The sequence below is a fragment of the Arthrobacter sp. NPDC055585 genome (genome assembly GCF_053619115.1).
Map to the genome: position 1 here is coordinate 806,046 of NZ_JBSHIT010000001.1, position 49,690 is coordinate 855,735.

Annotated in this window: 49 protein-coding genes and 1 tRNA gene (1 of these 50 running past the window's edge); 31 read left to right on the forward strand and 19 right to left on the reverse strand. The window is 65.7% G+C overall.

Features of this window, described 5'->3' with window-relative positions:
- From ACWGQ2_RS03500 to ACWGQ2_RS03515, 4 genes are all read left to right on the forward strand, one after another.
- A protein-coding gene (locus ACWGQ2_RS03500; protein ID WP_452014358.1) for a glycoside hydrolase family 13 protein crosses the window boundary here: on the forward strand, nucleotides 1-1,554 show its 3' portion. 171 nt of this gene lie to the left of the window's left edge; only the last 1,554 of its 1,725 coding nucleotides appear in the window; its start codon lies off the left edge, out of view; the stop codon is at nucleotides 1,552-1,554.
- A 4-nt stretch (nucleotides 1,555-1,558) separates the two neighbouring features.
- On the forward strand, nucleotides 1,559-2,614 hold the full coding sequence (locus ACWGQ2_RS03505; protein ID WP_452014360.1) for a LacI family DNA-binding transcriptional regulator: 1,056 nt from the start codon (nucleotides 1,559-1,561) through the stop codon (nucleotides 2,612-2,614).
- Nucleotides 2,615-2,691: 77 nt separating this feature from the next.
- Nucleotides 2,692-3,063 carry a DoxX family protein gene (locus ACWGQ2_RS03510; RefSeq protein ID WP_452014362.1) on the forward strand — a complete coding sequence of 124 codons (372 nt, stop codon included), beginning with the start codon at nucleotides 2,692-2,694 and terminating at the stop codon, nucleotides 3,061-3,063.
- A complete protein-coding gene (locus ACWGQ2_RS03515) occupies nucleotides 3,060-4,022 on the forward strand; it encodes a hypothetical protein (protein WP_452014364.1) in 963 nt (320 codons plus the stop codon). The genes ACWGQ2_RS03510 and ACWGQ2_RS03515 overlap by 4 nt, the downstream gene beginning before the upstream one ends.
- A gap of 18 nt (nucleotides 4,023-4,040) precedes the next feature.
- On the opposite strand, the gene ACWGQ2_RS03520 is transcribed toward ACWGQ2_RS03515, so the two are convergent.
- Nucleotides 4,041-4,724: a GntR family transcriptional regulator gene (locus ACWGQ2_RS03520; protein WP_452014366.1), complete on the reverse strand. Its 684-nt coding sequence runs from the start codon at nucleotides 4,722-4,724 to the stop codon at nucleotides 4,041-4,043.
- A 49-nt stretch (nucleotides 4,725-4,773) separates the two neighbouring features.
- A complete protein-coding gene (gene tcuA, locus ACWGQ2_RS03525; protein WP_452014368.1) occupies nucleotides 4,774-6,249 on the reverse strand; it encodes an FAD-dependent tricarballylate dehydrogenase TcuA in 1,476 nt (491 codons plus the stop codon).
- Nucleotides 6,250-6,499: 250 nt separating this feature from the next.
- On the opposite strand from tcuA, the gene ACWGQ2_RS03530 reads away from it, so the two are divergent.
- Genes ACWGQ2_RS03530 through ACWGQ2_RS03540 form a run of 3 tightly spaced genes read left to right on the forward strand, consistent with a single transcriptional unit; the run spans nucleotide 6,500 to nucleotide 9,642 of the window.
- Nucleotides 6,500-7,480, forward strand: a complete 981-nt coding sequence (locus ACWGQ2_RS03530; protein ID WP_452014370.1) for a Bug family tripartite tricarboxylate transporter substrate binding protein — start codon at nucleotides 6,500-6,502, stop codon at nucleotides 7,478-7,480.
- Nucleotides 7,477-8,103 carry a tripartite tricarboxylate transporter TctB family protein gene (locus ACWGQ2_RS03535; RefSeq protein ID WP_452014372.1) on the forward strand — a complete coding sequence of 209 codons (627 nt, stop codon included), beginning with the start codon at nucleotides 7,477-7,479 and terminating at the stop codon, nucleotides 8,101-8,103. Before ACWGQ2_RS03530 ends, ACWGQ2_RS03535 begins: the two co-directional genes overlap by 4 nt.
- Complete coding sequence (locus ACWGQ2_RS03540; RefSeq protein WP_452014373.1) at nucleotides 8,104-9,642, forward strand: tripartite tricarboxylate transporter permease; 1,539 nt, start codon at nucleotides 8,104-8,106, stop codon at nucleotides 9,640-9,642.
- A 5-nt stretch (nucleotides 9,643-9,647) separates the two neighbouring features.
- Here ACWGQ2_RS03540 and zapE read toward each other — a convergent pair whose 3' ends face one another.
- Nucleotides 9,648-10,706: a cell division protein ZapE gene (gene zapE, locus ACWGQ2_RS03545; protein WP_452014375.1), complete on the reverse strand. Its 1,059-nt coding sequence runs from the start codon at nucleotides 10,704-10,706 to the stop codon at nucleotides 9,648-9,650.
- 109 nt (nucleotides 10,707-10,815) lie between these two features.
- Here zapE and ACWGQ2_RS03550 point away from each other — a divergent pair, with 109 nt between their 5' ends.
- From ACWGQ2_RS03550 to ACWGQ2_RS03565, 4 genes are all read left to right on the forward strand, one after another.
- A complete protein-coding gene (locus ACWGQ2_RS03550; protein ID WP_452014377.1) occupies nucleotides 10,816-11,673 on the forward strand; it encodes a hypothetical protein in 858 nt (285 codons plus the stop codon).
- 121 nt (nucleotides 11,674-11,794) lie between these two features.
- Nucleotides 11,795-12,085: a DUF1540 domain-containing protein gene (locus ACWGQ2_RS03555; protein WP_452014379.1), complete on the forward strand. Its 291-nt coding sequence runs from the start codon at nucleotides 11,795-11,797 to the stop codon at nucleotides 12,083-12,085.
- Between the two features lie 22 nt (nucleotides 12,086-12,107).
- On the forward strand, nucleotides 12,108-13,010 hold the full coding sequence (locus ACWGQ2_RS03560; RefSeq protein ID WP_452014381.1) for an HNH endonuclease: 903 nt from the start codon (nucleotides 12,108-12,110) through the stop codon (nucleotides 13,008-13,010).
- Between the two features lie 14 nt (nucleotides 13,011-13,024).
- Nucleotides 13,025-13,408, forward strand: a complete 384-nt coding sequence (locus ACWGQ2_RS03565) for an RNA-binding S4 domain-containing protein (RefSeq protein ID WP_452014383.1) — start codon at nucleotides 13,025-13,027, stop codon at nucleotides 13,406-13,408.
- Nucleotides 13,409-13,442: 34 nt separating this feature from the next.
- Here the strand turns inward: ACWGQ2_RS03565 and ACWGQ2_RS03570 are convergent, their stop codons facing one another.
- Nucleotides 13,443-13,748, reverse strand: a complete 306-nt coding sequence (locus ACWGQ2_RS03570) for a hypothetical protein (RefSeq protein WP_452014385.1) — start codon at nucleotides 13,746-13,748, stop codon at nucleotides 13,443-13,445.
- 162 nt (nucleotides 13,749-13,910) lie between these two features.
- On the opposite strand from ACWGQ2_RS03570, the gene ACWGQ2_RS03575 reads away from it, so the two are divergent.
- The gene (locus ACWGQ2_RS03575; RefSeq protein WP_452014387.1) at nucleotides 13,911-14,663 is read left to right on the forward strand and encodes a hypothetical protein; all 753 of its coding nucleotides are present in this window, start codon (nucleotides 13,911-13,913) and stop codon (nucleotides 14,661-14,663) included.
- A gap of 107 nt (nucleotides 14,664-14,770) precedes the next feature.
- Entirely contained in the window at nucleotides 14,771-15,103 is a 333-nt protein-coding gene (locus ACWGQ2_RS03580; RefSeq protein WP_452014389.1) for an antitoxin Xre/MbcA/ParS toxin-binding domain-containing protein, read from the forward strand.
- Here the strand turns inward: ACWGQ2_RS03580 and ACWGQ2_RS03585 are convergent.
- Nucleotides 15,100-15,753, reverse strand: a complete 654-nt coding sequence (locus ACWGQ2_RS03585; RefSeq protein ID WP_452014391.1) for a peptidyl-tRNA hydrolase — start codon at nucleotides 15,751-15,753, stop codon at nucleotides 15,100-15,102. The two genes, ACWGQ2_RS03580 and ACWGQ2_RS03585, sit on opposite strands and share 4 nt — an antisense overlap.
- Before the next feature lie 73 nt (nucleotides 15,754-15,826).
- Here ACWGQ2_RS03585 and ACWGQ2_RS03590 point away from each other — a divergent pair, with 73 nt between their 5' ends.
- Both ACWGQ2_RS03590 and ACWGQ2_RS03595 read left to right on the forward strand, forming a co-directional pair.
- Nucleotides 15,827-16,471, forward strand: a complete 645-nt coding sequence (locus ACWGQ2_RS03590) for a LysE family translocator (protein WP_452014393.1) — start codon at nucleotides 15,827-15,829, stop codon at nucleotides 16,469-16,471.
- Nucleotides 16,472-16,609: 138 nt separating this feature from the next.
- Nucleotides 16,610-17,431 (forward strand): transporter substrate-binding domain-containing protein, encoded by an 822-nt coding sequence (locus tag ACWGQ2_RS03595; RefSeq protein ID WP_452014395.1) that lies wholly within the window; start codon nucleotides 16,610-16,612, stop codon nucleotides 17,429-17,431.
- Here the strand turns inward: ACWGQ2_RS03595 and ACWGQ2_RS03600 are convergent.
- The 3 genes from ACWGQ2_RS03600 to ACWGQ2_RS03610 are packed head-to-tail and all read right to left on the reverse strand — an operon-like array spanning nucleotide 17,428 to nucleotide 21,988.
- Nucleotides 17,428-18,039 carry an isochorismatase family protein gene (locus ACWGQ2_RS03600; protein WP_452014397.1) on the reverse strand — a complete coding sequence of 204 codons (612 nt, stop codon included), beginning with the start codon at nucleotides 18,037-18,039 and terminating at the stop codon, nucleotides 17,428-17,430. The genes ACWGQ2_RS03595 and ACWGQ2_RS03600 overlap by 4 nt on opposite strands.
- Nucleotides 18,036-19,910: a hydantoinase B/oxoprolinase family protein gene (locus ACWGQ2_RS03605; RefSeq protein WP_452014399.1), complete on the reverse strand. Its 1,875-nt coding sequence runs from the start codon at nucleotides 19,908-19,910 to the stop codon at nucleotides 18,036-18,038. Before ACWGQ2_RS03605 ends, ACWGQ2_RS03600 begins: the two co-directional genes overlap by 4 nt.
- Before the next feature lie 5 nt (nucleotides 19,911-19,915).
- The gene (locus tag ACWGQ2_RS03610; protein WP_452014401.1) at nucleotides 19,916-21,988 is read right to left on the reverse strand and encodes a hydantoinase/oxoprolinase family protein; all 2,073 of its coding nucleotides are present in this window, start codon (nucleotides 21,986-21,988) and stop codon (nucleotides 19,916-19,918) included.
- Between the two features lie 245 nt (nucleotides 21,989-22,233).
- Between ACWGQ2_RS03610 and ACWGQ2_RS03615 the strand changes: the two genes are divergently transcribed.
- From ACWGQ2_RS03615 to ACWGQ2_RS03625, 3 genes are read left to right on the forward strand one after another with little or no spacing between them, the layout of a single operon-like run.
- Nucleotides 22,234-23,442: a CaiB/BaiF CoA transferase family protein gene (locus ACWGQ2_RS03615; RefSeq protein ID WP_452014403.1), complete on the forward strand. Its 1,209-nt coding sequence runs from the start codon at nucleotides 22,234-22,236 to the stop codon at nucleotides 23,440-23,442.
- Nucleotides 23,439-24,401: a hydroxymethylglutaryl-CoA lyase gene (locus tag ACWGQ2_RS03620; RefSeq protein ID WP_452014405.1), complete on the forward strand. Its 963-nt coding sequence runs from the start codon at nucleotides 23,439-23,441 to the stop codon at nucleotides 24,399-24,401. The genes ACWGQ2_RS03615 and ACWGQ2_RS03620 overlap by 4 nt, the downstream gene beginning before the upstream one ends.
- Before the next feature lie 10 nt (nucleotides 24,402-24,411).
- Nucleotides 24,412-25,080, forward strand: coding sequence for a GntR family transcriptional regulator (locus ACWGQ2_RS03625; RefSeq protein WP_452014407.1), 669 nt, complete (start codon nucleotides 24,412-24,414; stop codon nucleotides 25,078-25,080).
- On the opposite strand, the gene ACWGQ2_RS03630 is transcribed toward ACWGQ2_RS03625, so the two are convergent.
- Both ACWGQ2_RS03630 and ACWGQ2_RS03635 read right to left on the reverse strand, forming a co-directional pair.
- Nucleotides 25,077-25,985 carry a hypothetical protein gene (locus tag ACWGQ2_RS03630; protein WP_452014409.1) on the reverse strand — a complete coding sequence of 303 codons (909 nt, stop codon included), beginning with the start codon at nucleotides 25,983-25,985 and terminating at the stop codon, nucleotides 25,077-25,079. The two genes, ACWGQ2_RS03625 and ACWGQ2_RS03630, sit on opposite strands and share 4 nt — an antisense overlap.
- 146 nt (nucleotides 25,986-26,131) lie before the next feature.
- Nucleotides 26,132-26,923 carry an IclR family transcriptional regulator domain-containing protein gene (locus ACWGQ2_RS03635; RefSeq protein ID WP_452014411.1) on the reverse strand — a complete coding sequence of 264 codons (792 nt, stop codon included), beginning with the start codon at nucleotides 26,921-26,923 and terminating at the stop codon, nucleotides 26,132-26,134.
- Nucleotides 26,924-27,076: 153 nt separating this feature from the next.
- Here ACWGQ2_RS03635 and ACWGQ2_RS03640 point away from each other — a divergent pair, with 153 nt between their 5' ends.
- Genes ACWGQ2_RS03640 through ACWGQ2_RS03665 form a run of 6 tightly spaced genes read left to right on the forward strand, consistent with a single transcriptional unit; the run spans nucleotide 27,077 to nucleotide 32,483 of the window.
- Nucleotides 27,077-28,273, forward strand: coding sequence for a CaiB/BaiF CoA transferase family protein (locus tag ACWGQ2_RS03640; protein WP_452014413.1), 1,197 nt, complete (start codon nucleotides 27,077-27,079; stop codon nucleotides 28,271-28,273).
- Nucleotides 28,270-29,079, forward strand: a complete 810-nt coding sequence (locus ACWGQ2_RS03645; protein ID WP_452014415.1) for a citryl-CoA lyase — start codon at nucleotides 28,270-28,272, stop codon at nucleotides 29,077-29,079. The genes ACWGQ2_RS03640 and ACWGQ2_RS03645 overlap by 4 nt, the downstream gene beginning before the upstream one ends.
- Nucleotides 29,080-29,104: 25 nt before the next feature.
- Entirely contained in the window at nucleotides 29,105-30,049 is a 945-nt protein-coding gene (locus tag ACWGQ2_RS03650; protein ID WP_452014417.1) for a DODA-type extradiol aromatic ring-opening family dioxygenase, read from the forward strand.
- Nucleotides 30,046-30,411 (forward strand): hypothetical protein, encoded by a 366-nt coding sequence (locus ACWGQ2_RS03655; RefSeq protein WP_452014419.1) that lies wholly within the window; start codon nucleotides 30,046-30,048, stop codon nucleotides 30,409-30,411. The genes ACWGQ2_RS03650 and ACWGQ2_RS03655 overlap by 4 nt, the downstream gene beginning before the upstream one ends.
- A 26-nt stretch (nucleotides 30,412-30,437) precedes the next feature.
- A complete protein-coding gene (locus tag ACWGQ2_RS03660) occupies nucleotides 30,438-30,983 on the forward strand; it encodes a DoxX family membrane protein (RefSeq protein WP_452014421.1) in 546 nt (181 codons plus the stop codon).
- 51 nt (nucleotides 30,984-31,034) lie between these two features.
- On the forward strand, nucleotides 31,035-32,483 hold the full coding sequence (locus ACWGQ2_RS03665; RefSeq protein WP_452014423.1) for an amidohydrolase family protein: 1,449 nt from the start codon (nucleotides 31,035-31,037) through the stop codon (nucleotides 32,481-32,483).
- 198 nt (nucleotides 32,484-32,681) lie between these two features.
- On the opposite strand, the gene ACWGQ2_RS03670 is transcribed toward ACWGQ2_RS03665, so the two are convergent.
- A complete protein-coding gene (locus tag ACWGQ2_RS03670) occupies nucleotides 32,682-33,044 on the reverse strand; it encodes an SdpI family protein (RefSeq protein ID WP_452014425.1) in 363 nt (120 codons plus the stop codon).
- A gap of 139 nt (nucleotides 33,045-33,183) precedes the next feature.
- On the reverse strand, nucleotides 33,184-33,696 hold the full coding sequence (locus tag ACWGQ2_RS03675) for a TetR-like C-terminal domain-containing protein (RefSeq protein ID WP_452014426.1): 513 nt from the start codon (nucleotides 33,694-33,696) through the stop codon (nucleotides 33,184-33,186).
- A 225-nt stretch (nucleotides 33,697-33,921) separates the two neighbouring features.
- Here ACWGQ2_RS03675 and ACWGQ2_RS03680 point away from each other — a divergent pair, with 225 nt between their 5' ends.
- Complete coding sequence (locus ACWGQ2_RS03680) at nucleotides 33,922-34,893, forward strand: DUF5692 family protein (RefSeq protein ID WP_452014427.1); 972 nt, start codon at nucleotides 33,922-33,924, stop codon at nucleotides 34,891-34,893.
- Nucleotides 34,894-35,002: 109 nt separating this feature from the next.
- Here the strand turns inward: ACWGQ2_RS03680 and ACWGQ2_RS03685 are convergent, their stop codons facing one another.
- The 4 genes from ACWGQ2_RS03685 to ACWGQ2_RS03700 form a co-directional block, all read right to left on the reverse strand.
- Nucleotides 35,003-36,178 carry an MFS transporter gene (locus ACWGQ2_RS03685; protein ID WP_452014429.1) on the reverse strand — a complete coding sequence of 392 codons (1,176 nt, stop codon included), beginning with the start codon at nucleotides 36,176-36,178 and terminating at the stop codon, nucleotides 35,003-35,005.
- 227 nt (nucleotides 36,179-36,405) lie between these two features.
- Nucleotides 36,406-37,629, reverse strand: a complete 1,224-nt coding sequence (locus tag ACWGQ2_RS03690) for a GDSL-type esterase/lipase family protein (RefSeq protein ID WP_452014431.1) — start codon at nucleotides 37,627-37,629, stop codon at nucleotides 36,406-36,408.
- A 335-nt stretch (nucleotides 37,630-37,964) separates the two neighbouring features.
- A tRNA-Thr gene (locus ACWGQ2_RS03695) sits at nucleotides 37,965-38,041 on the reverse strand.
- A 148-nt stretch (nucleotides 38,042-38,189) separates the two neighbouring features.
- Nucleotides 38,190-39,068, reverse strand: coding sequence for a DsbA family protein (locus ACWGQ2_RS03700; RefSeq protein ID WP_452014433.1), 879 nt, complete (start codon nucleotides 39,066-39,068; stop codon nucleotides 38,190-38,192).
- Nucleotides 39,069-39,232: 164 nt separating this feature from the next.
- Between ACWGQ2_RS03700 and ACWGQ2_RS03705 the strand changes: the two genes are divergently transcribed.
- The 4 genes from ACWGQ2_RS03705 to ACWGQ2_RS03720 all read left to right on the forward strand — a co-directional run bounded on the left by ACWGQ2_RS03705 (nucleotide 39,233) and on the right by ACWGQ2_RS03720 (nucleotide 44,197).
- Nucleotides 39,233-40,699, forward strand: coding sequence for an alpha,alpha-trehalose-phosphate synthase (UDP-forming) (locus ACWGQ2_RS03705; RefSeq protein ID WP_452014435.1), 1,467 nt, complete (start codon nucleotides 39,233-39,235; stop codon nucleotides 40,697-40,699).
- Between the two features lie 5 nt (nucleotides 40,700-40,704).
- Nucleotides 40,705-41,472: a trehalose-phosphatase gene (gene otsB, locus ACWGQ2_RS03710; protein ID WP_452014514.1), complete on the forward strand. Its 768-nt coding sequence runs from the start codon at nucleotides 40,705-40,707 to the stop codon at nucleotides 41,470-41,472.
- Nucleotides 41,473-41,639: 167 nt separating this feature from the next.
- Entirely contained in the window at nucleotides 41,640-42,728 is a 1,089-nt protein-coding gene (locus ACWGQ2_RS03715; protein ID WP_452014437.1) for an ABC transporter ATP-binding protein, read from the forward strand.
- A 113-nt stretch (nucleotides 42,729-42,841) separates the two neighbouring features.
- Complete coding sequence (locus tag ACWGQ2_RS03720; RefSeq protein WP_452014439.1) at nucleotides 42,842-44,197, forward strand: DUF4032 domain-containing protein; 1,356 nt, start codon at nucleotides 42,842-42,844, stop codon at nucleotides 44,195-44,197.
- A 73-nt stretch (nucleotides 44,198-44,270) separates the two neighbouring features.
- On the opposite strand, the gene ACWGQ2_RS03725 is transcribed toward ACWGQ2_RS03720, so the two are convergent.
- Complete coding sequence (locus tag ACWGQ2_RS03725) at nucleotides 44,271-44,951, reverse strand: DUF4190 domain-containing protein (RefSeq protein WP_452014441.1); 681 nt, start codon at nucleotides 44,949-44,951, stop codon at nucleotides 44,271-44,273.
- Between the two features lie 246 nt (nucleotides 44,952-45,197).
- Here ACWGQ2_RS03725 and ACWGQ2_RS03730 point away from each other — a divergent pair, with 246 nt between their 5' ends.
- Nucleotides 45,198-46,922: a glycoside hydrolase family 13 protein gene (locus ACWGQ2_RS03730; protein ID WP_452014443.1), complete on the forward strand. Its 1,725-nt coding sequence runs from the start codon at nucleotides 45,198-45,200 to the stop codon at nucleotides 46,920-46,922.
- A gap of 15 nt (nucleotides 46,923-46,937) precedes the next feature.
- Here ACWGQ2_RS03730 and ACWGQ2_RS03735 read toward each other — a convergent pair whose 3' ends face one another.
- Nucleotides 46,938-48,311 (reverse strand): FAD-binding oxidoreductase, encoded by a 1,374-nt coding sequence (locus ACWGQ2_RS03735; protein WP_452014445.1) that lies wholly within the window; start codon nucleotides 48,309-48,311, stop codon nucleotides 46,938-46,940.
- Nucleotides 48,312-48,321: 10 nt separating this feature from the next.
- Nucleotides 48,322-48,795 carry an SRPBCC domain-containing protein gene (locus ACWGQ2_RS03740; RefSeq protein WP_452014447.1) on the reverse strand — a complete coding sequence of 158 codons (474 nt, stop codon included), beginning with the start codon at nucleotides 48,793-48,795 and terminating at the stop codon, nucleotides 48,322-48,324.
- Between the two features lie 369 nt (nucleotides 48,796-49,164).
- Here ACWGQ2_RS03740 and ACWGQ2_RS03745 point away from each other — a divergent pair, with 369 nt between their 5' ends.
- Nucleotides 49,165-49,353, forward strand: a complete 189-nt coding sequence (locus ACWGQ2_RS03745; RefSeq protein ID WP_452014449.1) for a hypothetical protein — start codon at nucleotides 49,165-49,167, stop codon at nucleotides 49,351-49,353.
- Nucleotides 49,354-49,690: the final 337 nt, after the last annotated feature.

The following is a 49,690-nucleotide window of genomic DNA, read 5'->3' on the forward strand; positions in this document are numbered from 1 at the left end:
GGCATCACCGCCGAAATCCCCGCCCTGGCGAGCCTGGACATCGACGCGATCTGGCTCTCCCCCTTCTACGTCTCCCCCCAGAAGGACGCCGGCTACGACGTAGCCGACTACTGCGCCGTCGACCCCCTCTTCGGCACCCTGGACGACTTCGATGACCTCGTGGCCACCGCCAAAAACCACGGCATCCGCGTCATCGTCGACCTCGTCCCCAACCACTGCTCCGACCAGCACGCCCTCTTCCAGGCCGCCCTCGCCGCACCCGAAAACTCCCCTGCCCGGGACATGTTCATCTTCCGCGACGGCACCGGCGAAAACGGCGAAAACCCGCCGAACAACTGGCAGTCCCACTTCGGCGGCCCCGCCTGGACCCGCACCACCAACCCCGACGGCACCCCCGGACAGTGGTACCTGCACCTCTTCGACTCCACCCAGCCCGACTTCAACTGGGACAACCCCGCCGTCCACGACGAATTCGAACGCATCCTGCGCTTCTGGCTCGACCGCGGCGCCGGCGGGTTCCGCGTCGACGTCGCCCACGCCCTCATCAAGAAAAGCGGGCTCCCCGACTGGGGCGGCCGCGCCGACGGCGCCTCCAGCGAAGGCTTCCCCGGCGATCAGGCCCCCATGTTCGGCCAGGCCGGCATCCACGACATCTACCGCTCCTGGCGCAAAATCCTCGACGAATACGACGGCGACCGCGTGCTCTGCGCCGAAGCGACCATCGACCCCCTGGACCGGCTCACCGACTGGGTCCGCTCCGACGAAATGCACCAAACCTTCAACTTCGCCTACCTCCACCACCCCTGGAACGCGAACGAACTGCGGCGCATCATCGAAACCAGTCTCACCGCCTTCGATCAGGTCGGCGCCCCCACCACCTGGGTCCTCTCCAACCACGACGTCGTCCGCCACGTCTCCCGCTTCGGGCAGGCCCCGGGCCACACCCGGCCCGGCGACGGCCTCGGCCCGGAAGACTTCCAGCCCGACCACGAGCTGGGGCTGCGCCGCGCCCGGGCGGCGACCCTGCTGATGCTCGCGCTGCCCGGCGGCGTCTACCTCTACCAGGGCGAAGAACTGGGCATGCCGGACCACACCATGCTCGAACACGGCCATCGGCAGGATCCCACCTTCCACCGCACCGGCGGCGAACGCCTGGGCCGGGACGGCTGCCGGGTGCCGCTGCCCTGGACCGCGGATGCGCCGTCGTACGGGTTCAGCAGCACCGGAAAGAGCTGGCTGCCACAGCCGGAGCAGTGGCGGGAACTCTCCCGGGACCTGCAGGAGCAGGACCCGGACTCAACGCTGCACGTCTACCGGGATGCACTGGCCCTTCGGCGCGAGCTGAATCTGGGCCACGGCTCCCTGGCCTGGTGGCCCGAGCACGATGACAGGGGCGTCGTCGCACTGGTCAACGAAAACGTCCTCGCCATCATGAACATGGGCAGCGAACCGGTGGAACTTCCTGCGGGCGAGGTCCTGGTCCGCAGCATCCCGGAAGCCGGCGCGAACGGCGTCCTGCTACCGGACGCTGCCGTGTGGATTCGGCTAGCCTAAGCCAGTGGAACGCAGCGCCCGCGGGGCAGGTATTAGAGAAGTCGCCGCCCGGGCAGGGGTCTCGGCCGCAACCGTCTCCCGGGCGCTGAGCGGCAACGGCAGGGTGTCGGAGAAGACCCGGGAGAAGGTCCAGGCCGCGGCGGAGGAACTCGGCTTCGTCATTTCCTACAACGCGTCTTCACTGGCTTCGGGCCGGAGCCGGAACATCGGAATCGTGATTCCAACCGTGGGCCGCTGGTACTTTTCCCAGGTCCTCGAGGGTGCAGCCTCTGCCCTGATCGAGGCCGGCTACGACCTCACCCTGTACAACACCTCCGACGGCCCGGGCCACCGGGAGAGTGTGCTCAAGGAGATGCTCCAGCGCAAACGGCTCGACGCCGTGATTACCGTAGCGCTGCGCCTCACGGAGGAGGAACTGGAACAGCTGCGCGAGGTCGGCAAGCCGATCGTCGCCATCGGCGGACCCCTGCCGGACACACCAACCGTGCGGGTCGATGAGTTCAGTATTTCTGCCCTGGCCACCCGGCACCTGATTTCCCTGGGACACACCCGGATCGCCCACATTGGCGGCGGTGAAGAACTTGAACGCGATTTCCGGATGGGAAGCACCCGCCAGGACGGCTACCGCTCTGCCATGGCTGAAGCCGGGCTCACCGTTGAACCGCAGTGGCTGCGCAGCTCCGGGTTCAGCGTGGCAGGCGGGTTCGCAGCGGCGAAGGCCCTGCTCGCCGACCCCGCTGCCGGGGTCACCGGGATCTTCTGCGCCGCTGATGAAATTGCGGTGGGCGTGATCCTGGCTGCACGTGAGCTGGGACTGCGGGTACCGGAGGACCTGTCCGTGATCGGGATCGACGGCCATGAGCTTTCAGAAGTTTTTGGCCTCACCACGATCAGCCAGGACCCGGCAGGGCAGGGGGCTGCCGCCGTCGGCGCCGTCCTGTCCCTGCTGCGCCGGCAGCCCGTGGGCGGTGAACTGCTCACCGGCTTCTATCCCACTGAATTTGTGGTCCGTTCCAGCACCGCGGTGCCGCCCGGATTCCAGGGCAGGCCTGCACCATAGCTGTGCCGCGGCCGGGCAGCTGGATAGGATGGCAATGCCGGATTTGCCGGCGGGAAACGGGGGATTGAGGATCAGCCATGCTGGTGTTTCTGTGGGTAGCGGAGATCGTGCTGGCCCTGCTGTACTTCGGACTGGGTGTGATGCGGCTGGTCCAGCCCTACGCCAAGCTGGTTCGGGTGCTGCGCTGGCCTGCTGACTTCCCGGCCTGGGCCGTCAAGCTCATTGGGGTGGCCGAAATCCTCGGCGCCCTGGGGCTGCTGCTTCCGGCTGCCACGGACGTTGCCCCTGTCCTCACCCCGATCGCGGCCTGCGCACTGGCCGTGATGATGGCCTGTGCGGTTGCCGTCCATCTGCGGCGCAGGGAGCGCCAGCGTGTGGCCCTTCCGGCGATCCTGCTGGCGGTGAATGTTTTTGTGGCCATTGGCCGGTTTGGACCGTATCCGGGATGACGCCTTCCCGGAAGCAGGAGACCCAGGATCCGGCTGAGGCCGTCACCCGGCTTTATGGCCTGCTTCCGGGAGAGTTCACGGCAGCCCGCAATGCGGAGGCCGCAGCAGCCGGCCGCACCGGGGATCCCGAGCTCGGCAAGCGGATCAAGGCCCTGCCCAAACCCTCGGCAGCTGCCTGGCTGACAAACATGCTGGTCCGCGAAGAGGGCCCCTCGATCGCCAGCGTCCTGGCGCTGGGTGCCTCGCTGCGGGAAGCGCAGGCAGACCTTGACCGAGAGGAACTGCGCCGGCTGAACGCCGAGCGGCACCGTATGCTGCGGTCCCTCGCCCGGGAAGCACGCGAGCTTGCCGAACGGCTCGGCAATCCCGTCAGCGCGGCAGTGGCGGCGGAAGTGGAACAGACGCTGTGGGCTGCCATGACGGACCCGGATGCTGCATCCGCCCTCGCCTCCGGGCGGCTGGTCCGCGGGCTGGAGGCAAACGGCTGGGAACCGGTGGAGCTCGACGGCGCTGTGGCGGATCCGGATTCCGCGTCACCGCTGGTGGCTGCCGGGGCCGACCGGCAACGCCGGAGGCCGGGATCCGGGAAGGGCGCAGGTGCCGGCTCGGAGCAAAAAGGGGAAACCAACAGGACCTCCCGGCAGCAGCAGGCTGCACGGCAAAAGGCTCTGCGGGAGGCTGAAGCGGAACTGGCCGGTGCCCGCAAAACCGCAGAGCAGGCTGAACAGACGCTGGCTGAGGTCCAGTCCGAGGTTCAGAGCCAGGCTTCCTTCCGGGACGGTCTGACGGATGAGATCGATGACCTCCGGGACCGGATCCGGGAGCTGGAGCGTGAGGTCAGCGAGCTTGACCGGCGCCGCGGGTCACTGGAACGTTCCCGTGACAGGGCACGCCGGGAGGCCCGGTCAGCCCGCCGGGCCGTGGAGAAGGCCGAGGCGAAACTGGATTCACTGCGCTGAGCAGCACGCTGCGGACCGTCAGCTCCGGTAGGAACGCAGTTGTTCCTCGAGCGCTCCCTCGCGGAGCAGTTTCAGCCGCAGGGCACGTGCAGTCTCCATATGCTTACGGGCAATTGCCCTGGCAGCTTCGGCATCGGAACGGTCAATGGCTGCCACCAGCGCGGCGTGCTCTTCGAGAGCGTCCTCCCACCGCTGGCCGACCGAGAGCGTGGAGTGCGGAGCATGCACCAGGTGCGTGGAGAGCCGCTCAAGCAGGTCCTGCAGGACGGGATTATGGGCGCAGGCCCAGACAGCCGAGTGGAATTCAAGGTTGGTCCGGATACGGGTCTGGTCATCCGGGCCGGCGAGGCTGCGGTCCCTTTCCAGCAGGGCTTCGAGCCGCATCTGGTCCGTGAACTGGCGCGCTTTGGCAGCCTGCCCGGCTGCTTCTTCTTCCAGGAGAATCCGCATGTCATAAACCTGAATGACCTGCTGCGGATCTACCTTGGGCACCTGCAGCCCGCGGGCAACGCGCTCCAGCAGCCGCTCCTGCTGCAGGCGGGAGAGCGCCTCCCGGACCGGAGTCCGGGAGACGCCAAACCGCTCTGCCAGGGTGACCTCGCGCATGGCCGTTCCGGGCGGGTGCAGCCCGGAGAGGATCTCCGACCGTAGGGTCAGGAAGATCGACTCGCCGTCCTTGCGGGAAGATACGGGTTGGGCCACTGTGGGTTTTCCTTGCGCGAGAGCCGTTGGGGAAGGTCTACCGGCAACTTTACGCGAGCTGCCCCGCACGCCGGCCGAAGACACATCCTGCCGCCAGCCCCGAACCGCCGGGGTAGTTCGTGCTGAACAGGCCGCCGAGCATCTCCCCCGCTGCGAACAGCCCCGGAATCGGGGTTCCGGTTTCGTCCAGGACCCGCCCGTGGGTATCTCCCCGCACGCCGCCGAAGGTGAAGGTAATGCCGCAGGTGACGCCGAACGCGTAAAACGGACCGGTTTCGATCGGGCTGGCCCAGTTGCTCTTGGGCGGTTGGGTCCTCGCCGCCCGTCCGTCCAGGACGTTCGGGTCCAGCGGCACGGAGCGGTCAATGGAGTTGTTGAAACCGGTGACGGTCTTCTCCAGCTGTTCCGGGCTGATGCCGATTTTTGCGGCGAGCTCGGCGATGGTGTCTGCGGTCTCTACGGAGACACCGGGCATGTCATACTCTTCGGTGCGGAGCATGGGACGCAGGCCGGCATCGAAGATCTGGTAGGCAATGGATCCCGGCTGGCGCAGGATTTCCCGCCCGTACTTCGCATAGGTGTAGTTGCGGAAGTCCGCTCCCTCATCGAGGAAACGTTCGCCGTCACGGTTGACGATGATGCCCAGGGGATAGCTCTGCCGGGTCAGGCGGTTCGTCAGCTCCCGGTTCGATTCGTTCAGCGCGGTGAAGGCATCCCACTGCACACTGTGGCAGGTGTTCCAGTCGCCGCCGCGGGCAGCGCCGATATCCAGCGCCGCCATGATCATGTCTCCGGTGTTGCAGGGAGTGCCGCGCACCTTCGCGTTTTCCCAGCCTTCGCCGAGGAACTCGCGCCGCTTCTGCGGATCGGATTCAAAGCCGCCGGCCGTGAGGATTACCGATTCCGCGGAAAAGGTCCGCTCCCCTTCCGGCGTCTGCACGCGCGCACCGGTGACGGCACCGTCTTGAACAATCAGCTCTGTGGCGGAGTGGCCATAGCGAACGTCGACGCCCATGCGGTCAGCAACCCGGGCGTGGTCGGCCATCATGCCCTCGCCGCCGCCCACATTTCCCACATGCAGCCCACCCCAGAAGAGGTAGCTGCCGTCGGGGCGCTCGTACGCCTGCCGTTCGTACATCAGCCGGTACTTCAACCCCAGGCCGGCCAGCCACCGCAGGGTGGACTGGCTTTCGGCAATGAGGACCTCGGTCAGCGCCGGGTCATTGCGCCCTTCCGTGACCTTCTCAAGGTCGGAGGCATAGTCCTGCGCGGTGTACGGCGGCACTTCCGTGACCGGATGCCGGTCATCATCCTCGATGAACCCTCGCAGGTCTTCCAGTCCGCCGTGGACAATGCGCGTGGCGCCGGCGGTGTAGAAGCTGTTGCCGCCGGAGAGTTCCGGGGTTCCCTTCTCGAGCAGGATGACCTTGCGTCCCCGCTCGGCAGCTGCGTGAGCTGCGGTAAAACCGGCGTTTCCGCCGCCGATCACCAGGACGTCCGCGTCCAGCTGATTCTCCTGTGGCATGACTAAACACTCTCTCTTCGCCGTCGTTGCATATGACTGTATACAAACTATCCGGATTAAATACATTTCGGAAGAGCCGTGCCACATTAGGTAAGAAGCGTACTTCCATAACAGGAGAAGGCCCATATGGCTAGGGGTGCCAGCAGTCTTGCAGTGACCTGCGTCACGGGATATACATGTACTTCATTGTGTACAAGCAGCGCCCAGAGCGCTCCAAGGAACTCCCGCAACCTCATTTGGAACAGGAACCATGAAGCTAACCCTGCGCTCCGGCGCCTTCGCCCTGGTTACGGTACTGGTTACAGTCCTTGCCTTTATCAACGCCGCGTCCTCCGGCGGAACAGCAACTGCCCGCAGCAAACTCACCCTGATCGCCCCGGCAGCCCCCGGCGGTGGCTGGGACGGGTTTGCCCGTGAATCCCAGCAAGCCCTTCGGGGCAACGGCATCGTGAACAACCCGCAGGTGGTCAATGTCCCGGGCGCAGGCGGAACAATCGGCCTGAGCCAGTTCGTCCAGACACCCGGGCGGGAAGATGCCCTGCTGGTTACCGGCGGTGTCATGATCGGCGCCATTGAGCTGGCGGACAACCCGGAGTCCATGGAGGACGTAGTTCCCATCGCCAAGCTGGCAGATGACTACGCCGCCCTGGTGGTGCCCGCCGACTCAGAGTTCCAGACCCTCGACGATTTCCTGGCCGCGTGGATCCAGAACCCGGGCGGCAATTCCATCGGCGGGGGATCGCTGGGATCGATCGACCACCTGCTCAGCGGCCTGCTCGCCAAGGAAGTGGGGCTGGACCCCAAGCTGGTGAACTACGTTGCCTACTCCGGCGGCGGCGAAGCGCTTACTTCACTGCTTTCACACACAACGGCAGCGGGAATGTCCGGCTACAACGAGGTAGCCGACCAGATTGAGGCAGGTTCCCTGCGTGCCCTGGCCATTTCCTCCGAAGAGCGCCTCGAGGGAGTCGACGTGCCGACTTTCAAGGAACAGGGAGTGGACGTTGCCATGTCCAACTGGCGCGGCGTCGTTGCCGCCCCCGGCATCACCGACGCCGCCCGCGCCGAATTTACGGCCATCATCACCGAGATGCGTGAAACCGAAGACTGGAAAGACACCCTGGCACGCAACAGCTGGACCGACAGCTTTGCCACCGGAGAAGAGCTGGAAGAGTTCGTCGCCGGTGAAGTCGCCACCGCCCGCGAGATCGTAAAGGACCTGGGACTATGAGCATTACCGGCAACAGGCCCGAGGCGGGCCACGTTCAAAACACCACGGAAACGGCCGGAGGCGGGTTTCTGCGCGGACGCAGCGAACTGCTCGTCGCAGCCGTGCTTTATGCCCTGGCTGTGTTCCTCACGGTGGGAACCATCACCATGAACGTGCAGGGCACGGCTACACCTGGTCCCCAGTTCTTCCCCATCCTGGTCTGCGTCCTGCTCTACGGCGTGGCAACGGCCCTGACCATCTCCGTAGTGCGCAGCCCAAGAGTTCCGGACACCCGGAAGCACCCTGACCACGGCAACTTCTCCGATGACATGCTCCGCGACCTCGCGGGACTGCCGTCGGACGACGCGCCTGCGAAATCCCCCGGTTCCTGGCGGACCTACTCCGACTGGCGGACCGTCGGCCTGGTGCTGCTGGGCGTGGTGGTGTTTACCGCCACCCTGAATGTTCTGGGCTGGATCCTCAGCGCAGCTTTTCTCTTCTGGATCATTTGCTATGCACTGGGCAGCAAGCGGCCGGTGTTCGACGCCGGCGTGTCCCTGCTCTTCGCCTCGGCAATCCAGCTCGCTTTTAACGCCGGTTTGGGCTTGAACCTGCCTTCCGGTTTCCTGGGAGGACTTCTCTAGATGGATCAGCTATCCCTGCTTTTTGACGGCTTTGGCGCCGCCCTGACACCCATGAACCTGCTGTGGGTGCTGATCGGCGCGGTCCTGGGCACCGCCGTCGGCGTCCTGCCCGGACTGGGTTCCGCGATGGCGGTCGCCCTGCTGCTGCCGGTCACCTTTTCCCTGGATCCCACCGCGGCATTCATCATGTTTGCCGGCATCTACTTCGGCGGGCTCTTCGGTGATTCGACCGCCGGGATCCTGCTCAACACTCCGGGCAACTCGTCGGCCATCGCCTCAACCTTCGAGGGCCATCGGATGGCCAAGAACGGCAACGCGGCCAAGGCGCTGGCAACCGCGGCCATCGGTGCATTCATCGGCGGGCTGATCGCCACCACCCTGGTGGTCTTCTTCGCCCCCACCCTGGTGAAGCTCGCCACCGTCTTTGGGCCCGCAGAGTACTTCGCGCTGGCGGTTTTTGCGTTCCTCGCCATCTCCGCCGTGGTATCCGAGTCCGTGGTCCGCGGCCTGGCTGCACTCGGCATCGGCCTGGCACTGGCACTCGTGGGCATCGACGGCCCCAGCGGCACTGCGCGCTTCACGCTGGGCATGCCCCAGCTCTTTGACGGCATCTCCATCATCGTCATCACAGTCGGGCTGCTGGCGCTGGGTGAAGTGTTCTCCATTGCCTCCCGCATCCACCGGGACCCGGCGGCAACCCGGATCAAAACCAGCGGACGCGCCCGCATCAACCTGCGCGACGTCCGGCGTGCCATGCCGGCTTGGCTGCGCGGCACAGCTTTTGGCGCCCCGTTCGGCCTCATACCCGCCGGCGGAGCCGAAGTTCCCACCTTCCTCGCCTACGGCACAGAGAAGAAACTCGCAGCCCGCCGCAAGGACCCGGAGTTCGGCACCACAGGCTCCATCAAGGGCCTCGCCGCTCCGGAAGCCGCCTCCAACGCAACTGCCGGAACGGCCATGGGCGCACTGCTGGCCCTGGGCCTGCCCACCTCCGCTACCGCGGCCATCATGCTCGCAGCCTTCCAGCAGTACGGCATGCAGCCCGGCCCGCTGCTCTTCGAGCGCAGCGGGGAACTGGTCTGGGCCCTGCTGGCCTCGCTGTTCATTGGCCTGGTGATCCTGCTGATCATCAACCTGCCGTTCGCCACCGTGTGGGCCAAGCTGCTGAACATTCCGCGGCACTACCTGTACGCCGGGATCACCGTGTTCTCGATGCTGGGTGTTTACGCGGTCAGCTCCTCGGTTCTTGACCTCTGGCTGCTGATCGCGATCGGGCTCCTTGGGTTCATGATGCGCCGCTTCAACATTCCCCTGGCGCCGGTACTGATCGCCGTCATCCTTGGCCCGATGGCAGAGACTGAACTCCGCAGGGCGCTCGCCGTATCCGAAGGCGACCTTGGCATCCTGGTGGGCAGCCCGATTACGCTCATCCTGTACCTGGTACTGGCGGCGGCCCTGGTGGTTTCGGGAATCCAGCACCTGCGCCACCGGCACAGCCGGAAAAACCCGGAGCGGGACACCCAGCCTGTGGATGCCTGAGAAGGCTAGCCTCCCGGGCGCGCGATCAGCATTCCGAACCGGCTGCTGATCCGGGCCAGATCGATCTCATGGGCGATCCCCGGGAAGCTGCCGGCGTAATCGCTGAAGCCGAGCACATCCAGGCGGCAGCCGGCGTCGTACAGCACATCCACCAGATTGCCGAACCGCTGCCAGGCATTCGGATCTTCGTGGGTGGTGTCCGGAACACTGGACACCACCCAGTGCCGGTAGTCCCCGGCCAGGGCCAGATAATCAGACGCCGCCGAACGGCTGCCGCAGAGTTCGGGATAAGTGAACCAGAGCTGGCCCTCCGCAGCACGTTCCGCTGTCAAAGGCACAGTTCCCGGTTTGAGCACGGTGGTTTCTCCGGGCCGCGGGAACCGGAGCCCGGCAGCTTCCAGGGCCGCCGGACCCGGCCGGCGGAGGTGATGACCGGCAGCGAACCCGGATGTGCCGCGCGCGCCGGCGGAGCGGTAGTCCAGGTCCCCGTCCAGAGCGGCCACCTGCAGATGGGTGGTGAGCAGCTCAATCCCGGGCTCGAAGAGATGATGGAACATTGGATCCGGAAGCAGCTCATCCGGGGCGTAGTTCGACGTCGCCACCAGGACGATCCCGCGCTCGATCACCTGGCGGAGCAGCCGGGTCACAAACGCTGCGTCAGCTGGGCCATTGACATGGAATTCATCGAAGCAGAGCAGCCGGACATCCCCCAGCAGGGCATCCAGCCCGGCAGCGAACGCTGACTGCTGCGCGTACCCCTTCCGGCCATATCCCTCGAAGGTGCGGGCATGCAGCTCACGGAAAAAGTCATGGAAGTGCAGCCGGCGCTTCTCGGCGACGGGGACCGAGGCGAAGAAGGCATCCAGCAGCCATGTTTTTCCGCGGCCGGGAGGACCCCAGAGGTACAGCGAAGCTCCGGAGGTCCCCTCCCCGGAGACAGCAGCAGCGCCGGCGCGGGCCAGCAGCGGAAGCACAGCCAGCTGGGAGCGGTCCAGGGTCAGATCCTCCGCTGCGGCAGCCTGCCGCACCGCCTCGGAAGTGGTGTTCAGCTGCACGGAGGTCATACACCGGTTATACCGAGTCGTTTCACCGCCTCCAAATACGCCGCTGTGGCAAGATTTCAGCGACGGCGCGAACCGCGGCGTTCGAAGAAAACGGCAGGCAAGGGGCACAGTGCAGCAGTTGTGGGCGGGTCTGGATTTCTGGACGGTCAGCCAGGTTACCGCTCTGGTCTCCGCGGTTTTCGGCGTTTTCATCGTAGGCCGGGCCTGCTGGGACAACACCGTGCTGCCGGCGTTGACGGACCGCTACCTGGAGCTCGTGGGCGAACGGGCAGCGCAGCTGCGCGAACCGGCGGAGGAACCGGCCCGATCGGCGTCGGCTCTGGGCCGGCACATGGTCCGGACACTGACCGACCCGCGCCTTATGCTTCCCTCCGCGGATGAGAGCAGCTGGGCAAGGAAACTGGAACAGCGCAGGCATGCCCGCCCCTCACCTGCCCAGCGCTCCCAAAGTGCGCTCGCACTGGCCGGCCTCCTCCGGCGCCCGCAGCTGGTTGCCGAACAGGAGTCAATCCTGGCCGGAGCCGTGGCCCCGCTGGCACCGACGATAGCTGCCGCTGAGACCTGGGATGAACTTCGGCGCACTTCAAGGCTTCATTCCCGGACCGCGGCGTCGCTGCTGCGGACAGCCGCCGCCCGGCGTTTCTTCTCCGTGTTCCTTCCGGCGATGGGACGCTACCTGGACTTCGTGGGACGCGGCAGCGCCCTGGGCCTGGCCGTGGGTGTCGTGGCGTCCGGCGGCCTTAGCGGAGACAGCACTCTGGTGGGAGTGCTCACCACCGTCTGCGGCGTCGGTGGAGCCATTGTCTTCACCGCCACCGTCATCCGGTGCGATGCCCGTTCCTGGCCCGCAGCCAGGCGCCGGGTCCCGCTGTGGCTGCACCGTGTTTATCCGGAAGCCTCGTTCCTGTTCAGGCTCCTGCTGACCGTCACCGCCGTTCTGGTAACCGTCTCGATCCTGCAGCAGTAGCCCCGCCGGGCCCCATCCGCACGAATTACGGCGAAGAAATTCGTGCTAATTATTCCGGCCGGCCGGTGGTACGTTCGGAACTCGGGCACGATCCAATCCGGCACCAAGCACGGGAGGAACCATGACTGACCATGTAGCACCCGTATCCGACTGTTCGGTCCACAACTGCGACTTCAACCACGACGGCTGCACCGCCTACGCCATCACCGTGGGGGGCTCCCAGGACCATGCCAGCTGCGCCACCTTCATCGACACCTCTGCCTCCGGCGGCCTGCCGAAGGTCCTCGCGACTGTGGGAGCCTGCCAGCGTGAAGAATGCCGCTACAACGACCACCTGATGTGCGATGCGCACGACGTACGTGTAGGGCCAGGCGCGGAGCTCGCTGACTGCCTCACGTATCAGCCGCGTTGACCGCTCACCCGGCGGATGCCGGATGAGCGGGGCCCTGCTTGGCTGGGATCCGGTCTGGCCGGAAGCCTGGCAGCCGGACTACCACGACGCCGCAGCAATCGCCTCCGAAGCCGGGTTCTTCCGCGCAGTCTGGGACGTCTCTGCCGCGGCTGGACTTGAACCAGGCTCCGACGTCTGGTTCGCGGTCTCCGGCGAGCGCGCGGGGGTGGCCGGACACGGAATTGTGGTCTCCGCTCCTTACAGCGTGGCTGATCCGCAGGGCGACCCGGAGACCCGCCTGCACCTGGCCGACGTGGACATCGACATTCTGCTCCCGCTGGACGAACTGGTCACCGTGGCAGAGCTTCCTGCGGAACTCGCCGGGCTGCTGCCCGGGCCCGCCGGTGTCAGCGTCCTGTCCCGGCGAACCGGTGAGGAACTGCGCCGGGCCTGGTCCCGCAGCACGGCGAATGGACGGGCAGAGTCTCCCATTCCGCTGCCTGGGTCCCTGCCGGCGCCAGCCGTCCGCTGGTCCCTGGCCAGCCGCTACGAAACCGACCCCGACGCCGCACGCGTCTGCCGCGCCCATCACGGACCGGCTTGTTCAGCCTGCGGTCTCGATCCCGAAGCTGTTTACGGGCCCGAGGCGGCGGGGGTACTGCAGGTGCACCATATAGTGCCGGCGGGACTGATTTCGGACAGCTATGAGCTGGACCCGGTGAGCGACCTGGTGCCCCTGTGCCCCACCTGCCATGCCGTGGCCCACTCCGGTTTTCCGGATCCGTATACCCCGGCCGAGCTCCGGCGCCTGCTGGCGGCACGGGCCGTGCCCCGGCATAACACCGTGGTGCAGGGCGGGCTGCTTTCCGCCGAGCAGCTGCGCGCCGAGGCAGAGGCCCGTGATCTCCTGGGCTTTCGGGGCCGGGGAAACGATCCGGCGGACTAGACTCGGGAATCACCATGAGCATTCCGAACGCCACTTCCCGCACCGTGCGCATCGACGCATGGCTCTGGGCGATCCGCGCCTACAAGACCCGCTCCGCTGCCACGGCCGCATGCCGGGCAGGACACGTCAAGCTCAACGGAAACGCTGCGAAGGCCGCTGCCGCTGTCCAGCCGGGGGACACGATCCGGGTCCGGCAGCCCGGGTTCGAACGGATACTGGAAGTCCGCGGGCTGATCGCCAAGCGCGTCGGCGCCGAAGCGGCGTCGCACTTCTACGCGGACCACACACCGGAACGTCCCCCTGTCCCGGCGCTGGGCATCCCTCAGCGTGACCGCGGAACCGGGCGCCCCACCAAAAAAGACCGGCGTGAGCTGGAGCGGCTCCGAAACGGGCGGTAGCTGCCCCGGGGATCCGTGCCTACCGGCGTTCCGGTCAGGAGCGGGCGGATTCTTCCGCGCAGGAACGGCAGAGCCGGCGGGCGCCGGCTTCCTCGCGGGCGCAGACCTGCAGCGCCGGCCGATTGAATTCCCAGGTCCGCTGGACCACCTGGCACCAGTCGGAGTGGTAAACGGTGCCCCTGCGCGTGACGTAGACCTGTCCCGGTTTCAGCGCAGGCCTGGACGGAGCCGTCTGGGCGCGGTTTGAGTGCACCCAACGGATTGCCGCGGCCGTTCCGGAGGACGGAGTCAGCACATCGGCGGATGGTTTCCTGCTTGAGATTGCGTTGTATGTCCCCATGGACAGACTCTAGGAACGCTCCCCGCAAATTCTCCCAAAGATACCCGCATTTCTTGCACAAGTTCTCGCGGCTCGTTTCCCGGACGGGCCGGCATGCGGCTAGGTTCCGGCGGCTTGCTTCGTTCCCTGCCGGAATCCAGCTTCATTGGCTATCCTGTCGGCATGCTGAAGAGAATAGCCCGCAGGCTTGCTGCAGCTGCACTGGTTCTTTTCGCCCTGGGCTCCGGCCTGGTGGTTTTGGGGGTGTACGCCCTCCTCTCCTTCGCGTCCTGGGCCATCTGGGGAGCGGTGCCTCCCGCCTACACATTCGTGCTGGCCTTTGTCATTCCGCCGCTGGGCGTCGCGGCGCTGACCGGGCTGGGGATCGTGACCGGCAAAACGGCCAAACGGCTCAGGGCCCGGCGGAACCGTCTGACCCAGGCCGCTGCCACGGCTTCCTCCTGGGAAGCTGCACAGAGCCGCCGGGATGCGGCACTGGTGTCCTGGTCCCGCTATGAAACAGATGTCTCCCTGCTCATCGAGTACCCGGTCATGACTGATTACAGCGATCCGGTGATCCGCGAGGTCATCGTGGCCATGCAGGGTATCCGCGAAGCGGAACGGGGGACAGACCCCGCCAAACTGCACCTCGCCGTCGACCGCTTTGAAGTAGCACTGCGGACTGCAGAGAACTACGCGCGCCGCTGCGGACAGTCCAAGCTCACGGAAGCCGAGCGCGGAAAGCTGGCCACCGCGCGTTCGGCCCTGAACCTGCTGCTCGACGGCGGTGCGTCGCCCACGGAGGTGGAAGGCGCCTACCGCAGCCTGCGCCGTTCACTGCGCGGCATTATTGATCTTCCGGCCCAGGCCGCCGCTGACCTGGACGCCCGTGCACGCGATGCCCGGCGTCTCAATGCGCTTCGGGTGGCGTCCTAACATTGGCACCCATGGTGGAAAAGCCGGCAGCGGGTTCCCGCGGCAGAAAGGGGAACAAAGGCGCTGCGGCCGCGGATCCCTGGGGCGCGGTCCGGCAGGAATTCGGAATGTACACGATCAGTGAGCTGGCGGACCGGCTGGATTTTGGCGGACAGGACAATCTGCGGGCCAACCTCCTGACCGGCAAAGCCCGGGTTCTCGCTGTACAAGACAAGGGAACCTTCCTGTATCCCGGATTTCAGTTCGATGAGGTACGGACCCGGATTCTTCCCTCGGTCAAGGACATCATCCGGCTGGGACGCCTGAACGGCTGGCGGGACGAGGAACTTCTCCGGTGGTTCTCCCGGCCGAACCCGCTGCTCTCCGGCAAACGCCCGGTGGATGTCCTCCAGAACGAAGAACTGCTCCTGCCCGCTGCGGAGAAGGACCTCTGCCGCTAGCTGGCAGGCAGCCGGCTTCCCGCAGGCGCCACAAACGCGGTGGCCGATCCCGGATCGATTTCGGTCAGGCCGGCGTCAACGATGAGCGGTCCGGCACCGTCAGACGAACTGAGTTCCCGGAAAGGGCCTGCCCGGACTTCCGTGACCGCGGCACCGGGGTCCGAGGCGAACGCGGCGGCCTGTTCCGGCGCGAGGGTCAAATACCAGGCCAGCAGGGCATGGGATGCCTGGGCTGCTGCCTTGCCGGTGGACATGGCAAGGTCCTGGTTGAGCACAACCAGCGGGTTCCCCGGATCTGCCGGCACGGGTTCCCCTGCCGGCAGCTGGGTTCCGGAGACCTGCAGCGAGCGCAGGGCACGGGGCATGTCTTCGTAGCGCTGCGGCTCGAACGCCGCGGCCTCGGCCTTGCCGACTACCACTGTCCCGGACGGCGCCCCGGCGCTGAGCTTCGCGAAAGGTTTGGGCCCGGCCCGCCGCACCGTCTTGGTGAAGCGTCCGTGCACCCACTCTTCCCAGGCTTCGTCGCCGTCCCGCCGGGCATAGGCCAGCACGCAGGCAAGCGCTGCGGCCGCTACTGCGTCACGGTGGGCTGCAGGGTCTTCCTTGTCCACGCGGATCAGGATCGGCTGGACGGTATCGCTGGGATGCACTCCCCCAGTTTCCCACGGCGCCGACGCCCGTAATGGTGGACTTACCCCGGACGCCCGCCGTTACGATGAGCCGGTGAGTGTTGAACAGGCCCTGCTGGGCTTCACCGCCGTCGCCGTGCTGCTGACCATTCTGCCTGGTCTCGATTCGGCCATGGTGCTGCGTTCGGCGATCAGCCAGGGACCGCGGCATGCCGTGGCCACCGGTCTGGGAATCAATACCGGTGCTTTCCTCTGGGGCGCCGCGGCCGCCGTCGGCATTTCCGCCCTGCTCACGGCGTCCGAGGCTGCCTACACCGCCCTAAAGCTGGCCGGTGCCGCGTACATGCTGTGGCTGGGATGTTCCCTGCTGTACAAGTCCTTCCGCCGGCGGCATGCCCCGGTGCCGGTCGACGGGGTTCCGGTACCCGCACTGCCGGGGGAACGGCTGGCTGCCTCATGGGCGAAAGGACTGGGCACCAACCTGCTCAACCCCAAGGTGGGTGTCTTCTACATCGCCATGATTCCGCAGTTTATGCCCGCCGGTGTCTCTCCGCTGCTGATGGGCCTGGCTCTGGCAGGGATCCATGTGCTGCTGAGCGTTCTATGGTTCGGGCTGATTATTTCCGCTGCGCACCTGGCCCGGAAGGCCCTGCAGGGACCGCGCTCGGTCAAGATCACCGACCGGCTTACCGGCCTTGCACTGCTGGGTTTCGGCACGTCGCTGGCCCTCAAACACTGATCCAGGCCGACGGTAACAAAACGGCATCACCCCCGTTACATGCCCCTGACTAGGGCAGACGCACCCATAGGGCTCCTGCTAGGTCTGGCGGGACGGAGATTTCACCACACTCCGCCCCCACAAGAGAAGGAGCACTACATGAAGTACCGCCTGCTGCCCGTTTTCGCCGCAGCCGCCCTGCTGGCCACCGGATGCACGGCCTCCGCCACCGAGACCCCAGCCTCCGCTGAGGACTCCGGCACCGAGTCCCGGCTGGCTGCCGTCACTGAGCGCGGCTCCCTGAAGGTCTGCACCACGGGTGACTACCGGCCCTTCACCTATCTGGACCCGGACACCGGCGAATGGAGCGGAATCGACATCTCGATGGCCCGGGACCTCGCGGCGCGGCTCGACGTCGACGTCGAGTTTGTGCAGACCACGTGGAAGGACCTGATGCCCGACTTCCTGGCCGGATGTGACATCGGCGTGGGCGGCGTGTCAATTTCCCTGGCGCGCGCCCAGCAGGCGTTCTACACCGATCCCGTCCTGGACGACGGCAAGACCCCGATCACCCTCTGCGGCAAGGAAGAGCTCTACGACACCGTGGAGGAAATCAATACCCCGGGCGTCCGGTCCATCACCCCGATCGGAGGCACGAACGAGATCTTCGCCGATGAAAACTACCCCGACGGCGAGATTATCCGCTTTGAAGACAACAACACGATCTTCGACGAGATCGTCGCCGGCAGGGCAGACGTGATGACCACCGACGCCGCCGAGGTGAAGTGGGTTGCCAACGAGTATCCCGAGCTCTGTGCCGTGGACCCGGACAACCCGTTCAACTTCTCCCAGAAGGCCTACCTGCTGCCGCTTGGGGACACGGTGTTCCAGGAATACGTCAACCAGTGGCTGAACCTCGCCGAAAATGACGGAACGTACGACGCCGCCAAGGAACCGTGGTGGGGCGCAGCCGAGGGCTAGGACCCGGATTGGCCGAAGTAGTCCAGCACCGCAGGGCTCTGCCAGATCTCGGCGTACTTCGCCTGCAGATCATAGAGTGAGCCGCCGTGCACGGTTTCATCCCGGTCTCCGACGGCGTCAGCCACCACGATCGGGATGAAACCGTGCTGCGTCGCGTCCACAGCGCTGGCCCGAATGCACCCGCTGGTGCTGGTGCCCACGATCACCACCGTGTCCACGCCCCGCGTGTGCAGCACCTGGGCCAGGTCCGTACCGAAGAACGCGCTGGCGTACTGCTTCACCAGCACAGTTTCCCCGTCCAGCGGCGCTACCTCCGGCATGATCCGGCCCAGTTCGCTGTCCCCGATCAGCAGCCGCAGCGCGGGGATCTTGTGGAGAAAGACCCCGCCGTCCGCGCCGTCGGGCCCGTAGCTGACCCGGGTGTGCAGCACCGGAACACCATTGGCACGCGCCGAACCCATAACCTGGGCGGCGGTGTCCAGGAACTGCTTCTCCGGCAGGCACAGCGGACTCTGGGGATCAAAGTACGCCTGCATCAGGTCTACCGAGAGCAGCACAGGGACAGTTCCGGGAGCCAGGGTGCCGTCGAACCCGTGGGCAAAACTCACGGCATGACCACCGGCGGGGACGGAGCCTTCAGGCCCGTTTCTGCCTCCGCGTTGGCGAGCAGGTCCTCGAGGTTCCCGCCGCGGTTGAACAGCGGGAGCTCTCCGGGCCGGCCTGCCCCCAGCTTCGTGCGCAAGGCAACCGTGGCATCGGCGTCGAGCTCTCCGTTCTCAGAGCAGACCACTCCGTAGGAACGTGCCCCTTCGGCAGTCACCAGGCCCCGCCGCACCTCCTTGCACACCAGCTCCGGATCACGCTCCAGCGGATCTCCCCACCCGCCGCCGCCCCAGGTAACGAAGTGCAGCACATCTCCGGGTTCAACCGAGACGTCATGGACCTTAGAGGGCAGAACAACGGTGGTGCCGTCAGCCTTCTCGATCCACTTCCGGCCGCGGGCACCGGGTTCCCCGCCGCGCACACCCCAGGGATAGGTCAGCCACCGGTCGTCATGAATCGCGATGGTGCCCGGTTCCAGGAAACGGTAGGCGACGTCGACGCCGTTGCCTCCGCGGTGCAGCCCCGCGCCGCCGGTGTCCGGAGTGGTTTCCCAGCGGTCGATCACCAGCGGGTAATAGGACTCCAGGTACTCGCACGGGATGTTGGTGAAGGAGGGCCAGAGCGAGTGGCCGTCCGGCCCGTCTCCTACAGGGCGTCCCGGAATGCCGCCGAAGCCGATGGAGTAGAGCTGGAACCATTCGCCCTTCCGGTCTCCGGAGCTGTAGTTACCGGAATACATAAAGTGCGGCGAGGAGGAGAACCCGGCGCCGTTGAGCAGGTCCGGGTTGGCCTGGCCCAGCAGTCCGCCGAAGAGGTCGAAGAGCCGGCCAATTCCGTGGTTGCGCCCGTTCAGCGCTGCCGGATAGCGGGGTTTCCAGAGCGTGTCTTCAGGGATTTCGACGTCCACCAGCGGATAGAAGCCGTCATTCCAGAGGATCTGCGGGTCCGCGACGGTGATCATGTAGATGCCGAAGAACATCCGGATCAGGTTTTCGTTGATGTAGTAGTTGATCGGCCCCTGCGCCTGCGGACTGCTGCCGGTCAGGTCGATCAATACCTTGTCCCCGGTGCGGGTGATGGTCATCTTCAGTTCGTACGGACCAAAGCCGCGGCCGTCGTCGTCAATGTAGTCCGTGAAAGAGAGCGGTTTGCCTTCTTCGAAGACCATTGAAAGCAGTGTCTTCATGGCCCGGTAGTTCCGGTCCAGCAGGGCGTTCAGCGCAGAGGTGTAGGTATCCACGCCGAAACGCGCGCACATTTCCTGCACCCGGCGGGAGGCGGTGCTGCAGGCTGCGACCAGCCCGTTGAGGTCCGCCCTGTTCCAGTCCGGTTTGCGGACCTGGTTCAGGATGATGCCCAGCGCCGTGTCATCGCGCTCTCCGCGCCGGTAGAGCTTGAACGGCGGGATCACCACGCCTTCTTCGAAGATGGTGCGTGCGTCGGTGGGCATGGACGCCGGGGTCTTGCCGCCGACGTCGGTCATGTGGCCGAACTGTGAGGCCCAGCCGACGATCCTGCCTTCATAGAAGATGGGCATCACCACCAGCCAGTCGTTGGCGTGGCTGATCGCCGCTCCGCAGGAATACGGGTCCGAGGTCATCAGGACGTCGCCCTCTTCGATCGTCCCGTGGAAGTTCTCGAGGAAGTCCGGAATGGAGAGGCCGAACTGGCCCACGATCATCTTGCCGCTGGGGTCCGCGATCAGCGGGAACTCGTCATGCTGTTCCCGGATGCCGGGGCTCAGGGCAGTACGGAAGAGCGTCTCATCCATCTCATAGCGGGCGCTGCGCAGCGCGTTTTCAATCAGGTCGAGGGTAACGACGTCGACGTCCACCGCGCGCAGGGGCTCGGCGGCGGTTTCCACTAGCTGGGCCATGGGGGCTACTCCTTCGAATCTGCGGGGCGGATGAGCAGGCTGCCGTGCTGGTGCACCGCAGCGGTGTGGCCGGGAAGGACCAGCGTGGTGGAGTCCATTTCGGCGATGATGGCCGGGCCGGGCACAATGTTCCCGGCCCGGAGCCGGTTGCGGTCGTACACCACGGCCTCCACCGTCTCGCCGTCCACGAAAATGCTGGTGCGGGTTCGTTCGGCTGCGGCGGGGTCTTCGCCTCCCGCTTCAAGGGTGATGGAGGCAACCTCGGGGTGCGGTCCGTTGACCGTGGCCCTGACAGTGACGAGTTCGTGTTCGTTGTCCAGCAGGAAAGAGAACAGCCGCTGGTGCTCGGCGTCGAACGCGGAACGCAGTGCGGCAAACCCGGCGCCATCCCCTGCGGCAAACGCCGGATAATCCAGCGGCACCGGGATCTCGAAACCCTGGCCGTGGTAGCGGACGTCCGCCGAGTAGCTGACGCTGAGCTCGTTTTCACCCAGGCCGGCGGTGAGCAGAGATTCGCGGGCTGTGGAGGAGAGCTCATCGAGCAGGCCGGCCAGTTCGGCGTCGGTAAAGTCGCTGAACGGCCGCACCAGCGTGCGGGCTGCTTCGTCCCGCAGACTGGTGGTGGCATCCCCGTAGGCGGAGAGCACTCCGGGAGAAGGCGGAATGATTACCGGCCACGCGCCGGTGAGCTTGCCCAGCGCATTGGCGTGCAGCGGTCCGGCGCCGCCGAAGGCCACGAGTGCGAAGTCCCGGGGATCAAAGCCCTGCTGGGTGGAGACGAGTTTTAATGCGCCGAACATGTTCTCGTTGACAATGCGCACAATGCCTTCGGCTGCGCGCTCGACGTCGTTGAGCCCGGTGGCATCGGCAATCGTCTTGACTGCAGCGGCGGCGGCCTCGGTGTCCAGACCGATCTCGCCGCCAGCCAGTTCCTCAGGCAGGTAGCCCAGCACCACGTTCGCGTCCGTCACTGTGGGTGCGGTCCCACCGCGCCCGTACGACGCCGGCCCGGGGGCGGCTCCGGCGGACTGCGGCCCTACCCGCAGTGCCTGGGTCAGCGGCGGCACGTGGGCGATCGATCCGCCGCCGGCGCCGACGGTGCGGACGTCAACGGAGGTGGCGCGGACAGTCAGGTCACCCACTGTGGTCTCCCGTCCGATCCGCGGCTGCAGGTTCTGCACCAGTGCCACGTCCGTTGAGGTGCCGCCCATGTCGAAAGTCAGGAAATCGGTGTAGCCAGCCTGTTCAGCCGCCCAGGCCGCACCTGTAACACCGCCCGCCGGTCCGGAGAGCAGCAGCGACACGGGGTTGTCAGCCGCAACGGCACCGGAGACCAGGCCGCCGTCGCTGCGCAGGATCGAAAGCTGGGCATCCATGCCGGCGCCGGCCAGCTGCTCGTCGAGGCTGCGGACATACCCGGAAACCTGGCCCTGCACGTAGGCGTTGGCCACGGTGGTGATGGCGCGTTCGTACTCGCGCAGCTCAGGCAGCACTACTGATGAACGTGAGACCGGGATGCCGGGCAGTTCCTCCGCGGCTATTTCTGCGATCCGTGCCTCGTGGCCGCCGTTGGCATACGCGTTGATCAGGCAGATGCTCAGGGCCTCGATCCCGTTGTTCCGCAGCCTGGCGAGCTGGCGGCGCACGTCGTCTTCATCCAGCGGGGTAAGCACCTCCCCCGTGGTCGAAACCCGTTCGCTCACCTCAACGGTGTCCTCCAGGTCCGCAAGGGGTTCCGGCTTGGGCCAGATGATCCAGCCGGCCAGGCCTCCGGGAACAAAGGACCGGGCAATCTGCAGCACCTGCCGGAAGCCGCGGGTGGTTACCAGCCCAACCCGGGCACCTTTCTGTTCCAGGATCGCGTTGGTGGCCACCGTGGTGCCGTGCAGTACGTCCTTGACCTCGGAGGGATCAACACCTGCCGCTGCGCAAACCTGCTGGATTCCGTACAGCACACCCACCGACTGGTCCTGCGGGGTGGAGGAGGTTTTGTACCGGTGTGTCTGTCCGGTGTCTTCATTCACCAGCAATATGTCCGTGAATGTGCCGCCAACATCCACGCCTAGCCGAAACGCCATCAGTTCTCCTTGGGGTGGTGCCGCGGGGTCCCGATCAGGGTGCGGCGGAAGGAATCCGAGCCGGGGAATGCGCCCGATGTTGCCTGCGTCACATTCGTGGCATCAGGCTAGGGGTGCACTTTGGGACTGTCAAGAGATTGCATACAAGTAGTCCGCGCTGAACAAAACGCTCCTTGACAGCGTCCGGGACAGCTGCAAAGTTGTATGCAGATTGGCCACTGCAGTCCAGCTCAGGAGGAGCACCCATGTCAGCAGAGACGAAACCGGGCGGCCCGCTGGCGGGCATTCGGGTTGTAGAGATGGGACAGCTGCTGGCCGGACCGTTCTGCGGGCAACTTCTGGGCGACATGGGCGCCGACGTGGTCAAGATCGAGGACCCCGAGCGGGGGGACCCAATGCGGCAGTGGGGGCGGCAGCTGCCGGAAGGTGTATCGCTCTGGTTCTCCGTGGTGGGCCGGAACAAGCGGTCGGTGACGCTGAACCTCCGCGAGAAGGAAGGGCAGGATCTGGCCCGCCGGCTTATTGCGGACGCCGACGTCGTCATTGAGAACTTCCGTCCCGGCACCATGGAACGCTGGGGGCTGGGATTCGAAGACCTCCGCCGGGAGAACCCTGGACTGGTGATGGTCCGGGTATCGGGATTCGGGCAGGACGGGCCCTACTCACAGCGCGCCGGGTACGGTGCCATCGGCGAGGCCATGGGCGGACTGCGCTACGTGGTCGGTGACCCTTCGACGCCGCCGTCCCGGGTGGGCATCTCCATCGGAGATACCCTGGCCGCCATGTTCGCCACCATCGGAGCCCTGGCTGCCCTGCAGGAACGGAACTCCTCCGGCCAGGGACAGGTAGTTGATTCCGCCATCTATGAGGCGGTGCTGGGGGTCATGGAATCCCTGGTTCCGGAATGGCAGGTCACCGGATACCAGCGTGAACGCACCGGTGCCGTGCTTCCCAACGTGGCACCCAGCAACGTTTACCCAACCAGGGACGGGCAGTGGCTGCTGATCGCAGCCAACCAGGACACGGTCTTTTCCCGGCTGGCCAAGGCCATGGGCGCCCCGGATCTGGCCGCTGACCCGCGCTACGCAACCCATGGGGCGCGCGGAGAACGCCAGAGCGAACTCGATGACCTCATAGCCGGCTTCACCTCCGGTCTTGATGCACCGGATCTGGAAGCCCTGCTGGAAGAGCACGGCGTCCCGGCCGGAAGGATCTTCCGGCCGGTGGACATGTTCTCCGATCCGCAGTTCGCAGCCCGGGGGTCGATTACCCAGGTGGAACATCCTTCCCTTGGACCCGTGTCGATGCAGGACGTCTTCCCCAGGCTGAGCCGGACGCGCGGTACGGTCCGCTGGCCCGGCCCGGAGCTGGGCGCCCACACCGAAGAAGTCCTGGCCGGCATTGGTGTCAGCGGGAGCCGGCTGCAGGACCTCCGGGCCCGGGGCGTGGCATGAGCCTGCCGGGGCTCCCCGGCTCGGTCCGGCTGGTGGAAGTCGGGCTCCGCGACGGTCTCCAGTCCGTTCCGGAGCCGCTGGAAACAGCAGCCAAGGTGGAGCTGGTGCAGCTGCTCATTGACGCCGGGGTCCGGGAGATCGAGGCGGTGTCCTTCGCCCATCCCAGAGTCCTGCCGCAGCTCGCCGACGCCGCCGAGGTGATGGCGGCTGTCCCCCGGGTTCCGGGCGTACGCTACCGCGGACTCGCGCCGAACTACCGGGGCGCCGAGCGGGCAGTGGACTGCGGACTGGATGAACTGGTGGTGGTGGTTTCAGCGGACGAGGAGGTTAGCCTGCGCAACCAGCACCTGTCGGTGGACGAGGCGCTGGCCGGTCTGGAGCGCATCGGGGAACTTGCCCGGACCTCCGGCCTCCGCCTGGTGACCGCCGTCGCCTGTTCCTTTTTCGCCCCTGCACGCGGGCCCGTTCCGAGGGAAGAGCGGTTGAGGGTGGTGGATGCTGCCGTCTCCGCCGGTTCGGCCGGCGTCTATCTGGCGGGCACCTCAGGGCAGGAGGGTCCGGGCGAGTTCTACGACGGGATCCGCGAGGTCCGCGAACTGCATCCCGGCCTTGAAGTGGGCGTCCATCTGCATAACCGCAACGGTTTTGCGCCGGCTAATGCGCTGGCGGCGCTGCAGGCCGGCACCGACTGGATCGAGGGCTCCTTCGCCGGGCTGGGCGGGGATCTCTGGTTCCCGGGCGATCCGTCGGTGCTGGGCAATGCGCCCTTTGAGGACCTGGTCCACCTGTGCGACGGGCTGGGTATCCGCACCGGCGTGAACCTGGAACGCTATCTCCTGGCCGCCCGCCGGATCGTGGAGCTCACCGGCCGGGCGTCGGCGTCGTTCGTTTCCCGCGGCGGAACCCGGGCACAGCTCGCTGAAGCCCGCTGGCCGGAACCCGCCTCCGGCAAGGGATAACGTAGTTCGGATGGACCACTACCCCGCTGCTGCGGACCCCGCCGATGAGAGCCCTTACGCCCGCCTGCGTGACCTGATCGCCTCCGGCGAGGTTGCTCCGGGCGCCTGGCTCCGCGAGGCCGCGCTGGCCGAACGGCTGGGCGTTTCGCGGACACCGGTCCGCGAAGCACTGAACCGGCTGGCAGCCGAGGGCATCGTGGAGATCAGCCGGAACAAGGGCGCCCAGGTTGTTTCCTTCACACCCGAGGACGTGGCCGGGCTCTACGACGTGCGGGCCGGCTTTGAACCGCATGCCGCCCTGCTGGCCGTTCCCCTGCTTTCGGATGACGACGTGGAGCGGCTGGCCGGGCTGAACACCGCCATGGAAGCGGCCGCTGAAGCAGGCGACCTGCGGACGCTGGGGGCGCTGAACAACGAATTCCACGGAGTGTTCGTGGAACGCTGCGGCAACCGGCACTTTGCCGTGGCCCTGCAGACCCTGATGCGCCCGGCAGTGGTTGCGCACACCTTCGGCAAGTACAGCCCCGAAGCACTGCGCCGCAGCATGCTCCACCACGCTGAGCTGGTGGCTGCGGCACGGGCCCGTGACGGGGAGTGGGCGGAAGCCGTGATGCGCACCCACATCCTGGCCGCCCGCAACGCCGCGGGCGCGCGGACGGCAGCCGGGCAGCTGCCCTAGTTCCAGATGTTGGGGGCGGCCGCAAAGGGATTGAAGCGGAGCCGTTCAAACATGGCCTGCTGGTCCTCCTGCGCCTCCTTGCGTTCATCCAGGCGCTGGATGACGTAGCGGTAGAGCTTCTCCTGCAGAACCTTTACTTCAATCTCACTGAACGAGCCGTGTGCCAGGTCCCCGATCCGCTGCTCGAGTTCAGGCAGCTGCGCCAGGCCGGAGGCATCAGGTGCCATGGCGATGCCGAAGACAACGTCCAGGAGAACGCTGGCCTTCTCCGCACTGGTCGCAGCGGGATCCGCCTCCACCACCGTGAGGGTCCGTTCAGCTGCCGCCCGCGCCATACCGTAGGCCTGCAGCCGGAGCAGAAAACCTACCAGGGCGGTGCCTGATTCGTAGCCGCTGACCGGGCCGGAGAGCCATTCTTCCAGCGCGTGGCGGCACAGGTCGTCACCGGCAGCAAAGAGGAACTGGGCTGCGTATCCGACGACGTCGCTGCGCAGGCAGCGTTCGGCATGGGTCGTCCCGCGCGGGAATCCGCCCAGGGCTGCGACGGCCATCCGGTGCAGGTCTTCGGCCAGTTCCCGGTCCTCCTCCCGTTTCCGCAGGGAGGCGAACTCATCCCGTTCCGGATCCTCCTGGAGGTACCAGTACAGTTCACGCATCAGGTAAGGCACCCAGGCACTGCCGGGCCCGTACTCCTCCACCGCGAGGAAGAACGCTCCGGTCAGGTACATCGGGTCCCGGGGCCGGCGGTGGTCCCATCCGGCGTCGTAAACGTGGACTGCCACCTCGCGGTCGTGATTGAGCGCAGGAACAGATTCAACAAATTCCCACGCACGTTCACACAGTGCCCGGCCCTCGTCTGTCTCTCCGTACCCGGCGTACACCTTGGCGGCCTGCAGAACGGTCATGATGTACAGCTTTGGCTGCGGTATGCCCTTGGATTCCATAGCGCGGATTGACTGAATAAGATCCGCGGGATCCTGCATCCCTGCCCCATAGTTTTCATTCCCCATCGGGACAGGGTACCGCTGCCTGTGCAGTACCTGCGGGACCGCTACGCCGAGCGGGGTCGCGCCTGCCAGCGGGCCCAGTCAGCACTCGTGTCCGCAGCGGCCTCCTGCAGCAGCGGGAGGTAGTCGCCCAGCAGCTTCTCCACGCTGGTTTCCGCGGCATGCACCGTGACGTTCATGGCGGCAGGCACCTTGCCGGAACCGTCCGGTACGGGAACGGCAACTGAACGCACGCCGGGCGCCAGTTCCTCGTCGGCGAGCGCCCAGCCCTGGCCGCGGACGGCGTCGAGCATGTCCCGCAGCTGGCCTTCCCCGGGCACGGGAGCCGGCGGCAGACCCGAACGGGTATGTTCCTCCAGCGCCTGCCGGGCGGCCTCGAACGGCAGCCCGGCCAGCAGGACTTTGCCCTGGGAAGTGCGCAGGGACGGGAAACGGGTGCCGATCTCCACCCTCAGCGCAATGAGCTTCGGCACCGCCACCCGAGCCACATAGACAATGTCAGACCCGTCCAGCTGGGCCATTGACGAGGACTCCCCGGTTCTGGAAACCAGCCGCTGCAGATGCGGCCGGGCCATGTCCCACAGTCCCAGAGAGCCCACGTAGGCCATCCCCAGTTCAAGGACCCTGGGCGTGAGGCTGAAACGTCCTTCATACGCGTTGACATAGCCAAGCTCCGCCAGAGTGAGCAGGATCCGGCGCGCCGTCGGCCTGGCCAGGGAACTGGCGGCAGCCACTTCGCTGAGGGACATCTCGGTCCCGTCCGGCCCAAAGTGCCGGATCACTTCCAGCCCCCGTGCCAGCGCCTCAATGAAATCCGCACCACGGTCTCCCGCCATGTTCCTATCCCCCAACCTTTCTACGGAACTGACTGTGACCCTTGACACAGTGTCCGTAACCATGGATCCTTTTGCCACCGCCAGATCAGCGGACAGTTGTCCGCCTAGCGGACAGCAAGAGGATAGCCGCCGTTCCAGCAGAAAGGAAGTACCGTGCCCGAATCTCCCCCAGCCGCTTCTCACCTCCCCCTGGACGGGGTGGTGGTAGCGGATTTCTCCCGGGTGCTGGCTGGGCCGTACGCCACCATGCTGCTGGCGGACCTGGGCGCGGAGGTGATCAAGGTGGAGAGTCCGGCCGGGGACGACACCAGGTCCTGGGTCCCGCCGGTCCGGCCCGACGGTGTGTCCACCTACTACACGTCGATCAACCGGAACAAGAGTTCGGTAGTGCTGGATTTCAAGGACGACGCCGATCTCGCAACCGCAAGGGCACTGGCCCGCCGGGCGGATGTCCTGATCGAGAACTTCAAGCCCGGGGGCCTCGCCCGCTTCGGGCTGGACTACCAAACCGTCCGCCAGGCCAATCCCGCCGTCATCTACTGCTCCATCAGCGGTTTTGGCACCCAGGGCGGCGCATCGCTGCCGGGCTACGACCTGATTGTCCAGGCCATGTCCGGGCTGATGAGCCTTACCGGTGACCCGGACGGCCCGCCCTACCGGGCCGGTATCAGTGTGTTCGACGTGATGGCCGGCCTGCATTCCGCCGTCGGCATCCTGGCCGCCCTGCGGCATCGGGACGCCACCGGAACCGGCCAGCTGCTGGAAACCAACCTGATGTCCACCGCCCTCTCCGGGCTGGTAAACCAGACAGCCGCCTATGTTTCCGGCGGCGCGGTGCCGTTCCGGATGGGCAACGCGCACCCCAGCCTCTTCCCCTACGAACCCCTCCCCACCGCCGACGATGACCTGATTGTCGCCGCCGGCAATAACGCCCAGTTCGCCAGGCTCTGCGAAGTCCTTGGCATCCCGGAGGTAGCAGCGGACCCGCGGTTCAAGGAGAATGCCGACCGCACCGAGCGCCGGGAGGAACTCCGCCCGCTGCTGACCGCGCAGCTCACCTCCCACCCGGCGGCGCACTGGTTTGAGCAGCTCAACGCGGCGGGTGTTCCCTGCGGGCCCATCAACACCATTGGGCAGGGCGTTGAGTACGCGCAGGAACTGGGCCTTGAGCCTGTGGTCTACGCAGGTACCGGACAGAACGCGGTGCCGGTGGTGCGCAACCCCGTTACCTATTCCGCTACCCCTCCGCGTTATGACCTGGCGCCCCCGGCGCTGGGCGAGCACACAGAGCAGATCCGTTCCTGGCTCAGTGATGAGCTGTCCGCTGCCGAACCGAAGGAAAACCGATGACCGCGCCTACCGGCCAGGACCTGTTCTTTCCCACCTCTCTTGGCACTTCCAGCCGCACCGAGATCCGGCTGCTGGGCCAGGACCTGGCCGAAGACCTCATGGGCAAGATCAGTTTCGGAGAACTTGCCTTCTGGCTGGTGGCTATGCGCCGTCCCTCCGCTTCTGAACTGAGGGTTTTCGAAGCCGTGCTGGTGGCTCTGGCCGACCACGGATTCACCCCCACCGCCATTGCTGCCCGGCTCACTTACCTCAGCGCCCCGGATTCCCTGCAGGGCGCCCTGGCTGCCGGCCTGCTGGGCGGAGGTTCCCGGTTCCTGGGCGTGACCGAGGACTGTGCCCAGTTCCTGGCGGAGGTCCTGGCGGAGCACCGGGACAACCTGCCCGGCGACGACGCCGGCTGGGATGCAGTGGCGCTGCAGGCCATCCGCTCGCGCCGTGCCGAAGGGCGGCTGGTCCCGGGACTGGGCCACCCCAACCATAAGGACGGCGACCCGCGCACGCCGGTGCTGATCGGAATTGCCGAGGAAGAAGGGCTCCGCGGGCCGCATCTGCGCCTGTTCGAGGCCGTGGGCCGGGTGAGCGGGGAGGCCCTGGGCCGGCAGCTGCCCCTGAACGGTGCTGGGGTCTGCGGTGCCGCACTGGCTGACCTTGGCCTGCCTCCGGAACTGCTGCGCGGCTTTGCACTGCTGGCACGTGCTGCAGGACTGCTCGGACAGCTGGCAGAGGAACGCCGCAACCCGATTGCCAATGACATCTACATGGCCGTGGACCGCAACGCGGGCTACGTCGATCCCGACACCATCTGACACCACACCCGGAAAGGGGAACCCCATGGCCGAGCTCACCGCAGTGCTGGCCAGCACGCACCATCCGTTTTACCTCAAAGCCACGACCGACCACTCCGAAGCGCGCATGCCGCAGGCCGATGAATGGCAGCGGAAAGTCGAGGCCTACCGCCAGACCCTGACGGCCGCGGCACCGGACGTGCTGGTGATGGTCGGAGCCGACCATTTCCACCAGTTCTTCCTGGACAACTACCCCACCTTCCTGATCGGCAAACAGGAAAAGTACGACGCAACGTTCTATAACGAGGAGCGCGAATTCGGCCTGCCCCGCTACCTGCTCGACGGCGACACCGAGCTGTCCGGTTTTATGCACCAGGGACTGATGGATGCAGGATTCGACTTCTCCTTCAGCCACGAACTGAAGATCGACCACTCGATCATCTGCCCGATCATCACAGTCCGTCCCGAGGCGGACCTGCCGATCGTTCCGATCTACACGAACATTTTCGCTCCGCCGCTGCCTTCCCCCAAGCGTTTCTGGGATCTGGGCCGGGCTATCCGCCGCGTCATCGAAGCCTTTCCGTCTGACCGGAAGGTCGCGGCGGTCGGAACCGGCCATCTGTCCCTGGAACTCGGCGGGCCGCGGATGTTCGGTGAACACGGCCCCGATCCCGTTTTTGATGCGCAGGCCATCGAATGGCTCTCCACCGGCAACATTGAGGCGATCCTGGCCAACGTCACCCATGAATCAATGGCCGCAGCCGGGAACGCCACGCACGGGTTTATGGACCTGATCCTGATGATGGGTATTGCTGCCGGGGAAGAAGCGGACTACGTGGACCAGCTGGACCTCTACCACACCCGGGAAATGTTCATGACGTGGTACCCCACGCAGAAGGACCATCTGCTGCAGGCAGCGGTGCGCGCAGCGGCAGCCTCCGGCGCCGTGCTTGGCCCGGTGTACGCGGACCGCGAAGGAGCATCCGCGTGAGCAGGTACTACGTCAACAAGTTCCTTTTCACAGTGGACCGCGATCCGGGCTGGGTGGCCCGCTACAAGTCGGACCCCGCCGCCGCTGTTGCCCGCTGGGAGGAAGAAGTTGGCCAGTGGCTGAACCCGGCAGAACGGACCACCTGGCTGTCCTTCACCGCCGACGAACGGCAGGCGCTGGAGACGTATGACTATGTGTGGCTGTTCGAGAACGGCTGCCATTTCTTCCTGTACCTGACGCTGTTCATCGGTCTGTTCGAGGAGGACTGGACCCGGGACAAAGGCCCGCTGTCCTACCAGCGGGACTGGGCCCGCCGCCTGGAGCACTGGACCGGACGCCCCTACCCGTCCACAGCCCTGTGACGTAACCAAGGAATCCGGAGGAAGCCGTGGACGAAGGACTGCTGCTGCTGCGTCTGCTGATCGGTACCGTCCTGCTGGCACACGCAGCCCAGAAGTCGCTGGGCTGGTTCCAGGGACAGGGCCTGGACGTGATGTCCGGCGTCTTCGAATCCCTGGGCCTGCGTCCTGGCCGGCTGATGGTCATCACAGCATCCGTTACCGAGGCCCTGGCCGGCCTGTTCCTGCTGCTGGGACTTTTCCTTCCGCTCGGGGCGGCTGCTGCTGCCGGAACCATGGCAGTGGCCGGCACCGTGTCCCAGCTGAAGGCCGGGTCTTTCTGGAACGCACGCGGCGGCGGCGAATACCCGTTCGTCCTCGCGGCAGCAGGCGCCGGACTTGCGTTCACCGGTGCCGGCGCGTTCTCTGCCGATGCGCTGCTGGCAGAACGCTTCCCCGCCCTGTCGCCTTTGCTCGGCGGCGCCGCGGCAGGAGCGGCCACCGTCCTGCTCGCGGCGGTCTCCGCACTCGTATTCCTCTTCCTTGTCCGCCGCTGGACCACCCGCCGCAGGACGGCCGAGAGGCCCGCTGCCTGAACCCGCATTTTCGCTTTTCCCGCCCTTTACGACCCCATCCAGGAGCCCAGCATGAACAGCTCGTCCCCCACCCCGCAGGAGAACCAGCCCGTCGTTTTCCGCAACGGCACGGTCCTGACCATGGATGCCACCCGCCGCGTCCTGCAGCACACAGACGTGCTCGTGACCGGTGAAGACATTGCAGCCGTCGGACCGGCACTCGAAGTCCCCGAGGGCACCTTCGAAATCGATGCCGCCGGAGGAATCGTGATGCCCGGCATGGTGGACACGCACCGGCACATGTGGCAGACGGCGATGCGCGGCTACGGCGCGGACTGGACGCTCACGCAGTACTTCGTCTGGTACTACCTGGAACATGGGAAGGCATTCCGTCCGGAAGACATCGCCACCGGCAACGCGCTTTCTGCCTGGGATGCGCTGGACGCCGGGGTGACCACGTCCGTTGACTGGTCCCATGGCCTGAGCACACTGGACCATGCTGAAGCCGCGCTTTCCGCTCTGGAAGAAACCGGCGGGCGATTCGTCTTCGCGCCCGGAAACATCTTTGCCGGACCCTGGGAATGGACGGTCCAGCCGGAGTTCACAGACTTCGTCAAGCGCCGGAACCCGCGCACGGACATGATGAAGTTCCAGCTGGCTTTCGACGTCACCGGTGACCCTGCGTTCCCGGAAAAGGCAGCCTTCGAGGTGGCCCGCGAACTGGACCTGCCGGTCACCACCCACGCCGGCGTCTGGGGTGCCACGAACGACGACGGCGTACGGCTGATGCACGAACACGGCTTTATGGTTCCCGGGACCGTCTACGTCCACGCAGCAACGCTGAGCGAGGATTCCTACCAGCGGATCGCCGCCACCGGGGGTTCGGTGTCCCTCTCCACCGAAAGCGAGCAGAGCTGCGGCCAGGGCTACCCGCCGTCGTGGGTCCTGCGCCGGCACAACATCCCCATGTCCCTGTCCATCGACACCAGTGTCTGGTTCAGCTCCGACCTGTTCACCGCCATGCGGACCACGCTGGGGGCCGACCGCTCTTACGAGCACATGCGAGCCCACGAGCAGGGGGACACCGTCACGCACTCCTCACTTCGTGCCGAGCACGTGGTGGACTGGGCCACCCGCGGCGGTGCGGCAGCGCTGTCCCTGGATCACGCCGTCGGATCCCTGGAACAGGGCAAAAAAGCAGACGTGGTGCTGCTGCGCAACGACCATTCGCCGTCGGCGTTCCCCGTCCTGAACCCCTACGGCCAGGTAGCGCTGCAGGCCGGGCGCGGGGACGTACACACCGTCCTGGTGAATGGCCGGACGGTCAAGTACAACCACCGGCTCATTGGCGTGGACCTCGATGCACTGCGCCGCCGGGTTGAAACCACAGTGGAGCATCTGCAGTCCGAGCTGGGCCCCGAAGCCTGGCAGCAGGATATGAACCCGGATATTCCGGAGACACGCATTCTGGATAACCCGTACATGTACACCGACTACCGGGACAGCTCCACCCACGCTTAAAAAACAGGTGCCGGCCCGGAGCCGGTGATTCCACCCCCATGGAAATCACCGGCTTCGGCCCGGCGCTTGAATTCGCCGCACCTGGTGCAGCGGGTCTGTGCTTTGTTCCACATTGAGAATAGCGAACAATGCCCTTTGCCTGCGGAACGTTTGGACACAAATGGATATCAAAACAATTCGGTGGTCCGGTTTTCAGCGTCACGCCTTCAAGGCGGCCCGGTTCGCGGCCACTCCTGCGGTGATGATGAGCCCGGTGACCAGGGCGTAGCCGCCCAGGGTCAAGACCCCCGTCAGCACGTTATCCGGCTCCCCTGTAACTGCAATTCCGACGCCGGCGCAGGCCAGACCCGCTGCCAGCGCGCCCAGCGCTGCGGTACGCATCCACGGCAGCGCTGCCTCGTGCCCGCGCGTCCACGCTTCATCGGAGGTCATGGTGGCCCGGGTCCGGATCCCGATCGCCTGGTTGCGGCTTAGCTGACCGGCCCCGATGAAGCGGGCCACTGTGCCGAGCACCGCCGCGAGCAGGAACAGCCCGAATGAGCCCTGGACCAGGGCGTTCATGCACCGGCCCCCGGAGCCGTGTTCTGGTTCATCGAAAAGACTCGTTTCTGCAGTGCGGCGTCCCGGCGCCGCCGGGAACGGTCTGGACCTTGCCGGCCATCCTAGTGCCTGCAGCCTCAACGGGACGGAGCCTGCCCGCTCACCGCGGCCGCCTCGTTCCCTGACGCGCGGCCCGTGCGTCGAGCCGGCGGACAGACTCCCGTACGGCGCCGTGCAGCATGATCTCCAGATCACCGACCACCCGGTAGGGATGTTCCACCATGCCGTCGGCGACCCACCGCAGCACCACGGCAAGCACGGCCGACGTGTAAAAGTCCACCACCAGCACCCGGTCCTGCGGGCGCTGCGGTCCGCCGCCGTCCTGATCCATGACTGCTTCAGTGACAGGCCGCATCTGCCGAAACAGGAAACGCTCGAGCCCCGGCAGGCCCACCCCGTTGATTACCCCGAGCGTCGTCGAGCGGTTCCGCCGCATGTACAGCATCAGCCGCACCAGCCCGTCAGCCCACCCCTCCCGCGCCGCGAAGGCACGGACCTTACGGGCCACCTCTGTCTCGAACATCCAGACGGCGAGGTGCTGCACGTCGGGGAAGTGGTAATAGAAGGCCTGCCGTGTCAGTCCACAGTCACGCGTCAGCTCCGTGACCGTCACCCTATCCAGCGGCTCAGTACGCAGACGGGCCTTAAGCGCGGCCGCGAGAGCCGCACGTGCTTCCGCAGAACGCTTTGTCCGAGGGACCTCATCGGCCATGCCTGACGGTAACACCGGACGTTTTTGGACACATCGCCCCCGGTGTCTAATGACCCGCGGCTGGGCCCTTTTTACCTTGGAATTCGAAGGTACACATGCTGCTGACCGCTAAGGAGAGGTCCCAAGATGTTCCTGTTCGAATCCATTCCCTGGTATTCCTGGGCGATGTTCGGCGTCGTCCTGGTTGCCCTTATTGCACTCAACGAGGTGACGCGGCGCTGGAAGTGGGCCGGTCTGGCCTTCTTCGTGGCGCTGCCGATCCTGCTGACCCTGTTCGTGTGGCCAACGACGGCCGGAGACGGGTCTTCCACCGGCACTTGGTTCCACTGGGTAAAGGTGTACTCGGCCATCATCGGGTGTCTGGGCTTTATGCTCATCCGCTACGTCCCGCGCCTCGCGAAGAACCGCTGGATGCTGCTGTTCCCTCCGCTGATCCTCGCGATCAACATCGCAGAGGCCGTCATCCGTGACTTCGAGGTGGCTGGCCTGCAGGGCATGCACGACGGCGTGTTTATGGTCGGCGGCCCATGGAACTACATGAACGCCGCCGCCGGCATCCTGAACCTGCTGACCATCTGCGGCTGGATGGGCATTTTCGTCTCGCGCGACAAGTCGAAAGACATGATCTGGCCGGACATGATGTGGTTCTGGATCATCGCCTACGACCTCTGGAACTTCGCCTACGTCTACAACTGCGTCGGTGACCACGCGTTCTACGCCGGGGCCGCGCTGCTCATCTCCTGCACCATCCCCGCGTTCTTCCTCAAGAAGGGTGCCTGGCTGCAGCACCGCGCCCACACGCTGGCACTGTGGATGATGTTCACCATGGCGGTCCCGACATTCGTGAGCACCTCGCCGTTCGCCGTCGACTCCTCGCACAACCCGACCGCACTGTTCGTTGTCTCTGCCATCTCGCTGGCAGCCAACATCGCCGTCGCGGTCTACCAGGTGTTCACCATCATCAAGCGGCACCGCAACCCGCTGCGCGACGAGCTGTACACCGATCTGCCCCAGTACCAGGAGGTGCGCAATGCGAACCTCCCCGGCAATCCCGCCCTCCCCGGGTCCCCGGGAAGGGACCGTACGGTCACCGTCTGAGAACACGATGCTCCGGCTGCCGCCGGAATGCAGCGGACCATGCGCCGTGGTCGAGCCCCGCCGGCTCGGCCACGGCGCTGCCGTATCCGGACGGCGCCGCCTTGCCGTCCTAGCGCCTGCCGCGGCGCAGGCAAACGATGAGCAGACCCCCTGCAACAGCGGACGTTCCCCCGGCCAGCAGAAGCGCATTCGGGGAAACGCCGTCAACGAGGATCCCGCCGATAACCGCGCCGGCTGCGATGGCCACGTTGAACATGACTACCAGCAGTCCTCCGATCTGCTCGAGGTGGCTGGGCTCGGTGCGCGCACCCCAGGTCTGCAGCGTGGTGGGCACGCCGCCGAAGCCAAGGCCCCACAGCGCTGCGGCGGCGAACAGCCCTGCGGCCGACCCGCCGGTGACCAGCATCAGCAGCATTCCGGCACCCAGGACGGAGGGGAACAGCAGCACCCCCAGCCGCAGCGAGCGGTCGGCCATGGGGCCGGCCGCCAGCGTGCCCAGGAAGTTGGCAACCCCAAAGACGAGCAGCATCAGGGCAATGCCTGCCGGATCAATACCCGAGAGGCTTTCGGCTGCCGGACGGATGTAGGTGAATCCGGCGAAATGGCCGCCGGAGATCAGGAAGGCGGCCAGCATTCCCAGCAGCACAATTCCGGACCGAAGCGTTGAACCCAGGGCGCGGAGCCCGCTGACTGCGCCGGGGGTGATCCGCGGCAGGGTCAGCGCCTGGAGGACCAGTGCCAGCGCTGCTGCGCCGGCTCCGAGCACAAAGACACCCCGCCAGCCCCACACCTCGCCCAGCCACGCACCGAGCGGAACGGCGGCCACAGTTGCGGTCGAGACTCCGGTGTTTACTACGGTCAGCGCCCTGCCCAGGCGGTCGGCGGGCACCAGGTGTGCGGCCACGGCGATTGCCATGGCCCAGAATCCTCCCAAGGCGATCCCCAGCAGCACCCGGGCTGCCAGAAGCACCGGGAGGCTGGGGGCAAGAGCCACAAGGACATTGGAAACTGCCGCGAGCAGCGTGAGACCGAGCATCACCCTGCGGCGGTCGGCATGAGGCAGGACAACAGCGATCATCAGCGCCGTCACCGCGGCGGCTGCGGCCGTCATGGTGACGCTTTGTCCGGCAGCTCCGGCGCTGACGCCGAGGTCCTCGGCCATGCGCGGCAGCAGGCTCGCGGGCAGGAACTCGGCCATAACGATGCCGAAGATTCCCAGCCCCAGGGATACGACCCCGGCCCAATTCGCCTTGGTCCGGGGCGGTGCCTCAGCCGATGCACTCATCGGTTCACCCCCGGCGTTTTCTCCCTGCCGGTTCCGGTGCTGGGTCTAGCGGACATAGCGTTCCTTTCGAATTCTCCGGCCCGGACTGGACCATAGAAAACGCTATGACCGGCTTGGCAGCCCAACCAGATTCCCGTTGATCCCAGGGTCTGGAAGGGCCCCCATTTGATTCCCCCAGAGCCGTGGGGCCGCCCTCCCGGACGGCGCCCCCACGGCAGGGATCTGCCCTATCTGCGGCAGATCTCCTGAAGGTTGACGGCTGATGCCATCGCCGCGTAGCCGGCGTCATTCGGATGAAGGTGGTCCCCCGGATCGAACCGGGCCTGCAGCCTGCTGCGGTCCCGGGAGTCCCGGACCGCGGCGTCGAAATCGATCACCGCGTCGAATTCTCCTGACGTCCGTATCCAGAAGTTCACTGCCTGGCGGTCCTGCTCGCCCTCATCCGTGTAATAGCCGGCGCCCCCATATGGTGTCAGCGTGGCACCTGCCACCCGGATACCGTGGTCGTGTGCCCGTTCAATGAACTGACGGTAGACGGCGATCAGTGAATCCGGGTCCAGCGCTCCGCCGGTCCGGCCTATGTCGTTAATGCCTTCAAGCAGCACAACGGTCCGCACACCGGTCTGGTCAATGACGTCATCCTCGAAACGTGACAGGGCCGAGATGCCCGCCGTGCCCGCGTCCTCCAGCACGCGGTTGCCGCTGATTCCCGAGTTGAGCACACCGCACTGCCGGGCCTCAGGCCTGCGCATCAGCCGGTCAGCAACCTGATCCGGGTAGCGGAGGTTGGCGTCAACGGTGGAGGCATATCCATCAGTGATGGAGTCACCGAAGAAGACCACCGATCCGAGCGCCTTCGTAGCCGTGTCCACCCCTTCCAGGAAGTACCGCGAGGTGTCCAGGGCTTCGTAGGAGTCCGCTGGGCTCGCTGTGGCGTTTCCCTCTGCACGGTACGAGGTAGCCATCCCGAGCGTATGCACGGAAGCGGGACCGGTGGGGCCGGGCAGGTACATGCTGACGGTCAGGTCCGAGTTCCCTTCCACAGAGAGCTGCACCGGATCGGAGACCCACTCGGCACCTGCGGGGATAGTTACTGAAGCAGCGCCGTCGAACGTTACTTCCCGCAGCCTGTCCGGATCCGGGTCCTCATCAGCCGAACCGGGAGAAACGGTGGCAGCGCCAATCACCAGCGGGGTGGTACCAAAATCGTTGCTGATTCGAATACGCAGGCTGTCCCCGCCAACGGACAGGTGAGCCGTCTGGCGCAGAGTGGCGTCGGTGAAACCCGCTCCGGAAACGCTGCCTTCCGGCCCGGCCGGGGTCATCGATGCAGCCCAGCTGCCAACCCAGGGTGTTGACGGAGACGAACCTCCCGCCGCGTTTGGGGATGCCTTGGAGTCAGTGCCCGCTCCTCCACCGGGAACCGTCGTGTTGTTTGTCTGCGATGTCATGGCGGTTCCTGCCGCTGGAACGCTCAGCGCAGCGGCTAGAAGACCGGCGAGGAAGAAACCGGACCGGGTGGCTGGTTGTCTCACGGTGCACTCCTTCGTGCTGGTTTCCGGCTGGCGGGGGCCAGCCGTCCGGTCAAGCTAGCACCGGTATTCCTGAGGCCAATAGAGAAGCGACCACGTCACGGGGCTGACGGCGAAAAAGAACGGGACGGCGGTGAAGTCTCAGGAGGCGGCGTCGGTGATCCAGGGTTCCTTGTTCACGTATCGCGGGCCCCGTTCGCACCACGCAAAAACCCCTCCTGATCGGGCGTTTTACCTGATCAGGAGGGGTTTGGTGGAGCCCCCTGCCGGATTCGAACCGGCGACCCCCTGTTTACAAGACAGGTGCTCTGGCCAACTGAGCTAAGGAGGCGTGGGCCGCAAATGCAGGCCCCGCGCCGTCGTCGTTGCAGTCAACGCACCAAACGACAAGACAGCGCTAGACAAGATTAGCCCAGCATGCCCGCCGGAACGAAACCAGGGATGGTTCTGTCCCGGCGGGCAGCCGGACTACGGCGGAACTAGGAGGAAGCCTCAGCCTTGTTGGCGTCAATGGCGCTCTGCACTGTCTCCACGAAGGCGTTCAGGTCCGCTTCAGCACCGTTGACGTAGACGGTCGGGGTGCCGCCGACCTCAGCCGCGCGGGCCAGAGCATCGGCGTACTTGACGTAGGTGCGGAACCCGTCGTTCTCGATGCAGTCGGCTGCCTCGTTGGCGCCCACGGACTCGGCCATATCCACCAGGCCGGCGTTGTTGACTTCACCGGCAGCGTGCTGGGCGAAGATTGCCTTCATAAAGTCCCAGTAGGACTCCGGGTTCTTGTCGGCTACGCAGGCAGCGGCGTTGGCGCCGCGAGAGGAGTAGTTGGTCGGCGAATTCCGGTCGAGGAAAGCGACGGTGCGGTATTCGAGGGTGACCTCACCCGCGTCGAGCCAGGTCTTGACCTGGTCTGCGTAGGTGGAGGAGAAGTCGGCACAGTGGACGCAATTGATGTCCACATATTCCACAATCTGGATCGGCTCGCCGGGGCCTGCGGCTTCGACGCCGGCCGGCACGGTTTCACCCGCTTCGTTCGTGGTGGTCGCCTCGGGGAGGTTGTTGACGTCAACCTCACCGGTGTCCGCCGGTTCCAGCGACGTAGTGGAGGTCAGAGTGAACCCGCCGTTGATGTTGCCGTTGGCCGGGGCCGGTCCGGCGTCTGGGATTCCGCCGCGGACACTGTTGATAACAATCACAGCGACGATCACAATGACGGCAACGATTCCAGCGACAATGCCCCAGCGTGTCAGCAGCTTGTTACGGCGCTCTTTCTTCAGCTGTGCCTCACGCAGGGCCCGTGCCTTCTCGCGCGCCGCGGCCTGGCGCTCGGCCTTGGTGACCTTGGGATTCCGGTCGGTCATAGTTCCTTCTGTCTCTCAAACGGCCGCAGTTGGGCGGCATCAGGTACTCGGTCTTCAGGGACAACCATAATCCCTGCACCTGAGCGTCAACGCCCGGAGTGGGTACAAAGGTTCCCCCGTTGGATAGAGTGGCGAACAAACAAGTCAACTTAGGAGTGCAAAAGGTGAACGCTGTTGCCGCTGAATCGAAAACTGAGATTTCAACGGACGGGTACGGCGATTACGACTTCATAGTGGTCTCCAACCGCCTGCCCGTGGACCGGGTGGCGGACAACGGAGCAGAGGGCGCAGACAGCTGGCGCCGCTCCCCCGGCGGCCTCGTGACGGCGCTGGCGCCGGTGATGGCGAAGGCCGACGGCGCGTGGGTTGGCTGGCACGGCGCGCCGGACGAAACGCTGGAACCGTTTGACCATGACAACATGCATCTTCGGCCGGTGCCGCTGAGCGCCTCCGAGGTGGAGCTCTACTACGAAGGCTTCTCCAACGCCACACTCTGGCCGCTGTACCACGACGTTATTGCCCCGCCCGAGTTCCACCGAACCTGGTGGGACTCCTACCGCACCGTCAACCGCCGCTTTGCCGAAGCTGCCGCCGAGGTCGCCGCTGAGGGCGCCACCGTGTGGGTGCAGGACTACCAGCTGCAGCTGGTTCCGCAGATGCTGCGCAAGGCCCGCCCGGACCTGAAGATCGGCTTCTTCAACCACATTCCCTTCCCTCCGCTGGAAATCTTCGCGCAGCTGCCGTGGCGGCGTGACATCATCGCCGGCCTGCTGGGAGCGGACCTGATCGGGTTCCAGCGCCCCAGCGACACCGCAAACTTCCTGCGCTGCGTCCGCCGGTTCGCCGGGCATTCAGTGCGCCAGCAGCAGGTTCACATCACCGATGATGAGGGCAACACCTACATTTCCCGGGCTGAGGCCTTCCCAATCTCCATCGACGTGGACCAGATCACCGAACTGGCCAAACGCGAGGACATCATTGAGCGTTCCAAGCAGATCCGCCGCGAACTGGGCAACCCCAAGGTCATCCTGCTCGGCGTCGACCGCCTGGACTACACCAAGGGCATCAGCCACCGGCTGAAGGCCTACGGTGAACTCCTCGAGGACGGCCGGATCAGCGTTGAGGACGCGGCCCTGATCCAGGTGGCCAGCCCCAGCCGCGAGCGCGTGGAACAGTACCGGCTGCTGCGGGAAGAGGTTGAAGGAACCGTAGGCCGCATCAACGGCACCTACGACACCATGTCAAACACCGCCATCCGCTACCTGCACCACTCCTACCCCGTGGAGGAAATGGTTGCCCTGTACCTGGCCTCAGACGTCATGCTCGTCACGGCGCTGCGCGACGGCATGAACCTGGTGGCCAAGGAATATGTTGCCGCCCGGACGGAGAACACCGGCGCACTGGTGCTCAGCGAGTTTGCCGGTGCTGCAGACCAGCTGCGCCAGGCCGTGCTGGTCAATCCGCACGACATTGACCGGCTGAAGGACGCGATTGTCTCCGCCATCCAGATGCAGCCGCGTGAAGCCCAGCGCCGGATGCGCCTGATGCGCCGGCAGGTCCTGCAGAACGACGTCGAGCGCTGGTCCCAGAACTTCCTCAACGCCCTGCGCCTGGAAGGAGAACCCCAGTGATTCCCATGGACCTGCGGTCCGCCCTTGCTACCCTCGCCACGACCGACCACCTGCTGGTCGCCGTCGATTTCGACGGCACCCTCGCGCCGCTGGTGGAACACGCCGACGACGCGCGGCCGCTCCCGGCCGCAGCGGAGGCGCTGCGCGCCCTGGCCGGCGTGCCGGGAACCGCGACGGCGCTGATCTCGGGCCGGGCGCTGGATAGCCTGCGTGCCGTTGCCACACCCGAGCCGGAAACCCTGCTGGTCGGCAGCCACGGCGCCGAGACCTGGACCGGCCCGAACGCAGAACCCCTGCAGCTCACTCCGGAGCAGGCGGACCTGCTGGCCCGCGCCCGCGCGGCCGTCGCCGAAGTGGCCGAAGCCTGCGCCGGCTGCCGCATCGAGGACAAGCCCGCCGGCGTCGTCCTGCATACCCGAAGCGCGTCCGACGACGACGCATCCGCAGCGGTCGCGGCGGCGCGGGCACGGCTGGGCGAGCTGGACGGTGTGCAGGTCACGGACGGCAAGCGGGTCCTGGAAGCCTCCGTTGTCCACGCGAACAAGGGTGAAGGCATCCTCGCGCTGCGCGAGCTGACCGGGGCCACCGCTGTCCTGTTCGCCGGTGACGATGTCACGGACGAGTTGGGCTTCGCCGTGCTGCAGCCGGAGGACGTGGGAATCAAGGTCGGTCCGGGAGAGAGCGCCGCCCGGTTCCGGGTTGAATCACCGGAAGAGTTTGCCGCGGTCTTGGAACATCTGCACGAGCTGCGCCTGGCCGCCGTCGGAAATTAACCTTCCGGCTACCTGTTTTCCTTCTGTCCGCTGGACAGACGTGGCATACTTGCCACCAGTGACCGCTTTCGTGGCGTCCGTCACTTGTTTCTTGCTGTTTCACAACTAAACATCCACCCATTCACAACGGATCGTCGGGCACGTACCTGCCCGTGAAGGGAAATATCATGGCAACGGTAACGTTTGACCAAGCAACACGTGTGTACCCGGGCACCGAGCGCCCTGCAGTCGATAACCTCAGCCTCGAAATCGCCGACGGCGAATTCCTGGTGCTCGTTGGCCCCTCCGGCTGCGGCAAGTCCACCTCCCTGCGAATGCTCGCCGGCCTGGAAGACGTCAACTCCGGGCGCATCCTCATCGGTGACCGCGACGTCACCGACGTTCCGCCCAAGGACCGCGACATTGCCATGGTGTTCCAGAACTACGCGCTTTACCCGCACATGTCCGTGGCGGACAACATGGGCTTTGCGCTGAAGATCGCCGGCGTCCCGAAGGAGGAACGCCTGGAGCGCGTCCGCGAGGCCGCCAAGCTCCTGGACCTTGAGGATTACCTGGACCGCAAGCCCAAGGCACTCTCCGGCGGCCAGCGCCAGCGTGTCGCCATGGGCCGGGCCATCGTGCGGAACCCGCAGGTGTTCCTCATGGATGAGCCGCTCTCCAACCTCGATGCCAAGCTGCGTGTGCAGACCCGGACCCAGATCGCGTCGCTGACCCGCCGCCTCGGCGTCACCACCGTCTACGTCACCCATGACCAGGTCGAAGCCATGACCATGGGCGACCGCGTTGCCGTGCTGAAGGACGGCATCCTGCAGCAGGTGGATACCCCGCGCAACCTCTACGACAAGCCGATGAACGTTTTCGTTGCCGGCTTTATGGGCTCCCCGGCGATGAACCTCCTGGAACTGCCTGCCACCGAGGGCGGTGTGACCTTCGGCGGCACGGTGTACCCGGTTCCGCGCAGCATCCTCGACGCCGCTGCCGGCAACACTGTTACGTTCGGTGTCCGTCCGGAAGACATGGACATTGCTGCCGACGGCGAGGGCCTGAAGGTGGAAGTGGACGTGGTGGAGGAACTCGGCGCAGACGCCTTCGTTTACGGCCACACCTTCCTGGACGGCCAGGAACACGAGATTACGGCCCGTGTGGATGCACGGAAGCCTCCCGCCAAGGGAGACACCCTGTTCGTGAAGCCGAAGGCAGGGCATGTGCACCTCTTTGACACCAGCACCGGTGCTCGACTTGCGGACGAAGCGTAGCCTTTAGCAACACTGTGCGCGTGCGGTGGCCTTTCCCCTGATCTAGACTTCAGGAGGAAGGCCACCGCACTGGTTTAACCCCCGTCCAGCGCTGATAGAAGGCGTAAATGCCAATGACTGAAGCTCCGCGCGCCAACTGGCGTGATGAACCAACCAACTGGGAGCAGCCCGGCAAGCTCCCCCGCAGCCACAGTGAGGCAACGCAGGAACCCCTTGGTTCGCTGAACATCACCGCGGCCTCCATGGACCCCGCCCTGCTGGATCTTCCGTGGTCCATTCCGCTGGAAGACTGGCCCAAGGAAAACCTGGCCGCGCTGCCCCGCGGCATTTCCCGGCACGTTGTCCGGTTCGCGCGGATGGGCGATTCCCTGATCGCCATCAAGGAGACCAGCGAACACGTGGCGCGGCAGGAGTATCACATGCTGCGCAAGCTGCGGCGGCTGAACATCCCCAGCGTCGCCCCCGTGGCTGTCATCACCGGACGCCAGGACGCTGAAGGCAATGAGCTGGATCCGGTGCTGGTGACGCGCCATCTACGTTTTTCCCTGCCCTACCGTGCCGTGTTTTCCCAGACGCTCCGGGAAGTCACGCTGACCCGCCTGATCGATGCTCAGGCGCTGCTACTGGTCCGGCTGCACCTGGCCGGCTTCTACTGGGGTGATGTGTCCCTCTCCAACACCCTCTTCCGCCGCGATGCCGGGGCCTTTGCCGCCTACCTCGTGGACGCCGAAACCGGCGAGCTGTACCCGGAGCTTTCCCGGGGCCAGCGTGAATACGATCTGGAGATCGCCCGTGTAAACATTGCCGGGGAACTCATGGACCTCGCCGAGGGCGGCCTGATCGAAGAGAACGTTGATCCGCTGGCCACAAGCGAACGCATCATGGACAGCTACCGCAATCTGTGGGCCGAGCTAACCGAACAGGAATCCTTCGAGCTCGGTGAACGCTGGCGCGTCAATGCGCGCATCCGGCGCCTGAATGAGCTGGGGTTCGACGTCGACGAACTCACCATCCGGACCACTCCGGACGGATCGCAGGTGCAGCTCCAGCCCAAGGTTGTCGACGCCGGCCACCACCAGCGCCGCCTGCTGCGCCTCACCGGACTGGATGCCCAGGAAAACCAGGCCCGGAGGCTCCTGAATGATCTGGACTCCTACCGGGCGGACAACAACCCGGACATGGATGAAGAGCTGAGCGCCCACCTTTGGGTCACCCATGTCTTCGAACCAATCGTGAAGTCCGTGCCGCGGGAACTTGGCAGCAAGCTGGAGCAGGCCGAGGTGGTTCACGAGGTACTGGAGCACCGCTGGTACATGTCCGAGAAGGAGAACCGCTACGTCCCTCTGGCGGAAGCGGTGCAGTCCTATATGGACAACGTGCTGCGCCATCGCCGGGATGAGGCGGCGATCCTGCTCAACCCGGACACCACGACTATGCGGATTCTTGAAAGCGGCGCTTCATCGGGCTAGAAAATAAAGCACTGCAGGCCGGGAGCTGATCCCGGCCTGCAGTGCTTTATTTCCCTGTCTGTCTGTGTGCCTGTCAGAGAGACTGTTCAAATTCAGCGAGGTCACCGCAGTCAATCCGCTGGCCGTCGACGTAGAACGTTCCCGTTCCCCGCTCGGTGCAGACCTCATAAAATGTGTTGGCCGTATCAACTGCGAAGACAAACAGCGCCACTGTGGCAAGCACCGTCAGCACGAACACAACGCCGCCAATGATGATGCCCGCCAGTGCCGGACCGTTGCTCATCCTGGCTTTTCGTGACTGGACGAAGGCCACGATGCTCAGGATCACGCCTACCAGCGAGGCGAAGGGAATGAAGAACAGGCAGGAGAGAATCAGGCCAATGATGCCCATGGTCTTGCCCGGCTGCGGCGCGGGAGCCTGGTAACTGCCCGGGTAACCGTAGGGCGCCGGCGGAGCGCCGTAGCCGGAGTTGGGGGCCGCACCGTAGCCGGGCTGCTGGGGCTGGCCCTGCGGCGGGCTCCAGGGTCCCTGGCCGGGTGTCGAAGCGTACTGCGGTTCCGGCTGCCGGCTGGTCTCCGGAGCTGAATCATCCGGTGCCTGTCCGGCTTCCGGACCGGAGCCCTCAGCGTAGCGGCCGTACAGCGGCTGGGTCGGGGCATCGGCGTCGGCGGCATTCGCGGGGGCCTGGTCCCAGGGCTGCGCCTGCGGGTCCTTGGCGGGCTCGCCCGGGACGTCGTTGCGGTTCTCTGACATGGTTCTCCCGAATGATGGCTGGTGGGGGACGGACGCCGGCCTGACGCGGGGGCGCTGCCAGCAGTAGCCGTAAGTCTATCCCGACCAGCATGGACGCTCCTGTAAAGCGCTCTTCCGCCAGTGACCCGTGATCAGTAGCCGGCAATTGTGTGGGTTATCACGCCGGATCCCCGGCACATAAGGAGACTTATCCTCGTTTAAGAGGACGTACCCAGACCGCACAAAAGAAAAGGGGTGATTCTTTTCATGGACAACGCTCCCCGCGTACCTGTCGCACGAAACGGAGAGCTCCGCCTGGTTCCGGTTCATGAAGCTTCCAGCAACCGGGAACGGCAGTGGTGGCGCTCCTCGGTGATCTACCAGATCTACCCCCGTTCCTTCCGCGACCTGCGCGGCGACGGCATCGGCGACCTGCCCGGCATCACCGCCGAAATCCCCGCCCTGGCGAGCCTGGACATCGACGCGATCTGGCTCTCCCCCTTCTACGTCTCCCCCCAGAAGGACGCCGGCTACGACGTAGCCGACTACTGCGCCGTCGACCCCCTCTTCGGCACCCTGGACGACTTCGATGACCTCGTGGCCACCGCCAAAAACCACGGCATCCGTGTCATCGTCGACCTCGTCCCCAACCACTGCTCCGATCAGCACGCCCTCTTCCAGGCCGCCCTCGCCGCCCCGGAGAACTCCCCTGCCCGGGACATGTTCATCTTCCGCGACGGCACCGGCGAAAACGGCGAAAACCCGCCGAACAACTGGCAGTCCCACTTCGGCGGCCCCGCCTGGACCCGCACCACACGCCCCGACGGCACCCCCGGACAGTGGTACCTGCACCTCTTCGACTCCACCCAGCCCGACTTCAACTGGGACAACCCCGCCGTTCACGATGAATTCGAACGCATCCTGCGCTTCTGGCTCGACCGCGGCGTCGGCGGGTTCCGCGTCGACGTCGCCCACGCCCTGATCAAGAAAAGCGGGCTGCCCGACTGGGGCGGCCGCGCCGACGGCGCCTCCAGCGAAGGCTTTCCCGGCGATCAGGCACCCATGTTCGGCCAGGCCGGCATCCACGACATCTACCGCTCCTGGCGCAAAATCCTCGATGAATACGACGGCGACCGCGTGCTCTGCGCCGAAGCGAACGTAGATCCTCTGGACCGGCTCACCGACTGGGTCCGCTCCGACGAAATGCACCAAACCTTCAACTTCGCCTACCTCAGCCATCCCTGGGAGGCGGGCGAACTGCGGCGCATCATCGAAACCAGTCTCACCGCCTTCGATCAGGTCGGCGCCCCCACCACCTGGGTCCTCTCCAACCACGACGTCGTCCGCCACGTCTCCCGCTTCGGGCTCAAGGGGAATGAGCTAAGGCTCGGGGACGGGATCGGCCCCGAGGACGCTCAGCCGGACCATGTCCTGGGACTGGCCCGAGCACGGGCGGCGACCCTGCTGATGCTCGCGCTTCCCGGCGGCGTCTACCTCTACCAGGGTGAAGAACTGGGTTTGCCGGACCACACCATGATCCCCAACGAGTTCCGCCAGGACCCCACGTTCCATCGGACGGAAGGCATCCGCGTAGGCCGGGACGGCTCCCGGGTGCCGCTGCCCTGGGTCGCGGGCGCGCCGTCGTACGGGTTCAGCAGCACCGGAAAGAGCTGGCTGCCACAGCCCGGACTGTGGGGCACACATTCTCGCGATATCCAGGAACGGAACCCAGACTCTACTCTCCGGATGTACCGGACCGCGCTGTCCCTGCGCCGGGAACTCGGCCTGGGCCACGGCTCCCTGGCCTGGTGGCCCGAGCATGATGACGAGGGCGTCGTCGCCTTCGTGAACGGGAACATTTTGGCCGTGATGAACATGGGCACCAAGCCGGTGGAACTGCCGGAGTTTGAGATTCTGCACGAAAGCTCGCCCGGCACCATGGAAGACACGCGGCTGCGCCCCAACCGGACGGTGTGGATGCGCCTGCCGTAGCCGGACGGATTGAGGCTAGATCCCCGGTACTGCCTTGCCCGGGTTCAGGATCCCCGCGGGATCAAAAATGGCCTTGATGTGGCGCTGCAGCTGCAGGACCTCTTCCTGCTGTTCCTGCGGCAGCCAGCGGAGCTTGAACTGGCCGATGCCGTGTTCACCGGTGATCGTGCCGCCCATCCGGAGGGCAACCGTGATGGATTCGTCCAGGGCGGCGTTGAGCCTCTCGACGCCGCCCGCGCCCTCCTCCGCACTGATCCAGAACGTGGGGTGCAGGTTCCCGTCCCCGGCATGGGCTACAACCTTGAGCTGAACCCTGTGGTCCGCTGCCATACGCTCCAGCTCCGCCACGTAATGCACCAGCTGTGAACGGGGCACAGCAACGTCCTCGCCAACGCGGATCTCATGGTCGACGTCGTCTCCCCTGCTGTGCCGGCGCAGGTCCAGCAGCCGCTCGGCTTCCTCAGACCCCTCGGTGCTCACTGTTCCGCCGAGTTCGGCAAGCACGGCACGGGCGGCGGCGGCTTCGGCCTCGGCACCGAACCCGTCCGTCTGGATCAGCAGCAGGGCCCCGCCGCGGGTGCCCAGATCGGAGCCGTGGGCACCGTCCAGGGCCGCCATTGTGGCGCCGTCGAGCAGTTCCATGATGGAAGGCTGCACACGTGCTGCACCGACGGCCAGTACACCTGCTGCTGCGGTGCGGAAGTCGGGGAAGAACGCTGCGATGGTCCGAACCTCATTGGGCAGGTAACGCAGCCGCACGGTCACGCCGACCACGATGCCAAGGGTTCCTTCCGATCCCGTGAACAGGCCCGTGAGGTCATACCCGGCAACCCCCTTGAAGCTCTGGTGCCCGGTATGGATCAGCGTGCCGTCTGCCAGCACCACGTCCAGCGCCAGCACCGAATCCCTGGTCACGCCATACTTGGCGCAGCGCAGGCCGCCGGCGTTCGTGGCCACGTTGCCGCCAATGGTGGAGACCTTGTAGCTCGCGGGGTCCGGTGCGTACATAAGACCGTGCGGTTTCACCGCTTCGTTGAGGTCCGCGTTAACAACCCCGGCTTCGACCACGGCGAGTTCGTCACCCGGCCGGATGTCCAGGATGCGGTTCATCTTCTCAAGGCTCAGGACAATACAGTTCCGTGTGGCGTGGGCTCCGCCGGAAACACCGGTTCCCGCCCCACGGGGGACGACTGCAGTTTTGGTGCGCGAGGCCCAGCGCAGAACCTCCTGCACGTCAGCGATGGATTCTGCCCACACCACGGCCAAAGGATCAATGAGTTCCTGCACCGGGCCCTGGTCTCGGGCGTACCGCTTCAGGGTTTCAGGATCCGTGTCGATGCGGACTGAAGGGATTGATACTTCCAGGTCGTGCAGGGCAGGCATGGTCATAGCAAGAAGGCTACCGGGCGCCCATAAAACGGGCGTAACGTTGCAGAACGTTGCGCCAGAGGGCCTCTGCTTCTTGCCGCTGCCCTGCGCCGTCGGGAACCGTGTCGAATCCGGTGTGCCGAATGGTCACGGCCGTACCGGTACCGTCTGCGGCGAAGTTGATCGTTACAGTGCTGGAACCGGCGCCTGGGTTCCATTCGAGTTCCATAACCTCTCCCGGCCGGATCTCTTGGACGGCCGCACGAACGGCGGTTTCTTCGTCCTCGCTGGTTTCGATCAGCGAGCCGCCTTCAAACTCCACATGGGTCCCCTCTCCAAATTCGGTGAATTCGGTGGGCCACCAGAGATGCGGGTACTCATGGAATCCGCGGAAGGCCTCTTCGGTTTCACGGGGAACAGTGCAGCTCTCTTGGAGGTCAGCGACTGGTACGCGGGTGCCCTCGGGCTCGGGTTCCGGGGCGTGGGAGAACAGGGATGAAGTCATCTTCCCAGCCTACGCAGTCCTTGGAATGGTTTCCGGAATGCAGGAACTCTTAGCCCATCAGCATGTGTTCGACAGCAGCGTCGTCCTCTGGAATGGTTTACCTGATCCGGCGGTATGCCGGCCCCATGGACGGAGTCGGACGATGGCAATTCACGGTCAGCACAGCCAGCTATTGGCTGCCGGCGGCGTGCTTCTGCTGGCCTGCGCCGGTGTGCTTCCGGTGTCAGGCTGCACCAGTACACGATCGCAGCTGACACCCGAACTCGTGATGCAAGGGTTTTGGTTCAACCCGGACACTCCGATCACCAACCCCCCGAGACGTTACCGCCGAGAAATGCGGGGGAAGAGATTCCCTGCCAAGCGGCGGCCATGGGCGACGAGGTGACTGTCTACAGCTTCGACAGTCAGGACGACGCCGCGGCTTTCGCGGAGTCTCTCGGCCCCGATGGTTACCAGTCCGACTGGATTGTGCTCGAGTACGAAGGTGCCGCAGCCGACACGGATCCTTCCGAGGCATCGTACGCAGGCATAACAGATTCAATGTGGTCCTCGGACTGAGCTCGGTGACTGGGTCCTGTTCGATTCCGGGCGCTGTTCTCTGCCGTGGTTCCCAGTGTTTGTGGCGGGTGGTGCCTGGTGTGGTCCCACTGGGTAACAGGTGTCACTGTGCGTGGGAAGGGCGGTTAGGCTCGGCGGCGGGGGCGTTGTTGAGCCTGAGGCTGCCGGCTGGAGGACGCCAGCCAGCCGGCTGGCGCCCGGGGGTGCCCGGCGCCTGGCCCCCGCCGCCCAAGGGTATGTGCTGTTAAACGGGTCAGGCCCCGCAGCGTTGCGGGGCCTGAGCCTTTTTAATGATTGTCCGGCGGTGACCTACTCTCCCACACCCTCCCGGGTGCAG

Excerpts from the sequence above, each read along its gene's own strand:
- ACWGQ2_RS03510 (WP_452014362.1), top strand. The coding sequence starts at position 2,692 with ATGCTGGTGTTTCTGTGGGTAGCGGAGATCGTGCTGGCCCTGCTGTAC.
- ACWGQ2_RS03515 (WP_452014364.1), top strand. The coding sequence starts at position 3,060 with ATGACGCCTTCCCGGAAGCAGGAGACCCAGGATCCGGCTGAGGCCGTC.
- tcuA (WP_452014368.1), bottom strand. The coding sequence starts at position 6,249 with ATGCCACAGGAGAATCAGCTGGACGCGGACGTCCTGGTGATCGGCGGC.
- ACWGQ2_RS03530 (WP_452014370.1), top strand. The coding sequence starts at position 6,500 with ATGAAGCTAACCCTGCGCTCCGGCGCCTTCGCCCTGGTTACGGTACTG.
- ACWGQ2_RS03535 (WP_452014372.1), top strand. The coding sequence starts at position 7,477 with ATGAGCATTACCGGCAACAGGCCCGAGGCGGGCCACGTTCAAAACACC.
- ACWGQ2_RS03540 (WP_452014373.1), top strand. The coding sequence starts at position 8,104 with ATGGATCAGCTATCCCTGCTTTTTGACGGCTTTGGCGCCGCCCTGACA.
- zapE (WP_452014375.1), bottom strand. The coding sequence starts at position 10,706 with ATGACCTCCGTGCAGCTGAACACCACTTCCGAGGCGGTGCGGCAGGCT.
- ACWGQ2_RS03555 (WP_452014379.1), top strand. The coding sequence starts at position 11,795 with ATGACTGACCATGTAGCACCCGTATCCGACTGTTCGGTCCACAACTGC.
- ACWGQ2_RS03560 (WP_452014381.1), top strand. The coding sequence starts at position 12,108 with ATGAGCGGGGCCCTGCTTGGCTGGGATCCGGTCTGGCCGGAAGCCTGG.
- ACWGQ2_RS03565 (WP_452014383.1), top strand. The coding sequence starts at position 13,025 with ATGAGCATTCCGAACGCCACTTCCCGCACCGTGCGCATCGACGCATGG.
- ACWGQ2_RS03570 (WP_452014385.1), bottom strand. The coding sequence starts at position 13,748 with ATGGGGACATACAACGCAATCTCAAGCAGGAAACCATCCGCCGATGTG.
- ACWGQ2_RS03575 (WP_452014387.1), top strand. The coding sequence starts at position 13,911 with ATGCTGAAGAGAATAGCCCGCAGGCTTGCTGCAGCTGCACTGGTTCTT.
- ACWGQ2_RS03580 (WP_452014389.1), top strand. The coding sequence starts at position 14,771 with ATGTACACGATCAGTGAGCTGGCGGACCGGCTGGATTTTGGCGGACAG.
- ACWGQ2_RS03595 (WP_452014395.1), top strand. The coding sequence starts at position 16,610 with ATGAAGTACCGCCTGCTGCCCGTTTTCGCCGCAGCCGCCCTGCTGGCC.
- ACWGQ2_RS03605 (WP_452014399.1), bottom strand. The coding sequence starts at position 19,910 with ATGGCCCAGCTAGTGGAAACCGCCGCCGAGCCCCTGCGCGCGGTGGAC.
- ACWGQ2_RS03610 (WP_452014401.1), bottom strand. The coding sequence starts at position 21,988 with ATGGCGTTTCGGCTAGGCGTGGATGTTGGCGGCACATTCACGGACATA.
- ACWGQ2_RS03615 (WP_452014403.1), top strand. The coding sequence starts at position 22,234 with ATGTCAGCAGAGACGAAACCGGGCGGCCCGCTGGCGGGCATTCGGGTT.
- ACWGQ2_RS03620 (WP_452014405.1), top strand. The coding sequence starts at position 23,439 with ATGAGCCTGCCGGGGCTCCCCGGCTCGGTCCGGCTGGTGGAAGTCGGG.
- ACWGQ2_RS03625 (WP_452014407.1), top strand. The coding sequence starts at position 24,412 with ATGGACCACTACCCCGCTGCTGCGGACCCCGCCGATGAGAGCCCTTAC.
- ACWGQ2_RS03630 (WP_452014409.1), bottom strand. The coding sequence starts at position 25,985 with ATGACCGTTCTGCAGGCCGCCAAGGTGTACGCCGGGTACGGAGAGACA.
- ACWGQ2_RS03635 (WP_452014411.1), bottom strand. The coding sequence starts at position 26,923 with ATGGCGGGAGACCGTGGTGCGGATTTCATTGAGGCGCTGGCACGGGGG.
- ACWGQ2_RS03645 (WP_452014415.1), top strand. The coding sequence starts at position 28,270 with ATGACCGCGCCTACCGGCCAGGACCTGTTCTTTCCCACCTCTCTTGGC.
- ACWGQ2_RS03650 (WP_452014417.1), top strand. The coding sequence starts at position 29,105 with ATGGCCGAGCTCACCGCAGTGCTGGCCAGCACGCACCATCCGTTTTAC.
- ACWGQ2_RS03665 (WP_452014423.1), top strand. The coding sequence starts at position 31,035 with ATGAACAGCTCGTCCCCCACCCCGCAGGAGAACCAGCCCGTCGTTTTC.
- ACWGQ2_RS03670 (WP_452014425.1), bottom strand. The coding sequence starts at position 33,044 with ATGAACGCCCTGGTCCAGGGCTCATTCGGGCTGTTCCTGCTCGCGGCG.
- ACWGQ2_RS03680 (WP_452014427.1), top strand. The coding sequence starts at position 33,922 with ATGTTCCTGTTCGAATCCATTCCCTGGTATTCCTGGGCGATGTTCGGC.
- ACWGQ2_RS03685 (WP_452014429.1), bottom strand. The coding sequence starts at position 36,178 with ATGAGTGCATCGGCTGAGGCACCGCCCCGGACCAAGGCGAATTGGGCC.
- ACWGQ2_RS03690 (WP_452014431.1), bottom strand. The coding sequence starts at position 37,629 with ATGACATCGCAGACAAACAACACGACGGTTCCCGGTGGAGGAGCGGGC.
- ACWGQ2_RS03700 (WP_452014433.1), bottom strand. The coding sequence starts at position 39,068 with ATGACCGACCGGAATCCCAAGGTCACCAAGGCCGAGCGCCAGGCCGCG.
- otsB (WP_452014514.1), top strand. The coding sequence starts at position 40,705 with ATGGACCTGCGGTCCGCCCTTGCTACCCTCGCCACGACCGACCACCTG.
- ACWGQ2_RS03715 (WP_452014437.1), top strand. The coding sequence starts at position 41,640 with ATGGCAACGGTAACGTTTGACCAAGCAACACGTGTGTACCCGGGCACC.
- ACWGQ2_RS03720 (WP_452014439.1), top strand. The coding sequence starts at position 42,842 with ATGACTGAAGCTCCGCGCGCCAACTGGCGTGATGAACCAACCAACTGG.
- ACWGQ2_RS03725 (WP_452014441.1), bottom strand. The coding sequence starts at position 44,951 with ATGTCAGAGAACCGCAACGACGTCCCGGGCGAGCCCGCCAAGGACCCG.
- ACWGQ2_RS03730 (WP_452014443.1), top strand. The coding sequence starts at position 45,198 with ATGGACAACGCTCCCCGCGTACCTGTCGCACGAAACGGAGAGCTCCGC.
- ACWGQ2_RS03735 (WP_452014445.1), bottom strand. The coding sequence starts at position 48,311 with ATGACCATGCCTGCCCTGCACGACCTGGAAGTATCAATCCCTTCAGTC.
- ACWGQ2_RS03740 (WP_452014447.1), bottom strand. The coding sequence starts at position 48,795 with ATGACTTCATCCCTGTTCTCCCACGCCCCGGAACCCGAGCCCGAGGGC.
- ACWGQ2_RS03745 (WP_452014449.1), top strand. The coding sequence starts at position 49,165 with ATGGGCGACGAGGTGACTGTCTACAGCTTCGACAGTCAGGACGACGCC.